Below are 54,855 nucleotides of genomic sequence, written 5' to 3'. Positions count from 1 at the left end.
GCGAGGCTGAAGGCCGAGGCGTTGGGCAGCACAATCGTTTCGTCCGCCGGAACGAGTCGCGACAGGGTCGCCCCGACGCCGTACCAAGACGGGTCGCCGCTGGCCAACACGCAGACCGGCTGCCCGCGCCGGGCCAGCAGACCGGGCAAAGCGTCGGTGAGCGGCGAGGGCCACGCCATCCGTTCCTGATTCGCAACAACCGGCAAAAGATCAAGGTGCCGCGCCCCGCCGAGGACGCAGCGGGCTTGTTCGACCGTGGCGCGGGCGGCGGGCGACAGGCCGTCCCAACCATCCTCGCCAACGCCGACGATGGACAGCCAACGCGGCGGGAGTGTGCTATCCATGCGGGCTGCTCCTGCGGCGATCCAACGATGGGGGAACCCTGTGCTGAAAGCCCTGATCCTTGGCGGAACCACCCAGGCCACGGCGCTCGCCCGGCGGCTGGCCGGTCATGCGACGGTTGACGCCACGGTGTCGCTCGCCGGTCGCACGAAAAACCCGATCCTGCCGCCGCTGCCGACCCGCATCGGCGGTTTCGGCGGGGTGGAGGGGTTGGCCGCTTATCTGACCGAACAGGGGATTCAGGCGGTGATCGACGCCACCCACCCCTTCGCCGATCAAATTTCGGCCAACGCGGCGGCGGCCTGCGCGCGCGCCAACGTCCCGCTGCGGCTGCTGACCCGCCCGGCGTGGCAGGCCGGGCCGGGCGACCGCTGGATCGCCGTGCCGGACATGGCGGCGGCGGCGCTCGCCCTCCGCGATCTCGGCGACCCGGTGTTCCTGACCATCGGTCGGCAAGAGGTCGCGGCCTTTCTCGCCACGCCCGACAAGCGTTACCTGATCCGCGCCGTCGATCCGCCCGACCCGATGCCCGCCCTGCCGAACGCCACCCTGATTCTGGAGCGCGGCCCCTTCACGGTCGAGGCCGAAACTGCGCTGATGCAGGCCCACGGCGTCGCCGTGATCGTCAGCAAGAACAGCGGCGGCGGCGCCACCGACGCCAAACTGGAAGCCGCCCGGCGGCTGGGCCTGCCCGTGGTCATGGTGGAGCGCCCGCCCGGCGACGGGGTGGCGGAGCTGCCCGATGTGGACGCGGCGGTGGCGTGGTTGGAGGGGATGAGCGACGCCCACTGACATCCCCCTCACCCCCGGTAATGGCGGGGGGTGTAGACCCAGGGTTGGCCATTCGCGCGCGGCACCAGACGGGTGTGCGAGGCGCCGATGATGACCAGCGTCTTCATGTCGGCCTGATCGGCGTTGACCGCGCCCAGGGTGGTGATGGTCATCGCCTCGTCCTCCCGCCCGACGGCGCGGCCCAGGATGACCGGGGTGTCCGCCGCGCGGATCGTCCGCAAGGCCTCGAACGCCGCGCCCAACTGCCAGGGGCGGGCGCGGGAGATCGGGTTGTAAAGGGCGATGACGAAATCCGCCTCCGCCGCCAGACGCAGGCGCTTCAGCACCACGTCCCACGGCTTGAGATTGTCCGACAGCGAGATGGCGCAGAAATCATGACCCAGGGGGGCGCCCGCCCGCGCCGCCGCCGCCTGCATCGCCGACACGCCGGGATCGACGCGCAGATCCAGGCTGTGCCACGCCGGGGGGGCGTCGGGATCGTCCAGCGCCTCGAACACCGCCGCCGCCATGGCGAAGACCCCCGGATCGCCGCCCGACACCACCGCCACCCTGCGGCCCTGCGCCGCCAGATCCAGCGCGAAGCGGGCGCGGTCCAGCTCCACCCGGTTGTCGGAGGCGTGGCGCACCTGCGGCCCCGGCGGAACCCGCTCCACATAAGGAAAATAGCCGACCAGATCGGTGGCCTCGGCCAGATCGCGCCGGGCCTCCGGCGTCAACCAATCCTCCGGCCCCGGCCCAAGCCCGACGATTTTCAGCCAGCCGGTCATTCATACACCCCTTCGGCCCGCTTGCCGTCGCCGGGGATGACGATTTGCGAGAAGTAGGGCGCGCTGTCCGGCGCGTCGCGCAGCGGCATGACCCGCTGCTCCTCCATGCTCGCCCGTTCGACGTACCATGCCCGGTCGGTGAAACCGGCGGCGGCGATGGCGCGGCGGACCTTGGGCAGGTTGCTGCCCAGCTTCATCACCACGCAGGCTTGCGCCCCGGTGATGGCGCGCAGCAACGCCGCCTCGTCCAGCGTGCCGGGGATGACCGACAGCACGTCGTCGCGCAGCATCAGCGGGCGCGGCAGCAGGGACGCGCTCGCCACCATGCTGGTGACTCCGGGGACCACCTCGGTCGGGAAGCGGGTCGAAAGCCGCAGGAACAGATGCATGAAGGAGCCGTAGAAGAACGGATCCCCCTCGTTCAGCGCGGCGACGGAGCGGCCGGCGGCCAGATGGGCGGCGATGCGCTCGGCGGATTCGTCGAAGAAGGCTTCGATCTGGCGACCATAATCGGGGTGATCGGGCGGCAGCTCGACCGTCACCGGATAGACCATCGGCAATTCGATGTGGTCGGGGGTGATGACGCCGTCGGCGATGCGGCGGGCGTGGCCCTTGGTCCCGCGCTTGCAGAAATAGGCGACGACCGGGCAGGCGCCGATGCGGCGCACCGCCTTCAAGGTCATCAACTCCGGGTCGCCGGGACCGACGCCGACGCCGTAGAGCCGACCGGGGGAAACGGAATCGCCGCTCATTCCACGTCGCTCGCCAGGGCGTTGACGGCGGCGGCGGCCATGGCGCTGCCGCCGCGCCGCCCCCGGATCGCCAGATAAGGCAGGCCGAAGGGGTTCGCGGCCAGCGCGTCCTTGCTTTCCATCGCCCCGACGAAGCCGACCGGAAAGCCCAGAACCGCCGCCGGTTTCGGCGCGCCCGCCGCGATCAGCTCCAGCAGATGGAACAGCGCGGTCGGCGCGTTGCCGATGGCGACCACCGACCCGCCCAACCGCTCCGCCCACAGATCGAGCGCGGCGGCGGAGCGGGTGTTGCCGATGCGGCGCGCCAGATCCGGCACGGCGGCGTCGCGCAGGGTGCAGACCACCGGGTTGTCGGCGGGCAGCCGGGCGCGGGTGACGCCGTGGGCGACCATTTCGCTGTCGCACAGGATCGCCGCGCCGTCGCGCAGCGCCCGCCGGGCGGCGGCCCCGACGTCGGTGGAGAACATCAGATCCTGGGCCGCGTCCACCATGCCGCAGGCGTGGATGACCCGCACCGCCACCGGCTTCAGATCGTCGGGCAGGCCCGACAGATCGGCCTCCGCCCGGATGGTGGCGAAGGACTGGCGGTAAATGGCCGCTCCGTCGCGAATGTAGTCGTAGAGCGGCTCAGACACCGGACAACTCCTCAACAGACAGGCCGGCGACGCAGGACAGGGCGTCGTCGGGTGACAGATTCGCGCGCCAGGGCGCGGCCCCCGGCTTGGCGCGCAGGGCGACATCGTACAGGCCGTCATGCGCGGTCAGCGTCACGTCGGCGACGCCCGGATGGGCGCAACCCTTGGCGCAGCCCGACACATGCACCATCCGCACGCGATCCAGCAAGGGGCCAGCGCGCTCCGCGACGGCCAGCGCGGTCGCGTGGGTGTCGGTGGTGCCGACGTCGCAGCCGGTGATTCCGCTGCACGCGGTCAACCGCAACCGCCGGTCGGCGGCGGTGAGGATCGCGCCCAGGCGTCCAGCCAGCGTCGCCGCGCCCGGCGCGGGATCGACGAGCAGCAGGGCGCGCCACGGGGTGAGGCGGATCTCGCGGGCGACGTCCGACAACGCCGACAGGGCGGCGCAGGTCAGCCGACCGAAGGGAAAGGCGACGGTGAGGAAGGAGTTTTTCCCCTTCTCCCCCCCGGGGAGACGGTCGGGATGAGGGGGTTCGGCGAAGCCGAAATGATCCATGAGATGCTCCCCCCTCACCCTGACCCTCTCCCCCCCGGGGAGACGGTCGGGATGAGGGGGTTCGGCGAAGCCGAAATGATCCATGAGATGCTCCCCCCTCACCCTGACCCTCTCCCCGGGGGGGAGAGGGGACAAGAGGGGGGAGAGGGACGCGACAATGGCGTCGGCGCCCAGCGCGGCGACCAGACCGGCCATGCGGCGGGGCGGTTCGGGCAACGTCGCGCGCAATTCCAGAAAGGCGCGGCCCAGGGCCGAGGCGACGTCCGCCGCGTCCTCGGCCCGGCACAAGCCGACAGGCGCGGCGGTCGCCAGCGTGCCGCCGAGCGACACCCGCAGCCGCGCGCCGTCCACCGCGTCGAACCGCACGTCAGTGTCGCTGGCCGCCAGATGGGCCGAACCGCCGCCGCAGACCAGCCAGCCGAATTTCGGCGGCAGACGGTGAAGCGCCGAATCCCCGGCCAAACGGGCGTCCAGCGCCAGAGCGACCGCGCGCACGTCCATCAGCGCCCCAGCGTCCAGCCCGGCGGACGGGTCGCACAGCACGTTGCGCACGGCCTCGCTGACGGCGTCCGCCGCGACATAGCCCATGGCGCGCAGGGCGTCCGTCACCGGCGCCAGCGAATCCGCCGACAGGCCGCGCAGTTGCAGATTGCCGCGATGGCTCAGATCGATCAGCCCGTTGCCGTGCCGCGCGCCCAATTCGGCGATGCGCCGGGCGTTGGCGGCGGGCAGCGTCCCCGCTGGAACCCGCACGCGCAACAGAAAGCCGTCGCCAACCTCCATCGGGGCGAGCACGCCGGGGCAGGCGCCGCGCCGACGCGGCTGGTTGCGAGGAATGGTCAGGTTGGCGGCGGTCATGCGGCGTTCTCCCAGCGCAGGCGCACATCCTCCGCCGTGGAGTTGCGGCGGGGGTGCCACAGGCCACGGTCGAGCGCCTCGCTCATCCGCGCGAGAATGTGCCGGGAGGCCGCCGGGTTGGCATGGGTCAAAAAGTCCCACACGGCGGAATCCTCGACATAGGCCTCAAACAACAGGTCGAAATGGGCCGGACGCACCGCGTCGGTGGTGGCGGCGAAGGCGAACAGCGTGTCGACGCTGGCCGCCAGCTCCGCCGCGCCGCGATAGCCGTGCCGCATCATTCCGGCGATCCAACGCGGGTTGGCGGCCCGACCGCGCAGGGTGCGGGCGATCTCCTCGGCCAGGGTGCGGACGGCCAGCGCCTCGGGGTCGGCGCTGTCGAGGTGGTAAAGGACGGGTTCGGAGGCGTCCAGCGACGCGGCGGCGGCGAATCCGCCCTCATACTGCATGAAGCCGTCGGTGGAGAGCACGTCATGCTCCCGCTGGTCCTGGTGATGCACCAGCGCGTCAGCCCCGCCGACGCGGCGGCGGAACTGGGCGGGCAGGGCCACCCCCTCCAACCCCGCGCCATAGGCGTGGCAACCGCCGTCGAGGTAGGCCATGCCGAAATCGGCCCGCGTCGCCCAATCGCCGCGCGCCACCAGGCTGGACAATGCCGTGCCGTACACGCCGGGGGCGGCGCCGAACACCCGCGCGGTGGCTCGTCGTAGCGCCTCTTCGGCGTCCATCCCCTCGGCGATCAAGCTGGCGGTTTCGGCGCGGGCGGCGGCGCGCAGCGGGTTGACGTCGTCGCCCTCCTCCGCCAGTCCGGCGACGGCGCGGACGGCTTGGTCGAACAGGGCGATCTGCTGCGGGAAGACGTCGCGGAACAGGCCGGAAATCCGCAACGTGACGTCCACGCGCGGGCGGCCCAGCACGCCCGACGGCATGATCTCATAGCCGGTGACGCGGCCCGACCCGTTTTCCCAGATCGGACGCACGCCCAACAGCGCCAGGGCCTGCGCCAGCTCGTCGCCGCCGGTGCGCATCGCCGGGGTTCCCCAGCAATCGACCACCAGCCGTTGGGGCCAATCGCCGTGATCCTGCAAATAGCGGGTGATGAGCGCGTCCGCCGCCTGCCAGCCCAGCGTCCAGGCGGTGGGCGTCGGCACCCCGCGCGGGTCGAGCGCGTAGAGATTCCGCCCGGTCGGCAGCGTGTCGGCCCGCCCGCGCGCCGGGGAGCCGCCGGGGCCGGGGCGCACGAAGCGTCCGTCCAGCCCGTCGAGCAGCGCCGTCATTTCCGCCTCGCCGCAGGATTCAAGCGCGGCGGCGACCGTCGCCGGATCCTGGGTGTCGCGGGCGACGGCGGCGGTCAGCCGGTCGCGCCGCTCCCCGGTCGGGCTGAGGCCGAAGACATGCAGCCCGTCGCGAATCTGCAACTCCTTGATGTCGCAGAGATGGGCGTCCAGGCGGCTGAGAATGGCGTCGGGGTCGTCGTCGGGCCGCAGATTGCATTCCGCCGCCAGACCGGAGTGCCAGGCCAGATCCAGAATGGTTTCGCGCAGCATGCCCAAACGGCGGGGGTCGAGGCCGGTGGCTTGGGAATATTCGTCGATGGCGGTTTCCAGATTGGCCAGATCACCGTGCAGCCCGGCCTCCACCGGCGGCGGCGTCAGGTGGCCGATCAACACCGCGCCCAGACGGCGGCGGGCTTGCACCCCCTCGCCCGGGTTGTTGACGATGAAGGGGTAGAGCACCGGCAGCGCCCCGCCGACGATCTCCGGCCAACACTCCGCCGACAGGGCGACGGCCTTGCCGGGCAGCCATTCCAGCGTGCCGTGCGCGCCGATCTGCGCCAGGGCGTGGACGCCGAACGCGTGGCGCAGCCACAGGTGAAAAGCGAGATAGCCATGGCTGGGCGGGGTGTCGGGGTCGTGGTGCTGCGCCGTGCTCAACGGGCCATGGCCCCGGCTGGGCTGCACGGCGACCACGACGTTGCCGCAGACCAGCGCGCGGGCGTGGAACGCGCCATCGGACAGCGCCGGATCGGCGGACGGCTCCCCCCAGGTCGCGACGATGCGGGCGCGGATATCGGGCGGGATCAAGCGTTCGTAAGCGTCGAGCGTCAGGATCGGGCGGGTCGGGCCGGTCAGATGCTCCATCAGCGCCGCGCCGTCCGTCGGCAGGCCGGACAGGCTGTAGCCTTCGGCGGACAGGCGGTGAAGCATGGCGACCGTGCTGGCCGGGCTGTCCAGCCCCACCGCGTGGCCGATGCCGCCGCCGGGGCCAGGGTAATCCGACAGGACCAGCGCCAAGCGCCGTTCGGCGCGCGGCGTCCGCGCCAACCGCACCCAGGCGGCGGCCAGATCGGCGGTGAAGGCCACCCGGTCGGCGACGGGGCGCAGCAGCGGGGCGGCGAATTGCAGGTCTGGGTCCGGCTCCCCCGCCGTTTTGAAGGCGATGGCGCGGGCGATGATCCGCCCATCCATTTCCGGCAGCACAACATTCATCGCCAGATCCGACGGCCCCAGCCCACGGGCCGACCCGCGCCAGCCCTCTTCCGGCGTGGTCGAGAGGATGGCTTGCAGCACCGGCGTGCCGTTCGCCTCCAGCGGTGAACCGCCGTCGCGGGCGGCGGAAAAGCCGGTGGTGTTGATGACGATGGCGGCGTGGCGCCGGGTCAAGGTCGCCCGCATCCAGGCGGCGCAATCGGGTTCCTTCAGACTGGCGACGAACAGCGGCAGCGGGGCCAGCCCGCGCGCGGCCAGCGCGTCGCACAGCGCGTCAATCGGGGCCAAATCCCCCGCCAAAAGGTGGGAGCGGTAGAAGACGATGGCGGCGACCGGCGCGTTTGGCGTCGCCATGCCGCGCCAGCCCTCATACGCGCCGAAACGGGGGACCGGGGCCGGGTCGCTCCAGGGCATTGGATGACCGGCGAGCGTCGCGGCGCAGGCCAGCAGATGGCCGATGTTCTGCGGCCCGCCTTCGGTGAAGAAGCGCCAGAGCCGTTGCGATTCCGCCGCCGCCACCGTGCCGAAGCCGCTCAAATTGGGATCGGGCATCGCCTCGCCGGGCAGCACGGCCAGCGGGATGGCGCGGTCGCGGCAAATCTCGGCGACACGATCCAGACCATAGCGCCAATAGCCGGTCCCGCCGAGCAGGCGCAGAACCACCATCCCCGCCTTGGCGATCACTGAGTCGACGTAGAGATCGACCGACAACGGATGGCCCAGCCGGTTCAGATTGACCAGCCGCAGCGTCGGCAGCCGATCACGATTCGCCCGCCACGCCGAGGCCAGGGCGGTCAGATCGCTGTCGGAAAAAGACAGCATGACCAGCGTCGCCGGAGTCTGCCCCAGATCTTCGGCCTGGGGTCCGGCGTCGAGGTCATCCTGTCGGGCGGCGAGCAGATGCATGGGCGTTGTTCAGGTCCAAGGCAAACAGGCGACGTACCGCTCTCCTTCCCCTCTCCCGCCTGCGGGAGAGGGAGGGGCCACACGCGCAAGCGTGGGGAGGGTGAGGGGTTCGCCGGACGAAACGACGGGACTCTTGCGAACCCCTCACCCGGCCCTGCGGGCCACCCTCTCCCGCCTGCGGGAGAGGGATTCTTAAGGCGGGAGAGAAAAGCCTCCCCCGCGATCTTACCCCGCGATGGCCCGGCGCACGGCGTCGTGGTCCAGGCCGGTTTCGCCGATCACCACCAGACGGCTGCGGCGCTCCTCGCCCGCTTTCCACAGGCGGTCGTAATGGGTTTGCACCCGCGCGCCGACGCCCTGGACCAGCAGGCGCATCGGCTTGCCCGGCACGTCGATGAAGCCCTTCAGCCGCAACACGCCATGGACCGCCGCGACCTCGGTCAGCGACGCCGCCAGCGCGTCGGGGTCGGGCTGCGGCGGCAGCTCCACCACGAAGCTGGTGAAATCGTCGTGGTCGTGGCCCTCTTCCTCGTCATGGTGGCTGGGGCGGTTGGCGAGGTCGTCCTCGACCGCCGCGCCGACGCCCAACAGGACCAGCGGATCCACCGCGCCGTGCGACGCGCGGACCAGCTTGGCGTCGCGGTTCAGGGCGGCTCGGATCAAATTCTCGACGCGGGCGAGATCGTCGGCGTCGATCAGGTCGGTCTTGTTGACCACGATCAGATCGGCGCAGAGCAATTGATCCTCGAACACCTCCTCGACCGGGGTTTCGTGATCGACCGTGCCCGAAGCTTCGCGTTGGGCGGCCAGCACCGCCGGATCGGGGGCGAAACGCCCTTCCGCCGCCGCCGCCGCGTCCACCACGGCGATCACGCCATCGACCGTCACCCGGCTTTTGATCGCGGGCCAGTGGAAGGCCTGGACCAGCGGCTTGGGCAGGGCCAGACCGCTGGTTTCGATGATGATGTGCTCCGGCGGATTCGGGCGGGCCAGCAGCTTTTCAATCGCCGGGACGAAATCATCGGCGACGGTGCAGCACAGGCAGCCGTTCGCCAGTTCGATCACGTCGTCGTCGGTGCAGGTCGGGTTGCCGCAGGCGCGCAGGATGTCGCCGTCGATGCCGACGTCGCCAAACTCGTTGATGATGAGCGCCAGACGCCGCCCGTCGGCCCGCTCCAGCAGGCCACGGATCAGCGTGGTTTTTCCGGCCCCAAGAAAGCCGGTGATGACGGTGGCGGGCGTCTTGCCGACCACCGTCTTGCTTTGTGAAGACATGCGCGTTCGCCCTTAAAAGCCGTCGTCGCCGTGATCGTCGGACCCGACGACCCGACTCATCATCATGCCGCAAACGCTGCCGAGCACCGCCCAGAACAGCGCCGCCGTTCCCAGCGACAAGGCGACGAAACGCGCCGCCAGTTCCGGCGGAACCACGCCAGCGGCGGACTCCGCGTGGGGCGCGCCGACCAGATGCGGCAGGGCCGCCAGAAGGACGCCACCGGCCAGAATGATCGGGATGCGCGAGAAGGCCACGGCCAGCAAACCGCCCGCCGCGCAGATCGCCGCCGCGAACCACCAGAGTTGCCGCGCTTCCAGATCCGCCCCAGCCATGCCCGGCAATTCCGGCGGCAGACCATAAGCGGGGGCCAGCGAAAAGGCGACGAAGCCGCCCAGGCCCCACAGCAGGCCACGGCGCGCGTCCACCCGCTCGCCCATCAGCAGCATGACGCCGCCGATCAGCAGGGCGTACCCGACGCCCGCCAGCAGATTGGCGACCACGGTGGTCCACAGCCGTTGAAAGGCTTCCTCGGCGGTGGTCGGCACGCCCTCGCCGATCTCGCGAACCGGGGCGGCGGCCTGGTGATGCGCGTGGTCCGAGGGGGCTGGCGCCAACGCCGCCATTGCGGCCTGAGCCACCGGACCAACCATCACGGGGGCGGCGGCCACGGGCGGCGGCGTCACCACCTCGTATTTTTCAGCCTCAAGGATCAGCGGGACGGTCGTCACCTGCTGAACGACGGAAGCGGCCGTGCCGGAAAGCACGCCCGCGACCAAGGCGGCTGTGAACAGCCGCCGAAAGAGGTCCATGACCCTGGGCTTAGTGGCAGGGGAACGCGAAGGAGTGACGGGCGTCGTGCGCCGCGTCGTGGATCTGCTGCGGCTGGGCGAAGCCGACGCCGTACAGCAGGAAGCTGCCCAACAGCATGGCGGCGAAGGCCGCGACGGCGGTGCGGGCGGAGGTCGCGGCGGAGGCGCGAAGCGAACGGCTGGTCATCATGGCATATCCTTCTATCCCGCCACACCCGGCGGGGTTGGAATGAACATCATCGTCCGGCGGCAGGTTTCCTGGCTCGCGGGTCGTCGCTCCATGTCTTCGGCCTTCCCAGCCCGTTTGAGGCCAGTGGCGTAGCGAAGAGGAACTCGCCGCACACAGTTGCGGGGGCAGCCACGGCGTAAGGTTTCGGGGGCAACCCGGAACCCGCACCGTATTCCCTATTATCCCGGCCATTCCGCAAGCGGCGTGGCCCGGCACCGTCGGTCTCGCACCATCGCAGCCGTCCGCCCGATTTGCAAGCCGCTTCGACCATACGGAAACGTCCGGCATCCTGACGGTGTTGATGACGAACGCTTTGCATGGTGTCATGTTGGTTGGACAGAGTGTCCGGAATTCTGACGCTTTCCCAACCTCGCCGCTTTCCCGACAGAAACGGCCAGCCCTTGGGACACAAAGGAATTCGGGCGCTTTGCGACCATGGCCGCCGGTTGGCACGCTTCATGCTTACCAACATCGGCAAACGTCCCACCGGGAAGCGGCCGGGAACCACGAGGACGACAGGGGAGGGGATTGCACAGCCGATGACCGACGACATCATCCTGGAAGCGCGCGGCCTGACGAAAGAGTTCAAGGGCTTCGTCGCGGTGAAAGAGGTGAACCTCCAGGTTCGCCGGGGCACCATCCACGCGTTGATCGGGCCGAACGGAGCGGGCAAGAGCACGGTGTTCAACCTGCTCACCAAGTTCCTGACGCCGACCCGTGGGCAAATTCTCTACAAGGGCAAGGACATCACCCGCGCCAAACCGGCGGACATCGCGCTGATGGGGCTGGTGCGCTCCTTTCAGATCTCGGCGGTCTTCCCGCATCTGAGCGTGCTGGAAAATGTCCGCGTCGCCCTGCAACGCCCGCTCGGCACCAGCTTTCACTTCTGGAAATCGGAATCGACCCTGCACGAGCTGCACCAGCGGGCGCTGGAGCTGATCGAGGACGTCAATCTGACGCCGTGGGCCTATCATCTGGCCGCCGAGCTGCCCTATGGCCGCAAGCGCGCGCTGGAAATCGCCACCACCCTGGCGCTCGATCCCGAAGTGATGCTGCTGGACGAGCCGCTGGCCGGCATGGGGCATGAGGACATCGAGGGCACCGCCGCGCTCATCAAACGGGTGGCCGCCAGCCGCACGGTGTTGATGGTGGAGCACAATCTGTCGGTCGTCGCCCATCTGTCGGACACCATCACCGTCCTGCGGCGCGGCGAAATCCTCGCCGAAGGTCCATACGACGTCGTATCGCGCAACGCCCAGGTCATGGAAGCCTATATGGGCACGGGTGGGGGAGCAGGGCATGCCTGACGGTTCGATCATCAAGACCGCCATGCTGGAGATCAACGATCTGCACGGCTTCTACGGCGAAAGCCATGTCCTGCACGGCGTCAGCCTGGAGGTTCGCCAGGGCGAGGTCGTAACCCTGCTGGGCCGCAACGGGGCGGGCAAGACGTCCACCATGCGCTCGATCATGGGCATCATCGGGCGGCGCACCGGCTCCATCCGCTTCCAGGGGACCGAGCTGATCGGCATGGCCCAGCACAAGATCCCGCGTCTGGGCATCGGTTACGTCCCGGAAGAGCGCGGCATCTTCTCCAGCCTCAGCGTCGATGAAAACCTGACCCTGCCGCCGGTCATCAAGGAGGGCGGCATGACGGTGGAGCAGATTTACGACCTGTTCCCCAATTTGAAAGGGCGCGGCACGACGCAAGGCACCCGTTTGTCGGGCGGCGAACAGCAGATGTTGGCCATCGCCCGCATCCTGCGCACCGGCGCCAACCTGATTTTGCTGGACGAACCGACGGAGGGGCTGGCCCCGGTCATCATCGAACAGATCGGCGTCGCCGTCCGCGCGTTGAAGGCGCGCGGTTTCACCATCGTCCTGGTGGAGCAGAATTTCCGCTTCGCCGCCACCATCGCCGACCGTCACTATGTGATGGAAGAGGGGCATGTCGTGGACATGATCCCGAACGACCAGCTCGACGCCAACATGGACAAGCTCCACACCTATCTCGGCGTCTGACACCCCGTTTTTGACCCAAAGCGACTGCGGCGACGCCGTTCCTCCCGATTGCGGAGGAACGGCGAACCCCGGCGGCTTGCCACACATCCTGTCGTCAAAACCACGCGCGGATCCAACCGCGCGAACGAACGAACACGACCAAACCCAACCAAAATCCAACCAAAATCCCCGAGGGAGAGAGACAGTCATGCGCAGCCTTCTTCTTGCCGGAACCGCCCTGCTCACGCTCGCCAGCGGCGCGGCGCAAGCCCAGGTGTCGAACGACGTCGTCCGCATCGGCGTGCTGAACGACCGTTCGGGCATCTACGCCGACCTCGCCGGCGAAGGCTCGGCCATCGCCGCGCGGATGGCGGCGGAGGAGTTCGGCGGCAAGGTCGCCGGGGCGCCCATCGAAATCGTCGTCGCCGACCACCAGAACAAGGCCGACATCGCCGCCAGCAAGGCGCGCGAATGGGTGGACACCGGCAACGTCGACGTCATCGCCGACGTGCCGAACTCCGCCGCCGCCCTGGCGGTGCAGGGCATAACCAAGGAGAAGAAGCGCATCTTCCTGATGTCCGGCCCCGGCGCCACGGCGCTGACCGGCGCGCAATGCAGCCCCTACGGCTTCCACTGGACCTACGACAATTACGCGATGGCCGCCGGGACGGGCCGCGCGCTGTTCGAGCAGGGCAAGAAGAGCTGGTACTTTGTGACCGCCGATTACGCCTTTGGCCAGTCGCTGGAGGAAGAGACCACCAAGATGGTCAACAAGCTGGGCGGCAAGGTGGTCGGCACGGTTCGCCATCCGCTGGGGTCGTCGGATTTCTCGTCCTTCCTGTTGCAGGCCCAGGCGTCGAAGGCCGACGTCATCGGCTTCGCCAACGCGGGCGGCGACGCCACCAACGCGGTCAAGCAGGCCGCCGAATTCGGCATCACCCAGAGCGGCCAGAGCCTGGCCGGGCTGCTGCTGTTCATCACCGACGTCCACGCGTTGGGCTTGTCGGCGGCGCAAGGCCTGATGTTCACCGAAGGCTTCTATTGGAACCTCGACGACCAGACCCGCGACTGGTCGAAGAAGTTCGAGGCCAAGGCGGGCAAGAAGCCGACCATGGTGCAGGCGGGCGTCTATTCGGCGGTCAAGCATTACCTGAAGGCGGTGGAAGCCGCGAAGACCGACGATTCCGACAAGGTCGCCGCCAAGATGCGCGAACTGCCGGTTGAGGACATGTTCGCCAAAAAGGGCAAGGTCGCCGCGAATGGCCGCATGTTCCACGACATGTATCTGGTCCGCGTCAAGAAGCCCGGCGAGTCCAAGGGTCCGTGGGATTATTACGACGTCGTGAAGACCATCCCGGCGGAAACCGCCTTCCTGGATCCGGCGCTGAGCGGCTGCCCGCTGGTGAAGTGACGCCAGAATTGCGGTTGCCCCCTCCCTAACCCTTCCCCGCCGCTGGCGGGAGAGGGAACGACCAACCCCCTCTCTCGCTGTCAAGCGGGGGAGGGATGGGGAGGGGGCAGCGCGCGCCAATCAATCAAGAAACCACCACGCGCGACATTCGGGGAGGGATGGCCATGTTCGATCTGTTGGGGGTGCCGCCCCAAGCGCTGTTTGGCCAGCTTTTGCTGGGCCTCATCAACGGCTCGTTTTACGCGCTGCTCAGCCTGGGGCTGGCGGTGATTTTCGGGATGCTCAACGTCATCAACTTCGCTCATGGCGCGCTTTACATGGTCGGCGCCTTTGTGGCGTGGCTGCTGCTGAATTATCTGGGCTTGGGCTATTGGTGGGCGCTGTTTCTGGCGCCGACGGCGGTCGGGTTGATCGGCGTCGTTTTGGAAAAGACGATGCTGTCGCGGCTCTACAAGCTCGACCATCTCTATGGGCTGCTGCTGACCTTTGGTCTGGCGCTGATTTTTGAAGGGGCGTTCCGGCATTTTTACGGCGTGTCGGGCCAGCCCTACCCGATTCCCGACCTGCTGAAGGGCGGGCAGAATCTGGGCTTCATGTTCCTGCCGAATTATCGCGGCTGGGTCGTCGTGTCCTCGTTGATCGTCTGCTTCGGCACCTGGTTCGCCATCGAGCGGACGCGGTTGGGGGCCTATTTGCGCGCCGCCACCGAAAACCCGGTTCTGGTCCAGGCCTTTGGCATCAACGTGCCGGTGATGGTGTCGGCGACCTACGCCTTTGGCGTGGCGTTGGCCGGGCTGGCCGGGGTGCTGGCCGCGCCGATCTATCAGGTGTCGCCGCTGATGGGATCCAACCTCATCATCATCGTCTTCGCTGTGGTCGTCATCGGCGGCATGGGGTCGATCCTGGGCGCGATCCTCACCGGCCTGGGGCTGGGGCTGATGGAAGGCTTGACCAAGGTCTTTTACCCCGAGGCGTCCAACATCGTCGTGTTCGTCGTGATGGCGATCGTTCTTCTCATCAAGCCTGCGGGCCTTTTCGGACGGGAGCGTTGATCCATGACCGCCGCAAGCCAAACCACCAACCAAGCCGCCCCCAAAACCGCCACGGTGGCCCTGCGGGGGCCGGACGCCGGAACCGCCCGCACCGCCCTGCTGTTCGCCGTCGGGCTGGCGGTGGCCGGGGCCGCGCCCTTCGCGCTCTACCCCGTCTTTGTCATGAAGGTGCTGTGTTTCGCGCTGTTCGCCTGCGCCTTCAACCTGTTGATCGGCTTCGCCGGTCTGCTCAGCTTCGGCCACGCCGCGTTTTTCGGCGGCGCGGCCTACGTCACCGCCCATTCGGTCAAGGTCTGGGGCCTGCCGCCGGAGGCGGGCTTGCTGCTGGGCGTTCTCGCCGGGGCCTTTCTCGGCTTGATCTTCGGGGTCATCGCCATCCGCCGCCAGGGCATCTATTTCGCGATGATCACGCTGGCGCTGTCGCAGATGGTCTTCTTCATGGCCCTGCAAATGAAGTTCACCGGCGGCGAGGACGGCATCCAGGGCGTGCCGCGCGGCGTTCTGTTCGGAATCTTCGACCTGACGCAACCCTTGACCATGTATTACGCGGTGCTGGCGATCTTCGTCGTCGGCTTCGCGCTGATTTGGCGCACGGTGCATTCGCCCTTCGGCCAGGTGTTGAAGGCGATCCGCGAGAATGAGCCGCGCGCCATTTCGCTGGGCTACCGCACCGACCGTTACAAGCTGGTCGCCTTCGTCCTGTCGGCGTCGCTGGCCGGGTTGGCGGGCGGAACCAAGGCGCTGGTCTTCCAACTGGCCTCGCTGACCGACGTGCAATGGCAGATGTCGGGCGAGGTGGTGTTGATGACCCTGCTGGGCGGCATGGGCACCCTGTTCGGCCCGGTGGTCGGGGCCGGGTTGGTGGTGACGCTGGAAAGCTATCTGGCGGCGACCAGCCTGCCGGTTCCGGTGGTCATCGGCGCCATCTTCGTCGTCTGCGTGCTGCTGTTCCGGCGCGGCATCGTCGGCGAAATCCTCGCCCGGTTGCCGGGGGCGCGCTGACCCGGACAGTTGGCGGCGTGTTTTCCTGAAACGAGACCTTCCCCAAGGGGGCCTGACGGCCCCCTTCTTTTTCCCCGCGCGCGTTGTTTCAAGAGTTCATTCGTTTTTTCCTTTGCCAATGCGACGCCGACGTCTGTCCAGCGCTGTGACGCTGCGTCCAGAATTGCGGACAGAGACAACAAAGGACGCCCGATCCCACAATCATCATGTCCAATCATTTCCGTGTGTTGCTGTTTTTTCACAACGCCTTGTCCGGCTGGCACGCGATTTGCGCAAGTTAGCGAAAACACCACGCAATTCCGGGCCGACGGGTCTCCGGCGAAACGCCTGAGGCTTCAACCAGCGCGGCCCAACCAGCGCGACAAGGGAGGTTATCATCACCATGGACGGCTCCAGCGTCATCGCCTCATCCCTTCACGACCGACATCTCGACCGGATCGCCGACGCGGCGGGTGGCATGTCGGTGGACATCGCCGAGATCTCCGGGCGGATCGAGGACATCAGCGCGCGCATGGATCGCGGGGCGGCGACGCTGGGCAATTTGCACGCCGCCTCCATCGCCATGGCGCAAGCGGGGGAGCGCATCGCCGGATCGGCCCGCGCCACCTGCGGGGAGGTGGACGCGGCGCGGGGCCGGGTTGACGGGTCGCGCGCGACGCTGGACGGGGCCATCGGCTCGATCAACGCGCTGGTCTCCACCGTCGGGGCCATCGACGCCGAACTGAACGAACTGCGCGAGGTGATGAAGGGCGTCGGCAAGGTGGCGCGCGAGATCAACGCCATCGCCCGGCAAACCAACCTGCTGGCGCTGAACGCCACCATCGAGGCGGCGCGGGCGGGCGACGCCGGGCGCGGCTTCGCCGTCGTCGCCACCGAGGTCAAGGCGCTGTCGCGCAAAACCGCCGAGGCGACGGTGGAGATCGAAGGCACCCTGCGCACGCTGGACGAACGGGCGCGCCGCCTGCTGGACCATGGCGCGGCGGGGACCGAGCGCGCCGCCGCCGTCCGCAGCGGCGCCGACGCCATCGCCGGGGTGTTCGCGGCGGTGTCCGAGGTGATGGACATGGTGGCGACGGAATCCACCCGCATCGACGGCGAGGCCGCCACCATCCATGACCAGTGCCGCGACATGGAAGGCCGCATGGCGCAGATCGCGGGCGACATCGCGTCGTCCAGCGCCGACGTCGGGCGCGCGCGCGATCAGGTCGCCTCCCTGCTCAGCTTGGGCGAATCCTTGATCGAGGCGACGGTGGACATGGGCGTCGAGACCGTTGACAGCCCGTTCCTGCGCCGGGCGCGGCAGGTCGCCATCCAACTCGCCACCCGGCTGGAAGCCGGTCTGGCCATCGGCGAAATCAGCGAGGCCGACCTGTTCGACGAGGAGTATGTCCCGGTCGCCAACAGCAACCCGCGCCAGTTCAAGACCCGCTTCACCGACTTCACCGACCGGGCGCTGCCCGACATTCTGGAACCGGCCTTCGCCGCCGACCCGCGCACGGCGTCCTGCGTGGCGGTGGACCGCAACGGCTATCTGCCGACCCACAACCAGCGTTACGCCAACCCGCAAGGCCCCGACCCGGTGTGGAACGCCGCCCATTGCCGCAACCGCCGCATCTTCGACGACCGCGCCGGGCTGGCGGCGGCGCGCAACCGGAAGCCCTTCATCCTGCAAACTTACCGCCGCGACATGGGCGGCGGGCAGTTCGTGACCATCAAGGAAGTGTCGACGCCGATCCTGGTGCGCGGTCGCCATTGGGGGGCCGTGCGCCTGAACTACCGCCATGAATCGGCGCGCAAAGCCGCCGATCATCAACCAACCAACAGGCATTAGGGAGTGAAGCCATGATGTTGTCGCGCAAGACGGCCATCGTCACCGGATCGACCAGCGGCATCGGGCTGGGGATCGCGCGCGCGCTCGCCGGGGTCGGCGCCGATCTGGTGCTGAACGGCTTTGGCGACCGTGACGAGATCGAAACGCTGCGCCGCTCCATCGCCACGGAGTTCGGCGTCCGCGTCGTCCATCACGGGGCCGACCTGTCGAAACCCGACGAGATCCGCAACCTCGTCGCATTCGCGCAGGACGAATTCGGGCGCGTCGACATTTTGGTCAACAACGCGGGCATCCAGCACGTCGCCCCGGTGGAGGAATTCCCGACCGACCGTTGGGACGCGGTGATCGCCATCAACCTGTCGGCGGTGTTCCACGGCACGCACCATGTCCTGCCCGGCATGCGCGAACGCGGTTGGGGTCGCGTCATCAACATCGCGTCGGTCCACGGCATGGTCGGATCGGTCAACAAGGCCGCCTACGTCGCCGCCAAGCACGGCGTCATCGGCTTGACCAAGGTGGTGGCGTTGGAGACGGCGGGAAGCGGCGTGACCTGCAACGCCATTTGCCCCGGCTGGGTGTTGACCCCGCTGGTGCAAAAGCAGATCGACGCGCTCGCCGCGTCCCAGGGCATCGGCGTGGAGGAGGCCGGGCGTCGGTTGGTTGGTGAAAAACAGCCGTCCAAGGCGTTCGTCACCCCCGACCAGCTTGGCGGGTTGGCGGTGTTCCTGTGCTCCGACGCGGCGGACGGGATGACCGGATCGGCGGTGACGATGGACGGAGGATGGACGTCCCAATAACCACGGATTCGGTCGGTTGTTGACGCTGGCCGACCGCGCGCGCCCCACACGCTTGGCGTCGGTCAGCGTCAACACCCCCTCAGCTCCAACGGCTGTATTTCGCGGCTGACATCACAAACCGTCACAAAAGAATCAAAAAGCGCGACAAATGCCGAAGATCATCCGCGTCCCTTTCCCGCAGGATGCGCCCGCGCGCCGTGCATAGACGCGCGCCTTCCCTTTGCTCTTATGGATGGGTTACTATGTTGACGCCTGATATTGTTGAGAAAATACGCTGCAATGCAGCGAACATCGGCGCCGCGACAGCAACAATCGGTCCGATCTGGGAGGGTGGCGTGGACGACATCGTCGATTTTGAAGCGTTGCGGCAACGCGCCGTTCATTCCCTGTTCGAGCATCTGGAAAGCATGTGCGTCGGCGCCGTCACCGTGGACCGCAACGCCCGCATCGCCTGGATGGATGAGAAGTACAAGACCCTGCTGCGTTTTTCCGGCGACCCGCGCGGCAAGCCGGTCGAAGACATCATTCCGAACAGCCTGCTGCGCCGCGTCATCGAAACCGGGCAACCGATGCCGCTGGACATCATGGAGTTCGGCGACCGTTCCTTCGTCGTCACCCGCTTGCCGCTGTTCGGGGCCGATGGCGCGTTGATCGGGGCCATCGGTTTCGTGCTGTTCGACCGCGCCGAGTATCTGCGCCCCTTGGTCAAAAAATACGAAAAGCTGCAAGAGGAGTTGGCCCGCGCCCATCAGGAATTGGCGCATGAACGGCGCGCCAAATACAGCTTCTCCCAATTTCTGGGATCCAGCGAATCCATTCGTGAAATCAAACGGTTGGGCCGTCGCGCCGCGCAGATGGACTCCACCGTCCTGCTGCTGGGCGAAACCGGCACCGGCAAGGAATTGCTGGCCCAGGCCATCCACAACGCCAGCCCGCGCGCCAACCGGCCCTTTGTCGGGGTGAACGTCGCGGCGATCCCCGAAACGCTGCTGGAGGCCGAATTCTTCGGCGTCGCCCCCGGCGCCTACACCGGGGCCGACCGCCGCCACCGCGACGGCAAATTCCAGTTGGCCAATGGCGGCACCCTGTTTCTGGACGAAATCGGCGACATGTCCCTACCGCTCCAGGCCAAGCTGCTGCGCGTGCTGCAAGAGCGTGAGATCGAGCCGCTCGGCTCCAACAAGGTCATTCGGGTGGACGTCCGCATCATCGCCGCGACCAGCCGCGACTTGATCGGGCTGGTGCGCGACAAGCAGTTCCGCGCCGATCTCTATTATCGGTTGAATGTGGTGCCGATCACCCTGCCGCCGCTGCGCGACCGGCCCGAGGACATCGAAAGCATCGCCGACCGCATCCTGGAACAATTGTCCATCCAGCAAGGGACGCCGCCTCGCGAGCTGCTGGAATCCGCCGTCCAGGTGTTGCGCGAGTATGATTGGCCGGGCAACGTGCGCGAGCTGTACAACACGCTGGAGCGGGTGGTCGCGCTGACCGACGCGCCGATCCTGACCGCCCCGCACATCCGCAGCGTTCTGCCCGGCATGCAGCATCCGGCGGGGGCCACCGCGCTCGCCCCGGCGCAGCTTGGCGCGCGCCCCTTGTCGGAGGTGCTGCACGCCGCCGAACGCATCGCCATCGCCGCCGCGCTGGAAGAGGCGGGCGGGGTGAAGGCGCGGGCGGCCAAATTGCTGGGCATCTCCCGCGCCTCGCTGTACGAACGCATGGTGTCGCTGGGGCTGGGGGCCACCCAATAAACCCGCCCCAAATTCCACTTTGCGGAATTTTGTTCCGAAAATTTGACGTTTCCCGCGATCCCTGCGAGGATGGCCGCAGCCATTCCCCCAGACGATCAAGGACAAACCCATGCGCAGACGGGACGAGGCTCTGGTCGCCGACGACCCGGCGGTGGACGAGGAAAAGGATCCCCGCTTCGTCACCGCGCTCGCGCGCGGTCTGGAACTGCTGCGGGCCTTTCGTCGCAACGAATCGGCGCTGGGCAATCAAGAGCTGGCCGAACGCACCGGCCTGCCCAAGCCGACCATCTCGCGGCTGAGCTACACCCTGTCCAAGCTGGGCTATCTGACCTACGACCCGACGACCGGCAAATACCGGCTGGGCACGTCGGTGCTGGCGCTGGGCTACGCCTGCCTGTCGGGCATGGGCGTTCGGCAGGTGGCCCGTCCGCTGATGCAGGAGCTGGCCGACCAGACCGGGCTGGCGGTGGCGTTGGGCGGGCGCGACCGGGTCAGCATGATCTATCTGGAATGCTGCAAGGGGGCCGGGCCGATCACCCTGTCGCTGGACGTCGGCTCTCACATCAAACTGTCCACCACCGGCATGGGCCGCGCCTATCTCGCCGCCTTGCCGGAGGTGGAGCGCGCGCCGCTGATGGCCAAGTTGGAGGAGCATGAGGGCGACCGCTGGCCCGCCATCCATGACGGCATTCTGCAAGCCATCGAGGATTACCGGACGCGCGGCTATTGCCGCTCCATCGGCTCGTGGAAAAGCGAGGTTCACGCGGTCGGCGTGCCCTTCGTCCCGCGCGACGGCTCACAGGTGTTGGCCTTCAACTGCGGCGGCCCGGCCTTTCTGGTCGATCCCAAACGGTTGGAGGAGGACTACGCCCCCCGCCTGATCGCCATGGTCCGCCGCATCGACGCCACCCTGTTCCACGGGTGACGTCGGGGGCGGCGCTCCGGGGCGTTGGTTATTTCTCCCAATCCGGGGTTTCCAATTTCAAGCCATGGTTGCCGCGATAGGCGGCGACCGGCGGCGAGCGCCAGCCCTCCAGCAGGGCCGGGTCGATCTTGTAGACCTCCACCCCCAGCGGACGGCAGACCTCCAGCGGGTCGCGGGCGTCCGGCCCCCACAGCGGCACGCTGAGATCGCCGCCGGGGCAGGTGGACAGGGCGCAGAGCAGGTCGATTTCGGCGAAGAACTCCAGGAAATCGCCCTTTTTGGCCGGGCAGGCCTTCATGAAATATTTGTCCTCGGCGTTCAGGCCGGTGACTTGGAAGACGTTCAGCACGTCGTGCACGTCGAATTCGGTCAAGCCATAGGGGGCGACGGCGCGGGTCAGGTTGGAATGGCAATGATGGTGGAAATCCTCCCCCGTCAGCATCCGGTTGACGTAGGGATCGCAGCGGGTGCCGAGCAAATCATGGACCCGCCCGCCATGCTGGTCGACGCCGTAGTCAGCCAGCGTGTCGTGCGTGATCGTCACCAGCGGGCGCAGGAAGGGAAGGGTGGACCAAATCCGGTCATAGGTGCTGACATGGGCCTGCTGAAGCTGCCGGGTGCGCGACGCCCACATGCGTTCGCGCGGGTCATGGCGGTTCCAGATGTTCAGATCGGCGACCTGCGGCCCGTCGATGGTGACGATGCGGAAGACATGGCCCGCCGGAACCGTCCAGGCCCGCCCCGACCGGATCGGCACGGTCAGCGTTTCGACCAGCTCGCGCCCCTCCGTTTGTGCGGCGACGCGCTGGTAAAAAGCCCGGTCCACATCCAGGGCGGACCCTGTGCTGGCCTGATAGGCGGCGGGGTAATTGAGCATGGCGGGTCGGTCCTTCCAGGGGACGGGGTGGCGGGATGCGGTCAGCGGGAGGGGAAGCGGGCGAGCAACCCCTGTTCGGATTCGTCGAGATACAGGCGCAGCGCGTCCGCCGCGCCGCCCGCGTCGCCAACGGCCAGCCGCTCGACGATGGCGGCGTCGCGGGCGATCCAGGGCGCTTGAAAGGCGGCTTCGTCGGGGTTGACGGCGAAGCTGAGGCGCAGTTGCGCCAGGACGCTGGCGAAAAACCCGTCGAGCAGCGGGCTGCCGATCAGTCGGACGATTTCGCCATGCAGGCGCAAGCTGTGGGTGCCGACGGTTCGCCACGCGCGCGCCGCCGCCGCGTCCTGCGCCGCCGTCACGCAGTCGCGCATCGCCGCCAGACGCGGCGGCGGCAGAATGGCGGGCGCGGCGGCGACCGCCTGAAGCTCCAGCGTCCGGCGGATCGTGAAGATCTCCCGCACGTCGTCGGCGGTGACGGCGCGCACGGTGACGCCGCAATGCCGGTGATGCTCGGCCAACCCCTCCCGGCACAATTGGCGGAACGCCTCGCGCAGCGTGTTGCGCGACACGCCCAACCGTTCGACCAAATCCGCCTCGACCAACTGTTCGCCAGGTTTCAACTCCCCGGCCATGATGGCGGCGCGCAGGCGGTCGGCGGCGCGGTCGGTCACGGCGGGGGGATGGGGAAGGGCTGGCATCGGCTCCGCGCGAAGGATTGTTCAACAATTATGATTGTTGAACAATCCTGGGTGCGCTGTCAAGGCCCGGCGCGGCAACGCCGCCCGCGCAAAAAATCACCCTCCCCTGCGTCAGCGGGGGAGGGTCGGGGTGGGGGCAAAACGCTGAGAGACAGAGGCGGGCTTACGCCGCCGCCGCCAACTGCAAGGTCTGCTTGGCGACCTTTTCAAAGGCGCGCTCTTCGATCTGGCGGATGCGCTCGCGGCTGACGCCGTAGCGGACGGCCAGATCCTCCAGCGTCAAGGGCCGCTCGATCAAGCGGCGGTTGACCAGAATGTCCCGCTCCCGCTCGTTCAGCACGCCCAGCGCGGCGTTGAGAAGCCCGGCGCGGCGACCGGACTCGCCGCGCTCGATCAGCGTTTCCTCAACCGAGGGGCGCTCGTCGGCCAGCAGATCCTGCCATTCGGAATCGCCTTCCGACGCGATGGGCGCGTTGAGCGAGGCGACCGGCGAGGACAGGCGGCGATTCATCGCCACCACCTCATGCTCGCCGACCTCAAGATCATTGGCGATGCGGGTGACGTTTTCCGGCTGAAGATCGCCGTTGCCGACCTCGCCCAGCTTGCGCTTCAGGCGGCCCAGGCTGAAAAACAGCTTCTTCTGCGCGGCGGTGGTGCCGATCTTGACCAAGCTCCAGGACCGCAGGATGTAATCCTGGATCGACGCCTTGATCCACCACATGGCGTAGGTGGACAGGCGGAAGCCGCGATCCGGCTCGAATTTCTTGACGGCGGTCATCAGGCCGAGATTGCCCTCGGCGATCAGATCGGACAGCGGCAGGCCATAGCCGCGATAACCACCGGCGATCTTCACGACCAAACGCAGATGGCTGGTGACGAGCCGTTGCGCGGCCTTCAGGTCGCCATGCTCGGTCCAGGCCTTGGCGAGCATGAACTCGTCTTCCGGCGCGAGCACGGGGTAGCGGTGGGTGTCGTTGATGTAGCGCGACAGCGATTCACCGGAATCGGTCGAGCGGAGTGCGAGCGCGGCGCCCATGTCACATCCTCATGCGAAGCGATATGACGGAAACGGTTCCCCCGGTAGGCGGGTTCCGGCCTCTCCGACGGAGCAGGCAGTCATATCTTAAGATTTTCGAAAGAAATGTCAAGCGACGTGAACAAAAGGGGGTGATGGCGGCGCGGCCACACCCGGCCTTTTCGGGCCTCCCGTTCCGGTGATTGACCTCCCTCAGTGCGGGCGCCGCGCGGGCTGGGCAGGATGGGCGGGTCGTCGGCCCAACAGGAAAGATCCGTTGCATGAAAATCGCCGTAGGCGCCCAAGACAACCGCAGCATCGCCACCCATGGCGGACGCACCCGCCGCTTTCTGGTGTTCGAGGCGGAGGCGGGCTGTGATCCGATTGAGGAATCCCGGATCGAACTGGCCGAGGACGAGGTGCTGCATCTGTGCGGCGACGGTCGCCCGCACCCGATTGACGCGGTGTCGGTGGTCATCACCGGGGCGTCCGGCCCCGGCTTCGTCGCGCACATGCGCCGCCGGGGGATCGAGCCGGTGACGACGCTGGAAACCGATCCGGTTCAGGCGATCCGCGATTGGTTCGCCGGAACGGTCAAGACCGCCCCGCCCCCCGCCCACCCGCACGAACATCATGATGGCCACCATGACGGCCACCACCATGATGGCCACCACCAGGACGACAACCACCACCAGGATGATGGGGCGAACGCCTAACCCCTTCCTGTCAACCGCGCCGCGTGGCATGACTGAGGCATGACGCCATTCTTCCGAACCGGAGCGGTGATCGCGCTGCTTCTGGCCTTGGCTGGGGGTTGTGCCGCCGTCATCGGGCCGCAAGCGCCCCCCTCGATGGCGAGGCAAGTCCCGCTTGACGCATCGCACCCGTTGGCGGACCGGGTTGGCGCGCTGACCTTTCGGGGCGCGCTGGATCTCACCGGCATCGGCAAAGCGGGCGGGCTGTCCGGCCTGTGGGTGGCGCCGGATGGCGGGCGGTTCGTCGCCATCGGCGACACCGGATTGGTGGTCAACGGTCGTCTCGACCATGACGCCGACGGGCGCTTGATCGGCGCCGACCAAATCCGTGTTCGCCGGTTGCCCGTGGAAGAAGGAATCACCAAGGTCAAACGGCGCACCGACGCTGAAGAGCTGTTGGGCCTGCCGGATGGCGGCTGGGTCGTCGCGTTGGAACGCGACCATCGTCTGTTGCGCTACGCCGCCAACCCCAACGGCCCCAAAGGCGTCCCAACCCCCGTGCCGGTTCCCCCGTCGGTGGAAGAGGACAGCCCCGACAATGGCGGTTTGGAATCCCTGGCCCGTCTGGCCGATGGCCGCCTCCTCACCATCGAGGAAGGCCGGGAAGACAGCCAGCGCGGCGACCCCAGCCAACCCCGCCGCGCCTGGGTGACGGCCAGCCCCGGCCTGCCAACCCAACGAGCGGACTGGTTGCCGATGAGCTACCGCAGCGCGCCGCGCTACCGCCCGACCGCCGCCGTCGGCCTGCCGGACGGCGGCGCTGTGGTGCTGGAACGGCGGGCGTCGCTGCTGGGCGGCTGGTCCACCCGCATCGTTCGCATCCCCGCCACGGCCCTGCGCGCGGGCGCCGACATCCATGGGGAAGAATTGGCGCGGTTGGAATCTCCCCTGCTGAACGACAATTTCGAGGGGATCGCCACCCGTCCAGGACCGAACGGGGAAACCTTGATCTACATCCTGTCCGACGACAATTTTCTTCCGTTCCAGCGCAGCTATCTGGTGATGTTCAGCCTGCCATAACGGCGGAAAACGCTCAAACCAGCAGTTCTGGAACGCGGGGCGATGGCGATGCCTCCGCCTGGGAGCGGCGCAGGCGGGTGGCGGGGAACAGGATCGTCGCCGTGGTGCCCCGTCCAACCGTGCTGGTCAGCAGGAAACGTCCCTCCTGCATCTCAACCAGCGATTTGACCAGCGGCAGGCCAAGCCCGGTTCCGGCGTAGCGCCGGGTGTGCGAGTTGTCCACCTGATGGAACGGCTCCATCACCAGCATCAGCTCGCCTTGGGGAATGCCGATGCCGGTGTCGGTGACGCGGATGCGCAGATTGCGTTCGCTCGCATCGACCATCACCGTGACGCGGCCATTCGCCGGGGTGAATTTGACCGCGTTCGACAGCAGATTCAGCAGAATTTGCCGCAAAGCGCGCTCGTCCGCGTACAAGCTCGGCAAATCGGTCGCCGCCGTCGCCGCAAGATCAATGGATTTTTCCGCGACCTGAGACGCCACCGACCGCAGGCTCTGCTCCACCACATTGCGGATGTCCACGATCTCTTCGTGCAGGGCGTATTTGCCGGATTCAACCTTGGTGGTGTCGAGAATGTCGTTGATGAGACTCAACAGATGCTGGCCTGAGCGGCGGATGTCGCCGACATATTCGGTCTGTTTGCCGGTCATGCGGCCAAAGATGCCGGTTTCCAGCGCCTCGGCAAAGCCGATGATGGCGTTCAGCGGCGTCCGCAATTCGTGGCTCATGTTGGCGAGAAACTGGGTTTTCGCCCGGTTGGCGGCGTCGGACGCCTGTTTGGCGGCGATCAACTCCGCCTCGGCCCGGTAGCGTCCGGCGATGTCCTGAATCAACCGCTGCTGGCTGTCGCGCAGGGCGGATTCGCTGCTTTGCAGATCGACCAGCATGGCTTCCCGCCGCCCGGCCTCGCGCACCAGAACCAGGGTGAGAAAGCCCAGCATCACGCTGCCGCACACCGCCACAGCGATGGAGATTTTTACCTTGCCGCGCCAGGGCGACAACACTTGATCGGTGGACAACGACACGGTCACGACCAGCGGAACCTCCACCGACCGGCGGACGCTGAGGATTCGGCTTGGCCCATCGCTGGAATTGGCGAGAAATTCGGCTCCCTGCGGCCCCACTGTCAACGAGGCGGCGGGCGACGGCGCTGGGTCAGCCGATGGATGAGCCGACAGAACAGGGACGGGGTCATGAACGGGAAAGCGCGCCATCATCGGCCCATTGGCGTGATACAGCGTGACCACCGCGTCGTTGCGCAGCTTCAGCGCCTCGTAAAAGGCGCGAAACGCCGCTGGCTCAATCACCGCCGCAACCACCCCGGCGAACCGCCCGTCGGGGGTTTCCAGCCGTCGGCTCATGCTGACGAACCAGTTGCCCGACACCCGGCCCCGAACCGGAACGCCCAGAAAGTTCCCCGCCGCCGTGCCGTCGCGCTGCGTCGTCAGATAGTCGCGATCAGACAGATCAAGATCGGCGGGCACCCGAGCGCCGCTGTCATGGATTGGGCGACCATCCGCCGAAATCACCAGAAGGGCGCGAATCAACGGCGACAGGGCCGCTTGGCGACGCAACAGCGCGCGCACGTCAGGATCGCCGCGATCCCAACGGTCGGCGCGCACGTCCAAAACCTCGGCCACCCCAGCTAAGACTTTGCCGACTCCTGTCACGCTGTCGGTGGCTTGACGTTCCAGGATCAGGCTCAGGCTCTGGGTTTCCTCCCGCGCCCGCGCCATCAGATCATCATGTTCGCGCAGCAAATCAGCGCCGATCATGGCGTTCAAGCCAAGGATCAGCAGCAGCCCAAACGCGCTCATTCCCCCTTTCAGACGTGAAATCACGCGTTTCCCCGCCTTCGCGCCCCCACCGACGCCGACGAGCCTATACCGTGCAGCCTCTCAAGGAAAGACGCGTTAAAAGCGTCATTTCCCGAAGACGCGCGCTCTTACAACCGAACCGAGAGGGAGGAAAAACGCGTCGCGCTGGACATGTCGGCGCCGGTCAGCACGGCGGCGGCGGCGACCCCAACGATGATCGCGGCGGCAAAACCCAAAAACATGGCCTTCATCAAACGACTCCTCGGCAAGCGTCGCCGGAACGGCGAAAAACAGGGGTGGGGGTGGGCGAAGCTGACCATGGACGAAGCGGGCGTTCACCCGACATCCGGATCCACCACGGTCAAGGCGACAACGGCGGCGTCGATCAACACCTTGCCCGCATGCTCGAAATTCACCGTCACCCGGTTGCGAATCGCCGATTGCACCTGCCCCAACCCCCAATCGGCTTGCGTCGGATGCCGCACCCAGGCGCCGGGAACCAACCCGTCATCCATCACAGTCGTCCCTCCCATCCGCCACTCGCGCCCACTGACGTTACAAGAGGGACGATATAGGGTATAATGGACGGGCAGCAACCCGCTTCTCTGCCGCGTGGAGACCCCCCTCGTGACTGGCTCCGTGACCACCTCCATGACCTCACCCGTCACCATCGAGGTTCGCATCCTTGAATTGCTCGCCTCCAAGCTGTGCCACGATCTGGTCAGCCCGGTTGGCGCCATCCGCAACGGGTTGGAGTTGATCGAGGAAATGCGCGAGGACGCGGAGGCGGATCCAGTGACCGGCGCGGCGTTGGGGCAGGGCTTTCTTGGCGAAGCGGTGGCCTTGATCGATCACTCCTCAAACCAGGCGGACCGCCGTCTGCGGGTTTTCCGTTTGGCCTATGGCGCCGCCGGACGCGAACAGCGGGGGTTTGCCGACGCGCGCGACGCGGCGGCGGGCTGGATCGATGGCGGCCGCAGCGCGCTGGATTGGCCCGAGCGCACCCCCGATCCGGCGCTCGGCGACCGGCGCGGCGTGGCGAAGCTGCTGCTGAACATGGTCGTGCTGGCCGAAGAGGCGTTGCCCTATGGCGGGCGAATCGCCGTGGCCGGGGAGGGCGACGCGACGGCGGGCCGCGTCACCGTCACCGCCACAGGGCGGCCCGGCGGGTTGAGCGCCGAACTGGCCGCCGCGCTGGTCGGCGCGCCCACCGCCACCCTGACGCCGCGCAGCGTTCACGCTTATGTCACTGGGCGCTTCGCGGAGGATGCCGGGCTGCGCCTTGCCGCGACTCCGTCGGGCGCCGATCGGCTGATCTTCAGCGCCGACTGGTGACGTTGTCGCAATTTTTCACAATTGTTTGAAAATTTGCGAGTCGACGACAACCCGCTCGACGCCACCCGTGGTTTGATGCGCCGTGGTGCGCAATGTCACCGCCAGATTGTGGCGAGCCGCCAGCGCCAAGGCTTCGTTCAGGGTCGCCACCGCGTCGCGCACGGTTTTGGCGAGATCCGCGTCCCTCATTGAACCTCCTGTGACAATCCGCCCCGCCGATTTTCGGCGGGGCGTTGTGAGATTTCCCTATCACTGCGGGTAAGGTTCTCTTAATCAGTGTTTGCCACGCTCCGGCCATACACCTGGACTGGAACGCAATCGGCGGCTCGACAGAGCGCCTGTTCGAGCCGCAGGTCGGCGCGGACCATAACATTGGGCCTGGGGAATGCGACATGGATGATCTGCTCTCCGAATTTCTAACGGAAACCAACGAAAACCTATCGGTGCTCGACGTCGAGTTGGTCCGATTGGAGCAGAACCCCAACAACCCGGAACTGCTGTCCAACATTTTCCGTCTCGTTCACACCATCAAGGGCACTTGCGGCTTTCTCGGCCTGCCGCGCCTGGAAAAGGTGGCGCACGCGTCGGAAAACGTGCTGGGCAAGTTCCGTGATGGCGAACTGACCATCAACCCCGAAGCGGTCTCTTTGATCCTTCAGGCGTTGGACACCATCAAGAGCCTGCTGGCGGTTCTGGAAGCGACCGAGGCGGAACCGCCCGGCGACGACATCCCGCTGATCGAGCGGTTGAATCTGTGCGCCGAAGGCAAGTTGGGCGCCCCGGCCCCGGTGGTTGACGCCGCTCCGCCGCCGCCGCCAAGCGCGCCCGCCGTGGCCGCCGCCGAAGAGCGCCCCAACACGCTGGACGAGCTGGAAGCCCTGTGGAACTCCATCCCAGGCCCGGCGACGCCGGTTCCGCCCCCGGCCCCCGCCGCTCCGGCCAGCACCGCGCTCGCCCCGCGCGCGCCGGAACCGACGCCGGAACCCGCGCCCTCTCAAGATTTGGTCGTTCCGGAGCCGGAACCCGTCGCCGCCGCCAAGGTGCCGGTGGCCGCGACGCCGGTCGCTTCGGCGGGTGGGGCTGGTCACGCCAACGACGGCAATTCGGAAAACGCGACGAAAGAATCGGCGGTCGCCGCGCAGACCATCCGCGTCAACGTGGATCTGCTCGAAAACCTGATGACCATGGTTTCGGAACTGGTGCTGACCCGCAACCAGCTCCTCCAGATCCTGCGCTCGCAAAAGGAAAGCGAGTTCGCCGCGCCGCTGCAACGCCTGAACCATGTGACGTCGGAGTTGCAAGAGGGCGTCATGAAGACGCGCATGCAGCCCATCGGCAACGCCTGGGCCAAGCTGCCGCGTCTGGTCCGCGATCTGGCGCATGAACTGAACAAAAAGATCGACCTCCAGATGCTCGGCGCCGACACCGAGTTGGACCGTCAGGTTCTGGAGCTGATTAAGGATCCGCTGACCCACATGGTGCGCAACAGCGCCGACCATGGTCTGGAAATCCCCGCCGAGCGCGTCAAGTCGGGCAAGATCGAGACGGGTCGGATCACCCTGAACGCCTATCACGAAGGCGGCCACATCATCATCGAGATTCAAGATGATGGTCGGGGTCTGGCCATCGACAAGATCAAGCAGAAGGCCATTCAAAACAACATGGCCTCGGAAATCGAGCTGGCCTCGATGACCGATCAGCAGATCATCCAGTTCATCATGAAGCCGGGCTTCTCGACGGCGGCCAAAGTCACCAACGTGTCGGGCCGTGGCGTCGGCATGGACGTGGTGAAGACCAACATCGAAAAGATCGGCGGCACGATCGAAATCAAGTCGCTCCAGGGCCGTGGCTCGACCTTCGTCATCAAGATCCCGCTGACCTTGGCCATCGTCTCGGCCTTGATCGTCGAATGCGCGGCGGAACGCTTCGCCATTCCGCAGATCAGCGTCGTCGAGCTGGTGCGCGCCGCCACCGACAGCGAACACACCATTGAGCGGCTGAAGGGAACGCCGGTCCTGCGCCTGCGCAACCGCCTGCTGCCGCTGGTGTCGTTGCAGGAGTTGCTGAAGCTGGACGACAACGAGGCGTCGACCAAGACCGAGGACGAGACCTTCATCGTCGTCACCCAGGTCGGCACCTACACCTTCGGCATCATGGTCGACCGCGTGTTCGACACCGAGGAAATCGTCGTCAAGCCGGTCGCCCCGATCCTGCGCCACATCGAGATGTTCTCGGGCAACACGATCCTGGGTGACGGCTCGGTCATCATGATCCTGGATCCCAACGGCATCGCCTCGGCGACGGGCGAAATGGCGGTCGCGGACGTGGTCGGCAAGGAAACCACGGCGGTCCAGACCCAGCGTCAGGAAGACAAGATGGCGCTTCTGCTGTTCCGCGCGGGCGATGGCGCCCCCAAGGCGGTTCCGCTGTCGCTCGTCGCCCGTCTGGAAGACGTCGATGTCGCCACCGTCGAAATGTCGAACGGCCTGCCGATGGTCCAGTATCGCGGCAAGCTGATGCCCCTGGTCCCCATCGACCCGAACTTCATGCTGGGCAAGGAAGGCCGTCAGCCGGTTCTGGTCTTCGCCGACGGCGACCGCTCGATGGGTCTGATCGTCGACGAGATCGTCGACATCGTGGAAGAGAAGCTGAACGTCCAGTTGGCCGCCGAACGTCCTGGCCTGATGGGGTCGGCGATCATCGCGGGCAAGGCGACCGAGGTCATCGACGCCGGCTTCTTCCTGACTCAAGCCTACAAGGATTGGTTCGGGTCGGGCACCAACGACGGTTACGAGGAGGAGAAGCTCCATCGCGTGTTGCTGGTCGATGACAGCCCCTTCTTCCGCAACCTGCTGACGCCGTTGCTGTCGGTGGCCGGTTACGACGTCACGGCGGTGGAAAACGCCAACGACGCTCTGGCCTTGTGCGAAGCGGGCGAAGATTTCGACGTCATCGTGTCGGACATCGAGATGCCGGGCATGAATGGTTTCGATTTCGCCGAGGCGGTGCGCCATGGCAGCCGTTGGCAGCGTGTGCCGATGGTGGCATTGTCCAGCCACGCCAGCCCGCGCGATCTTGATCGTGGCCGGATCGCCGGTTTCAACGATTACGTCGCCAAGTTCGACCGCGACGCGCTGCTTTACGCTCTCCAGCAGACGCTGACCGACCATAAAGGTGCCGCATGAGCAACGCCAAGCTGCCCTCCACCGTCCGCAAGTCGAAGGGCGACGACCTCGTCGCCACCGGCAACCAGGACTATGTGACCATGACGATCGCCGATCAGATGTTCGGCATCCCGGTCCTTCAGGTGCAAGACGTCCTCGGCAACCAGCGGATCACCCGGATCCCGCTGGCTCCGCCCGAGGTCGCCGGATCGCTCAACCTGCGTGGCCGCATCGTCACCGCCATCGACGTTCGGTTGCGGCTTGGTTTGCCCGGTCGGTCGAAGGACAAGCCCGGCATGTCCATCGTCGTCGATTTGCGCGGCGAGCTGTACAGTCTGATGGTCGATTCGGTCGGCGAGGTGTTGAGCCTCACCAACGAGGATTTCGAGCGCAACCCCGCCACGCTGGATCCGCGTTGGCGCGAAGTGTCCACAGGAATTTACCGCCTGAACGGTCAGTTGATGGTTGTGTTGGACGTGCCGCGTCTGCTCAACTTCACGACGGTCGAGACGGCCTAATCCGTCGTCCTCCTCCTTCGCACGTCCCGTCATGCTTCCTGAGGCGCTATCGAGATGAAATCCTGCTTGGTCGTCGACGACAGTCGCGTTGTCCGCAAGGTCGCGCGCAAGATCCTAGAGGAACTGAACTTCGCGTGCACCGAGGCGGAGGACGGCAAGCAGGCGATGGAAACCTGTGCGGTGCAGATGCCCGACGCCATCCTGCTCGACTGGAACATGCCGGTGATGAACGGCATCGAGTTTCTGCGGCGGCTGCGCAAGATGAGCGGCGGGGACTTCCCCAAGGTTGTCTTCTGCACCACCGAGAACGATCTGGCTCACATCCAGGAAGCGCTGTCGGCCGGGGCCAACGAGTACATCATGAAGCCCTTCGACAGCGACATCATCCAGACCAAGTTCGCACAGGTGGGCTTGCTGTGATCCGTCGGTCCGCGTGACACGCGGTTCTTCGTTCGGATGTTGAGTTGAAAGGCGATCGGTCGTTATGTCGGACAGTTTTGGCAGAAGCTCCCTCACCAGCGCAAAGCCCGCGAACCCGGATCCGATCCGGGTCATGGTGGTGGATGATTCCGCCGTCATTCGTGGGCTGCTGACCCGCGCGCTGGAGGGTGACACCGACATTCGGGTGGTGACGTCGGTCGGCGATGGCCAGATGGCGGTGAATTCGCTGCAACGCAACTCCATCGACGTCATCGTTCTCGACATCGAAATGCCGGTGATGGATGGCTTGACCGCCATTCCAAAGCTGTTGGCGGTCGCGCCGCAGGTCAAGATCATCATGGCCTCGACGCTGACCCTGCGCGGCGCCGACGTGTCGATCCGCTGCCTGTCGGCCGGGGCCGCCGACTACATCCCCAAGCCGACCTCCACCCGCGAGATCGGCGGGGCCGAGGATTTCAAGCGCGAGCTGGTGGCCAAGGTCAAGGCGCTGGGCGCGGCGGCGCGACGCGCCGGATCGCGCAGCCGGGGCGAAATCCGCCCGCTGTCGCCCGCCTATGTGCCCTTGTCGCTCAAACGCGAACAGGCGCCGATCACCACCCGGCCAGCCCCGATGGGCATGCAAGTCAAGCCGGACGTGATCGCCATCGGCAGTTCGACCGGCGGGCCGCAGGCCCTGTTTGAAGTGCTGTCGCACATGAAGGGCGCGGTGACGCAGCCCATCCTGATCACCCAGCACATGCCGGCGACCTTCACCACCATTTTGGCGGAGCACATCACCCGCCAGTGCGGCATCGACGCGAAGGAAGCCAAGGACGGCGAACCCGTCGTGCAAGGCCGCTGCTACATCGCGCCGGGCGACTTTCACATGCTGGTGGCCCAGCGCGGTGGGGCGAATGTGATTTCGCTGACCAAGGATCCGCCCGAGAATTTCTGCCGCCCGGCGGTTGATCCGATGATGCGGTCGATCCTAAAGGCCTATGGCGGACGCAAGATTTTGGCCTGCATCCTGACCGGCATGGGCCAGGACGGCTTGAAGGGCTGCACCGAGGTCGTCAATGGCGGCGGCACCCTGATTGGCCAGGACGAGGCGTCCAGCGTGGTTTGGGGCATGCCCGGCGCGGTGGCGCAGGCGGGCATCTGCTCGGCCATTCTGCCGCTGAAGGAAATTGGTCCCTACATCCGCAAGTTCGCGTCGAGGGCAGCATGAGAGTCGAAGATTTCGACATGTTCTCCACGCTGCTCAAGCAGCGTTCCGGCTTGGTCCTGACCCGCGACAAGGCCTATTTGCTCGAATCCCGGCTGATGCCGGTGGCGCGCAAATGGAACATGAAGGGGCTGGAGGAACTCGCGATCACCGTCCGCACGCGGAAGGATGAAGCGCTGCTGCGCGACATCACCGAAGCGATGACGACGAACGAGTCCTCCTTCTTCCGCGATCAGAAGCCATTCGACCAGTTTCGCCAATTGGTTTTGCCCCGTCTGATGGCGACGCGGGCGGCCAAGCGGTCGATCCGCATCTGGTCGGCGGCCTGCTCTTCGGGCCAAGAGGCCTATTCGCTGGCGATGATCCTGAACGACGAGGCGGCGAAGCTGGCCGGTTGGCGGGTGGAGATCGTCGGCACCGACATTTCAGCGGAAATGGTCGAACGGTCCAAGGCGGGCGTCTACACCCAGTTCGAGGTACAGCGCGGCCTGCCGATCACCATGCTGGTGAAGCATTTCAAGCAGAATGGCGACAAGTGGCAGATCAGTCCGCAATTGCGGCAGATGGCCTCGTTTCGCGAATGGAATTTGCTGGGCGATCTGTCGGCGCTGGGGCAGTTCGACATCGTGTTCTGCCGCAACGTGCTGATTTATTTTGACGGTCCGACCAAGGGCAAGGTTCTGGAGGGCATCGCCCGCCAGATGCCGCAGGATGGGGTTCTCTATCTGGGCGGCGCCGAAACCGTGTTGGGCATCACCGACAAGTTCAAGCCGGTGGATGGTCAGCGCGGCCTGTACAGCCTGGGTGGTTTCTCCACAGGCCCCTGAATTGGCGGGGGCCGGGGCGGCGATCAGAACCGCCGCCATGCCCACCGACAAACGCCGATGATTGGGACCAATCACCGGCCAAAAACATCAGACATCCGAGCGCGTGATCGACTTGATCGGTCCGCGCGGGTTGCCGGACATTTCCGCAATCTTGCGGTCCTGCCCTTCGATGAAGGCGCGGATCGAACCTTCGCTGTCGTAGCTGTCGATTTCCGCCGTCGGAACCTTGCGGTTCGAGGTGCGGGCGCCATCCTGATAGAGGATGTCGAAAAGGATGAAGCCGTTGTCAACCGGCGGTTTCTTGCGGGCCATGATCGCACTCTCCACATAGGCGTTGGAGCGGCCCGCATCGAGACGGAACGTCCCGAAGCGTGCTGCCGCTCAACAAAACAAGGGCTGTTGGACCGCATTCCGCCATCGTTCAATGCGGAACGCGTGTCCGCTCAACCGTTGTCGGTTTTGGCGCCGACAGCCTCGTCAGCCACGCTGACAGCGCCATCGTCGGCGCCATCGCTGTCAGCCGCATCGCCATCACCGGGTTGGTCGGTGGCGCGGCGGGCGGCCACATCTTCCTCGCGGCGTTGCAGCTTTTCCTGCTTCTTCAGCTCTTTGGCGCGGTTGCGTTCGGCGCGCTGCTGGTTGTAGTTCGGTTTGAAGGCCATGGGCGGAGACTCCGGTTCGGGAAGCACGGAAAAAGGGCATCGGTTGCCCGATGCCCTTTTCTCTGGAATCGCTGAAAACGGATTAGACCGCCTTCAGATTTTCCGCCGACGTCTTGCCACGCTTCGGATCGCGCTGCTCTTCGTAGGAAACCTTTTGGCCTTCCAGCAAGCTGCGGAGGCCGGCGCGCTCAACGGCGGAGATGTGAACGAACACATCCGCGCCGCCGCTTTCCGGCTGAATGAAACCGAAGCCCTTGGTGCTGTTGAACCATTTGACGGTGCCGACGGGCATCTCTGTCTCCCATGACGCAAGTGGCGCCGCATCACCGATGCGGCGCATCAGACTGAATTTTGGATTGGCCGCAATCTGGCAAGCTCGCGAAGCGAGATCGAGGGCGAAACAGGCCCGGGCAGTCCGAAGCAGAATGACACCCTATAAGTGGGGGGAACTGCCCCCCACTTCAAGCGGAAATCGTGCTTCTCGCGGAAAACCGCGAAAATAAAAAAAACGGGCTGTTTCAGCCCACCGCCTGTTGCGGGATGCGCGGCGGCGGCGGAACGGCGCCCTCGACAATTTCCTCATGCGGATCGCGCAAGACGTAACCGCGTCCCCACACGGTTTCGATGTAATTGTCGCCCTGGGTGGCGGCGGCCAATTTCTTGCGGAGTTTGCATACGAACACGTCGATGATTTTCAATTCCGGCTCGTCCATTCCGCCATAGAGATGGTTCAAAAACATCTCTTTGGTCAGCGTCGTGCCCTTGCGCAGGCTCAACAGCTCCAGAATGCCATATTCTTTGCCGGTCAGATGCAGCGGCAGGGTGTCCACCTCCACCGTGCGGGTGTCGAGGTTGACGGTCAGCCGCCCGGTGCGGATCACGCTGTCGGAATGGCCCTTGGACCGGCGAACGATGGCCTGGATGCGGGCGATCAACTCGCGCTTGTCAAAGGGCTTGGTCAGGTAATCGTCGGCGCCGAACCCCAGCCCCTTGATCTTGTTGTCCATCTCGGTCAGGCCGGACAGAATCAGGATCGGGGTGGTGACGCGGGCGGCGCGCAGACGGCGCAGAACCTCGTAACCGTCGATGTCCGGCAGCATCAAATCAAGGATGATGATGTCGTAGTCGTAAAGCTTGCCGATCTCCAGCCCGTCTTCACCCAGATCGGTGGAATCGACGATGAAACCTTCCGTGTTCAGCATCAACTCGATGCTTTTGGCGACGGAGGTATCGTCCTCAACCAGCAGAACCCTCATGGCGACATCCCGACGTTTGATGGTGCGCTTTCGCAACCCGAACTTCGGCGCGGCCCCCGCTCCTTCATGAACGGTGTGTCTCCCCGCCGTTTACACAAGTTAACAGACGATTCAGCTTAACGCCAGAAGGATGCGCTTCACGCAACGTTAATGCTTCCCCGGCATGATGCGGGCATACTGGTTAACGGCGGGTTCGCCAACCGCTGGACGCCTTGAAAATCCTCACCCATTGCGCTTTTGGAGCACGCCCGTGCCCGCCGACATCGCTCAACTCATCCACGACATCGACGCCATCCCAGGTTTCAACCGCTTTGGCCGGGTGACGGCTGTTCTTGGCCTGATGGTTGAGGTCGGCGGCATTGAAAAGGAATTGTCGGTTGGCGGTCGCTGTGTGGTTGAATCCCGCGATGGCCGCCACATCCCCTGCGAGGTGGTCGGCTTCCGGCAAGGCCGCGCCCTGCTGATGCCCTTTGGGGCGCTGGATGGCGTTGGGTTGGGCTGTCGCGCCCTGGTGGCGAAGGATCAGGCCAGCATCTTCCCGACCGACGCGTGGCTGGGCCGCGTCGTCAACGCGTTGGGCGAGCCTGTGGACGGCAAGGGGCCGCTGCCGCGCGGGACGCGCGGCGTGCCGATCCGCAACACGCCGCCCAACGCCCACGCCCGCGCGCGGGTGGGGGAAAAGCTGGATTTGGGCATCCGCGCCATCAACGCCTTTCTCACCTGCTGCCTGGGCCAGCGCATGGGCATCTTCGCCGGGTCGGGCGTCGGCAAATCCTCGGTCATGTCGATGCTGGCGCGTTTTTCCGGGGCGGAGATCGCGGTCATCGGGCTGATCGGCGAACGCGGGCGCGAGTTGCAGGAGTTCATCACCGAGGATCTGGGTGAAGAGGGCCTGGCCCGCAGCATCGTCGTCTGCGCCACGTCGGACGAAGCGCCGCTGATGCGCCGCCAGGCCGCCTATATGACCCTGTCGGTCGCCGAATATTTTCGCGACGAGGGGCGCAACGTCCTGTGCATGATGGACAGCGTCACCCGCTTCGCCATGGCCCAGCGCGAAATCGGCCTGTCGGCGGGCGAACCGCCGACGACCAAGGGCTATCCGCCGACGGTCTTCGCCGAGTTGCCGCGCCTGCTGGAGCGCGCCGGGCCGGGGCTGGTCGGGTCGGGGTCGATCACCGGCCTGTTCACCGTGCTGGTCGAGGGCGACGACCACAATGAACCAATCGCCGACGCGGTGCGCGGCATTCTCGACGGTCACATCGTGCTGGAACGCCAGATCGGCGAACGGGGCCGCTACCCCGCCATCAACATTCTGCGCAGCGTGTCGCGCACCATGCCCGGCTGCAACAGCCGCAACGAAAACGAGTTGGTCAACCACGCCCGGCGGCTGTTGTCGGCCTATGACAACATGGCGGAGATGATCCGGCTGGGCGCCTACCGCAAAGGCTCCGACCCGCAGGTGGACGAGGCGATCCACTATCAACCGGCGCTGGAAGCCTTTTTGAAGCAGGGCAAGCGGGAATCGACCGATCTGGCCACCAGCTACGCCTTGCTGGCTGAAATCTTCGGGGTGCAGTGGCCGCAATGAGCCTGAAAACCATCATCCGCCTGCAAAAGCTGCAACTGGACGAAAAGCGCCGCACCCTGGCGGAGCTGCAAAATCTCGGCGACCGTTTGAAGGCGGAAATCGAGAAGCTGAAAGAGGAAATCGCCCACGAGCAGGCGACGGCGCGCGACGATTTTGCCGTGTCCTTCACCTACGCCAACTTCGCCCAAGCGGCGATGGAGCGGGGCCGCAAGCTGGGGGAATCGCTGCTTCAGGTCGAGGTGCAAATCAGCATGGCCACCGACCAGATGGCCGAAGCCTATCAGGAGCTGAAGCGCTTTGAACTGGCCGAGGAAGAACGGTTGAAGCGCGAGAGAGACAAGCAAAAACGCAAAGAAGCCATCATGCTCGACGAAACCGCCTTGGTCGGCTTCCGTCGTCGGCAAGCCGAGGAAGAGGCGGCGGAGGGCTGAGGCCCGCAACCTCGCAAAGTTTCGCTTGGTCCATCCGCCCCAAGGTGGTTTAAAACAAGGCGTTTTTCGCGCCCGCAACCCACCCCCGTGGACCATCATGAGCGACACCGCCCCCCTGTTCGACCGCGTCGCCTTCATCGGCATCGGCTTGATCGGCTCGTCCCTGGCGCGCGCGCTGACCGAATATGGCATCGCCCGGCAGGTCGTCTGCGCCGACCGCAGCAAGGACGTCTGCGTCAAGGCGATGGAGTTGGGCATCGTCGACATGGCGACGACCGAGGTGGAGGTCGCGTTGGACGGGGCCGATCTGGTGGTGCTGGCCACCCCGGTCGGCAGCTTCGCCGAGGTGGGGGAGCGCATCGGCCCGCATCTGGCCCCCGGAACCATCGTGACCGACGTCGGGTCGGTCAAGCAGGCGGTGTTGCGCGACATCGGCCCCAACCTGCCCGACGGCGTGCATCTGGTCCCCGGCCACCCGGTGGCGGGAACCGAGCATTCCGGGCCGGAGAACGGCTTCGCCTCGCTGTTTCAAGGGCGCTGGTGCATCCTGACCCCGCCGACCGGGGCCGATCCGCAGGCGGTGGAGAAGGTCGTGGAGATGTGGCGCCGCGTCGGCTCCAACGTCGAGATCATGGAGGCCAGCCACCATGACCGCGTGCTCGCCATCACCTCGCATCTGCCGCACCTGATCGCCTACACCATCGTCGGCACCGCGTCGGATCTGGAGGAGGACACCAAGTCCGAAGTCATCAAATTTTCGGCGGGCGGCTTCCGCGACTTCACCCGCATCGCCGCCAGCGATCCAGTGATGTGGCGCGACGTGTTCCTCAACAACCGGGAAGCCGTGTTGGAGATTCTCCAACGCTTCACCGAGGATCTGACCGCCCTGCAACGCGCCATCCGTTGGGGCGAGGGGCAGCAGTTGCAGGACACCTTCACCAAAACCCGCGCCATCCGTCGCGGCATCATCGACGCCAAGCAGGCGTAAAAGCTTTTTGCCGCTTGACCATGGTCAAGTGAGGCGGTCGGGACCGCCCCTATAAGCGCTCTGGAACACTCCAGAAACCTTAGAGGGCGCCTCATGTTTTGCTATCAGTGCGAGCAAACGACCCGTCTTCCCAGCGGCGACGGCTGCGCGTCGGCCAAGGGCCTGTGCGGCAAGGACGCGACCACGGCGGATCTCCAGGATCTGCTGGTCCACGCGGTGAAGGGCGTCGCCCAGCAGGCCCGCCGCGCCCGCGCGCTGGGCGTGCCGGACCACGAGGCGGGCGCCTTCATGCTGCACGCGCTGTTCACCACCCTGACCAACGTCAATTTCAACCCGACCCGCTTCGTCACCCTGCTGAACGAGGCGGCGGCGGTGCGCGACCGGGTGAAGGCGCGCTGCGAAGCCGCGCCCAACGCCGCCACAATCGCCGCCCCGACCGGCCCGGCGATTGAGTGGACGCCCGCCGCCGATTTGGAAGGGCTGCTGGTCCAGGCCGCCGCCGTGCCGGTCAACGCCGGTCTGGCCGAGGTGGGGGAGGACGTCGTCGGTCTGCGCGCCCTGATCCTCTATGGCATGAAGGGCGTCGCCGCCTACGCCAACCACGCCGCCGTGTTGGGCTACACCCGCGACACGGTGTTCGCGGGCGTGGAAGAGGCGATGGATTTTCTGGCCAGCGACCCGACCGACGTCCCGACGCTGCTGGACCGCGCGCTGTCGGTCGGCCGCCTCAACCTTGAGGTCATGGAGTTGCTGGACGCCGCCAACACCGGACGTTTCGGCACGCCGTGCCCGACCGCCGTCCGCGTCGCCCCCGTGGCGGGCAAGGCGATCCTGGTCAGTGGCCATGATCTGGGCGATCTGGAAGCTCTGCTGAAGCAAACGGCGGGCAAGGGAATCAACGTCTACACCCACGGCGAAATGCTGCCCGCCCACAGCTATCCGACGCTGAAGGCGTACCCGCATCTGGTCGGCAATTACGGCGGGGCGTGGCAGGACCAGCAAACGGATTTCGCCAACTTCCCCGGCCCGATCCTGATGACGTCCAATTGCATCATCGAACCCGGCCCGCGTTACCGCCAGCGCATCTTCACCGCCGGGCCGGTGGGTTGGCCCGGTCTGCGTCACCTGACCGACCATCAATTCGGACCGTTGGTCGCCGCCGCTCTCGCTTTGCCGGGCTTCAAGGCGGACGAGCCGGAACAGACCATCACCGTCGGCTTTGGCCGCGACGCGGTGCTGGGCGTGGCGGGCGCCGTCATCGACGCGGTGAAGGCGGGCGACATCCGCCATTTCTTCCTGATCGGCGGCTGTGACGGCGCGGCGTCGGGCCGCAACTATTACTCCGACTTCGCGACCGGCGCGCCGGACGACACGGTGGTTCTGACGCTGGGTTGCGCCAAATACCGCTTCAACCGTCACGAGTTCGGGGCCATCGGCGGCATTCCGCGCCTGCTCGACCTCGGCCAGTGCAACGACAGCTATTCGGCGATCCGCATCGCCGGGGCCTTGGCTGAAGCCTTCGATTGCAGCGTCAACGACCTGCCCTTGTCGCTGGTGGTGTCCTGGTTTGAGCAGAAGGCCGCCGCCGTTCTGTTGACCCTGCTGGCTTTGGGCATCCGCAACATCCGGCTGGGGCCGACCTTGCCCGCCTTCATCACGCCGAACGTGCTGGCGACGTTGGTGGACGGTTTCGGCATCCAGCCGATCACCAACGCGCAAGACGACATCGCCGCCGCGCTGAACCGCGCCGCCTGATCGTCTGAACCGCGCCGTCGGACGGAAAGGGTTCGCCCCGTCCGTCCGGCGGCGCTTTTTGTCTGTTCTGACCGGGGGGTTCCCAATCGATGAGCGTCCACAGCATCGCGCTGCTCACCCGCGACGGCGAGCGGCTGAGCTTTCCCTGCGCCGAGGATCAAAGCCTTGTCGAGGCCGCCGCCGCCGTCGATCTGTTCCTGCCGGTGGTTTGCCGGGAGGGCGGTTGCGGAGCCTGCCGGGCCACCGCGCAAGAGGGGGAGTATCATCTTGGTCCCCACAGCAGCGCGGCCTTGTCGGCGGAGGACGCCGAACGCCGGACGATCCTGCTGTGCCGGACCTACCCGCGCGGCCCCATGAGCGTCGGCGCCCCCTTTGACCGCTCCCGCATCCTCAGCCAAGCCGTGCGCCCGCGCGGCGGCGCCGTGACCGAATTGACGCTGGTGGGGGAGCGAACCGTCCGCCTGTGTCTGGAACTGGAAGACGAGGGAGAGGGCCGCGCGGCGGAGTTCGAAGCTGGGCAATATATGGAGTTGGAGATTCCCGGCGAGGGCGTGCGCCGCGCCTATTCGCTGGCCAACACGGCGAATTGGGACGGCGCGTTGGAGTTTCTGATCCGTCTGCAACCCCAGGGGCGTTTTTCCGGTTATCTGGAGCGGCGGGCCAAGATCGGGGATCGCGTGCTGACGCATGGGCCGCTGGGCGGTTTCACCTTGCAGGAGCATGGCTTGCGCCCGCGCTGGTTCGTCGCCGGGGGAACCGGGCTGGCCCCGATGCTGTCCATGCTGCGGCGGATGGCCGACTATCAGGATCCGCAACCCGCCCGCCTCTATTTCGGCGTCAACCGGGAGAGCGAGCTGTTCGCGCTCGACGAACTCGGACGGTTGGCGGAGGAGTTGCCGGGCTTCACCCTGATCCCCTGCGTCTGGCGGGCGGGGGAGGGGTGGCAAGGCTTCCGGGGAACCCCGGCGGACGCGGTGCGCGCCGATCTGGCGGCGTTGGGCGTGGCCCCCGATCTTTACACCTGCGGCCCGCCCGCGCTGATCGACGCGGTGGAGCGCGCCGCCCGCGAGCAGGGCGTGCCGGACAGCCATCTGTTCAGCGAACGCTTTTTGCCCAGCGTCGCCTGAAGCTTGTTCAAAAGACGGACTCAAAAGACGGACAACAAAAAACCCCCGCTCCAGTGGAGCGGGGGTTTTTCGCATCAGATCACATCACGAGACGAGACGTTACGCCAGCTCGACGCGCTGCGCTTCCGGACCCTTGGCACCCTGGCGGATGCTGACACGCACCTGCTCGCCATCGGCCAAAGACTGGATGCCCGAACGCTCCAACGCGCGGATGTGGACGAAGATGTCCTTGCCGCCGCTGGCCGGGGCGATGAAGCCAAAGCCCTTGGTCACGTTGAACCACTTGACGGTGCCGTCAACGGTCTCGCCGCTGTCGGAATCGCCGTAGGAGTCTTGACCGCCGCCGTAGCTGTTGCCACCGCCGCCGTAGCCGCCATCATTGCCCCAGCCGCTGTCACGGTCGCGCGCCGGGCGGGCCGGACGGCTGCTCGGGGCGGCGGTGGACAGGTCCACGGAGTGGATGGTGGCGACCTGCGGGCCCTTCGGGCCGCGCGAGAGGTCGCACACGATGGTCGCGCCTTCGTCGAGGCTGTCATGCCCGCTGAATTGCAAAACCGTCGAGTGAAGGAAAGCGTCGGGCGAGCCGTCTTCGGGCGTCACGAAGCCGAAGCCCTTGGTGCTGTTGAACCACTTCACAGTGGCTCGGATGTCGCGCTGGGTAATCTCGGGAGCGCGGAACGAGTTGTTGCGCTGCGGACGATCGAACATAAGTGTAGTCTCATCTGTCGTGATAGACCGCATCCCGAAACGCCGGAACACGGCGAACGGACCATGAGCCGTTCCGGCGCGGAATTCAATCGGGATTGCGTCAAAAGACAGGAAAGACTCGAGAAAGTTTCAAACCCGGCGCGTTCGGGCGGCGCGCCGGGTGAAACCCGTTGGCGGACGCCGACCGATCAGGCCCCGTGGCACTTCTTGTATTTCTTGCCGCTGCCGCAGGGGCAGGGGTCGTTGCGGCCAACCTTGGGGCCGCTGCGCGGGCGGGCGCCCAGCACGCCGTCCACATAATACCAACGCCCGTCCTGGTGGATGAAGCGGCTGGTTTCGTGGTGGGTCAGCGGCTTGTCGTTCATGGTGAAACGGGCGACGAACTCGACCAAACCATCGGTGTCGCCGGGCTGGCCGCCTTCGGTGGAGCGGATCTCAAGCCCGGTCCACAGGCTGTTGTCGGCCCAGGTCTCGGCCTCGGCGCGGGCGAAGTCGCCGCGCGTTTCCGGCTGCAACGTGTCGTGCAGATAATCGATGTTGCGGACGGCGTAGGCCGAATAACGCGAGCGCATCAGCGCTTCCGCCGTCGGGGCGGGCAAGCCGGCCAGATAGGGGCCGCAGCAGGCGTCAAAGGTCTTTCCCGACCGGCAGGGGCATTCTCTCGGGGTCGCGGGGGCGGTGGTCGCGGTGGTTTCGGCGGTCATGTCGGCATCTCTGAAGTCACGCGGGCGCCGGCCGATGCCGTCGCGGGCCGCATCCATAGCGCAGCCGCGTCCACCGGCTCAAGAGGGTGATGACGGCGGATCCCGATTGGCGATTAACGATTTCCCGCCAAATTCCGTGTAAGCTTGTCTCGCACAACGCTTTTTGGGCGGACCGATGAGCAGCAAGACCAGCGCCGACACCCGGCGCATTCAGATCCCCGCCGGAACCATCCTGATGCATCAGGGGACCTATGGCGATCGCGCGTGGCTGGTCGAATCCGGCGAAATGGAAGCCCTGCTGGAACGACCGGAAGGCATGAAGCGGTTGGGCCTCATCAAAGCCGGGTCGGTGGTCGGCGAAATGGCCTTGATCGACAACGGCACGCGCAGCGCCACCGTGCGCACCATCACCTCGGTGTCGGCGGTGGAGCTGACGCGCGACACGTTTCAAGTCATGCTGCGCAAATCGCCGCCGCTGGCGCGTTACCTGCTGGAAAGCTTGATCGCGGCGATCCGCCGCAACTATGGCCTGCCCCAACCGGAACGGTTGGACGGCGGGGCTGAGATCCGGTCTTCAGCCTCTTTCCAAACCCTGGCCGAACGCCGCATGTTTCGCGAGGGCCATATTTTCTTCCGTCAGAACGACGAGGGATTGGCGGCTTTTTTGATCCAGTCCGGGCAAGTCTCCATCCGTCGGGTCGATGGTTTTGAGGACAAGGAACTGGCGCTGCTCGGCCCTGGCCGGATCTTCGGCGAGTTGGCCTTGCTGACCGACCACCCGCGCGCCGCCAGCGCCATGGCGACCGAGGCGACCGTGTGCGAAGTCATCCGCAAGGAGAGTTTTCTCCAGGCCCTGGCGGCCATGCCGCCCATCTTGCGGACGCTGGCCCGCATCTATATCAAGCAGCTTTCCAACCCCCGCTGAAGCCGCCGGTCATGCCCCGCAAAGCCGCCTCCGCCCCGCGCGCCGCCAAAAGCGCGGCGGCGGTCGTCCGTCACCGCCCCGATTTGTCCTTTGAAACCGCCTTTGGGCCGGGCCGCCGGGTCTGCGGCATCGACGAGGTTGGGCGCGGGCCGCTGGCCGGGCCGGTGGTCGCCGCCGCCGTGGTGCTGCCGCCCGAAGGCTTGCCGCCCGACATCGCTGCGCTGATTGACGACAGCAAGGCGCTCAGCCGCCGTTTGCGCGACGAGATCGAACCGGCGATCCGCGCCCACGCGCTCGCCTTCGCCATCGCCGAGGCGTCGGCCCAGGAAATCGACGACATCAACATCCACAAGGCGACTCTGCTGGCGATGAAACGCGCCTATCGGGCTTTGCCGGGAGCCGCCCCCGACGCGGCGTTGATCGACGGAAAATTCACCCCCGACCTTGGCTGCGAGGCGGTGGCGGTGGTCAAGGGCGACAGCCGCAGCCAATCCATCGCCTGCGCGTCGATTCTCGCCAAAGTAGCGCGCGACAACGAGATGTTGCGGCTGTCGGCGGCCCATCCCCACTATGGCTGGGACCGCAACGCGGGCTATCCGACGCCCGAACATTTGGCGGCGTTGCGGCTGCACGGCGTCACCGCGCACCACCGAGTCTCTTTTGCACCAGTGCGCGCGCAAAAGGCGCTAACTGGCTGACTCGTCTGACTCTTGGCGCAAAAAGCTGTTGACGGCGACTCGGCGGCGACTCATTGTCGCGCTCGAGTCCCCGCTGCTGTTGGTTGCCCTGATGTCTCCTCACAATCGTATCCTGGTCGGTGATTGCATCGCGTTGATGAACGACCTGCCGCCTGAGTCGGTCGATCTCGTTTTCGCGGATCCGCCCTACAACCTTCAGTTGGGTGGCGAGCTGCTGCGACCGAACCATTCCCGCGTCGCCGGGGTGGATGACGATTGGGACAAGTTCGTCGATTTCGAGGCCTATGACCGCTTCACCCAGGATTGGATGACGGCGGCCCGCCGCATTTTGAAGCCCGACGGCTCGCTGTGGGTGATCGGCAGCTATCACAACATTTTCCGCGTCGGCGCGACGCTCCAGAATCTGGGCTTCTGGATCCTCAACGACATCGTGTGGCGCAAGACCAACCCGATGCCGAATTTCCGGGGCACCCGCTTCGCCAACGCGCACGAAACGATGATTTGGGCGTCGAAGGACAAGGACGCGCGCTATCGCTTCAACTACGACGCCATGAAGAACCTGAACGAGGATCTTCAGATGCGCAGCGATTGGGTGCTGCCGATCTGCACCGGCGGCGAGCGGCTGCGCGACGAGGACGGCAAGAAGACCCACCCGACGCAAAAGCCGGAATCGCTGCTGTACCGGGTGATCCTGTCCTCCTCCCGTCCGGGCGACGTCGTTCTGGATCCCTTCTTCGGCACCGGCACCACCGGCGCGGTGGCCAAGCGGCTGGGCCGCAAATGGATCGGGCTGGAGCGCGACGACACCTATGTGAAGGCCGCGCAAGCCCGCATCGACGCGGTGGAGGAAGCGCCGGAAAACGCCATCCTCGACACGCCGCCCAAACGCAGCGCGCCGCGCATTCCCTTTGGCTGGGTGGTGGAGCGCGGCTTGCTGCGCCCCGGCTCGACCCTGTTCGACCTGCGTCGCCGGGTGGCGGCGCGGGTGCGCGCCGATGGCACGCTGATTGGCTCCAACCCGCTGGGCGATCATCGCGGTTCGATCCATCAGGTCGGCGCGGCGATGGCGGGGCTGCCCGCTTGCAACGGCTGGACCTATTGGCATTACGAGGATGGCGATTCCCTGCGCCCCATCGACGTCCTGCGCGAGCAAATCCGCTCGGAAATGCACTGACAAAGACGCTGGTTTGCACAAGCGTGGCTGCTTTGCCCCGCCGTCATGGGGACGGCGGCTTGGCAGCCGGTTGCCGCTATGTTAGGCGTTCGCCCATGAACAAGCTTTTCGCCACCGTCACCGCTCCGACGCCGCGCGCGGCTCCGGCGGCGTTGTCCACCCGCTGTTTCGTTCGTGATCTCGTCATGGACGCCCTGATCGGCGTCTACGCGCACGAGCGCGCCAAGCCCCAGCGCATCCGGCTGAACTTGGATCTCGACGTCGTCGCCCCCGGCGTGACCGGCGAAGACATGGCGTCGGTGGTCAAGGGCGTCGTCACCCAGGGGCACGTCACCCTGGTGGAGACGCTGGCCGAGCGCATCGCCGAACGCTGTCTGGCCGACGCCCGCGTCAAGGCGGCGAAGGTGCGGGTCGAAAAGCTCGACGTGTTCCCCGACGCCGCCAGCGTCGGCGTGGAGATCGAGCGCGCGCGGGCGTGACGAACGTTTTTTCCCTCTCCCGGAACGGGAGAGGGAAAAAGACACCTTACAAATCAAAAAACACGGTTTCCCGGTCGCCCTGAAGACGGATGTCGAAGCGGTAGACCGCGCCGCCCGGCGTGTCCGCGCGGCTGGCGATCAAGCTTGACCGGCGGTCTTCCGGGACCAGGGCCAGGGTCGGATCCTCGGCGTTCGCTCGCTCCTCGTCGGCGAAATAGACGCGGGTGAAGGCGTGGGCCAGCATGCCGCGCGCGAAGACCGTCACCGCGATGTGCGGGGCCTCGCCGTCGCCGGTCGCGCCCGGCTTCACGGTGTCGAAGCGGTACAGCCCCTCTTCCGTGGTCCCGCAACGGCCAAAGCCCGCCGCGCCGGGTTGAACGCGGCCTTGCGCGTCGGCCTGCCAGATCTCGACGACGCAATCGCGGATCGGCGCGCCTTCGCCGTCCGTCACCACGCCTTCCACGCGAATGCGTTCGCCCACCGTGTCGGTGGTGGTCAGCACGTTGCTGAGCAGCGGGCGACGGCCATACAGTTCCGGGGTCCAGGCGTAGGCGAAATAAGGGCCGACGGTCTGGGACGGGGTTTGTTTCAGCATGGCTCAGGCCTCCATCGGCGTGGCGTCGCGCCCGCGCAGAACGATGTCGAATTCATAGCCGAGCGCCCACACCGGCTCGGTCACGTCGATTGAGAAGCGCGAAATCAGCAGATCGCGCGCCCCTTCGGGAATGCCGTTGTAGATGGGATCCAACGGCAGCAGCGGATCGCCGGGGAAATACATCTGCGTGACCAATCGGGTCAGATAGGCCGGGCCGAACAGCGAGAAATGGATGTGCGCCGGACGCCACGCGTTGTGGTGGTTGCCCCAGGGATAGGCGCCGGGCTTGATCGAGGTGAAGCGGTAGCGCCCCTGATCGTCGGTGACGCAGCGGCCAGCCCCGAAGAAATTCGGGTCGAGCGGCGCGTCATGCTGGTCCCAGCGATGGACGTAGCGGCCCGTGGCGTTGGCCTGCCAGATCTCCAACAGCGTGTTGGGAACCGGGCGACCGCTTTCGTCGAGCACGCGGCCCGTCACGATGATGCGCTCGCCCAGCGGCTCGCCATTCACCCGGCCATTCTTGGTCAGGTCGTTGTCGAACTCGCGCAGGCTGTCATGGCCGAACACCGGGCCGCTGCGGGTCAACAGGCTTTGTTTGACCGGGATCAACGGCTTGCTGGGCGAACGCAGAACCGTCGATTTGTAGGCGGGGGACAGGTAGGGCGGGTGCTGCGTCCAGTCGCGCGGGGCGAAATCCGCCTCGGCCTGCGGCGTGTGGGTCATCTCGGGCGCCTCCTTGGGGGGTGTTTTTTGATGAGATTATTATGGACCAATGGTCCATTTTTGTGAAACGCGAAGACTGGACCGCGCTGGTTCACTTTCTGAACAATGGGCATCACCGACCGTGCGCGCGTTCCATCACTGCGTGATCCGCCAAGGCGCGATCAATGAAATGCGCCGCCGATCCGGTGTAGCGCAGCGGATCGAACAGGCGGTCCAGCCCATCCAGCCCCAGCGCCGCGACGATCTCCGCATCCTCGGCCAACAGGTCGCGCAAGGGGCGCTGGTCGGCGATGGCGCGGCGGCTGGCCTCCGCCACGCGGGCGTGGGCGGCCAGACGGCCCATCGTCTCGCCCAGCGCCATCGTCACCGCTTCGGCCAGGATCAGGCCGCGCGTCAGCTCCAGATTCGCCCGCATCCGCTCCGCGTCCACCGTCAACCCGTCGATCATGGCGGCGGCGTGATGGGCCGCCCCGGCGACCAGCCGGGCGAGGTCGGGCAGGGCCTGCCATTCGGCGTGCCAACCGCCCAAGCCCCGTTCATGCTCCTGCACCTGCGCGGCGAGCAGCCCGCCGACCAGCGCGGGCGCGCGCAAGGCGGTGGAGAGCAGGACGGCGCAGGACACCGGGTTGCGCTTGTGCGGCATGGTGGAGGAGCCGCCGCGACCAGGGCCGGACGGCTCGAACGCCTCGCCAACCTCCATCTGCATCATCAGCGACACGTCGCGCCCGATGGTCCCCAGCGTTCCGGCGAGGATGCCCAGCGCCGCCGCCAGTTCGGTCACACGGTCGCGGCTGGCGTGCCAGGGCAAAGCGGGCAGGGGAAGGGAAAGCGCCACCGCCAACGCCTCGGCCACCGCCGGGCCGGAATCGCCCAGCGCCGCCAGCGTTCCCGCCGCGCCGCCGAATTGCAGCGCCAACCGCGCGCGCGCCGCCGCCAGCCGTTGCCGGTCGCGGCCCAACGAGTCGAGCCAGACCGCCGCCTTCAGCCCGAAGGTCGTCGGCAAGGCGTGCTGCAACCAGGTGCGCGCCACCATCGGCGTCGCCCGGTGGCGGTCGGCCAGAACCGCCAGCCCGGCGGCCAGAGTCGCCAAGGTGGCGTCCAGCCCATCGATGAAGCCGCGCAATTGCAGAACCAGCCCGCTGTCCATGGCGTCTTGGCTGGTCGCCCCCCAATGGACGAAACGGGCGGCCTCCGCGTCGGCGTCGGCCACCTTGCGGGTCAGATGCTTGACCAGGGGAATCGCCGTGTTGCCCGCCAGCGCCGCTTCCGCCCCCAAGGCCGCCACGTCGTAGAGCGTGGCGTCGCAGGCCGCCGCGATGGCGGCGACCGCGCCGGACGGGATGACGCCGACCGCCGCCTCGGCCCGCGCCAGCGCCGCCTCAAAATCCAGCATGCCTTGCAGGCGCGCGCGCGGGGAAAAGGCGTCCGCCGCGTCGGGCGTGGTGAACAGCGGGTCAAGCAGCGGGTCGGCGTAGGGAATCCCGCTCATGACGCCGACGCCCCGGCCTCTTCGGCGTCCATCTCCTCATAGACCGCGCGGGCGAGCGCGATGGCGTGGTTGGCGGCGGGAACCCCGGCGTAGACGGCGGCTTGCAGCAGGACTTCCTTCACCTCGTCGCGGGTCACGCCGGTGTTGCGGGTGGCGCGGATGTGCAGCTTGAACTCGCCGTCATGGCCCAGCGCGGCCAGCATGGCGATGGTCAGCAGGCTGCGGGTCCGACGGTCCAATCCGGGCCGGGTCCAGATCGACCCCCAGGCGGTTTTGGTGATGAATTCCTGGAAATCACGGTCGAAATCGCTGGCGCGAGCGAGCGAGCGGTCGACATGGGCGTCGCCCAGCACGGTGCGGCGCACCACCATGCCCCGGTCATACAGGCCGCGCTCCGGCATCTCGGCGGGAGCGGAGAGGTTGGTCAAAAACTCCAGGATCAGCGCGGCCAGCTCCGCCGGGCGCTCGACGCAGGGAATGTGCGCGGCGTCGGGCAAAATGGCGAAGCGCGCGCCGGGGATGCCGTCGGCCAGTTCGCGCGCCAGGGCGGGGGAGGTCGCCAGATCCTCCGACCCCACCACCACCAGGGTCGGCGCGGCGATGCGGGCGTTGTCGGCGCGCAAATCGGCGTCGCGGATCGCCATGGAGCAACCGACATAGCCATCGACCGGCGTCCGGCTGAGCATGGCGACGTAGCCGCGAATGAGATCGGGGCGCTCGGCCCGGAAACGCTCGGTGAACCAGCGGGCCATGACGCCCTCGGCGATGCTGGCCAGACCATTGGCGCGGATCGCCGCGATCCGGTCGGCCCAGATCGACGGCGGGCCGATCAACCCGGCGGTGTCGCACAGGATCAAGCCGTCCACCCGCTCCGGCGCTTTCACCGCCAGCCGCTGCGCCATCATGCCGCCGATGGACAGGCCGCAGACATGCGCCCGCCCGACGCCCAGCGCGTCAAGCAGCGCCACCGCGTCGTCGGCCAGCCGATCCATGCTGTACCCGCTGTCCGCGCCCACCGGCGACACGCCGGTCAATCCATGGCCGCGCATGTCGTAGCGCAGAACCCGGAAGCGCTGGGTCAGCGCGGGCAGGGTGGCGTCCCAAATGTGCAGGCTGGTGCCGATGGAGTTGGCGAGCAGCAGAACCGGCGCGTTGGCCGGTCCGGTCAGATCGTAATGGACCGTCAATCCGTCGGCGTCGATGAAGGGCATAGGATCCTCCCGGTGGTCTTGGTTTTTGTGGGGAGGGAGTGTCCGTTGCCCCCTCCCTAACCCTCCCCCGCTCACGCGGGAGAGGGAACGCGAGCGCTTCAGCCGCCTGCCCCCTCTCCCGCTGACAAGCGGGGGAGGGCTGGGGAGGGGGCCGAGCGCCGCCTTACACCCGCTCGATCAACAGCGCGATGCCCTGACCGACGCCGATGCACATGGTGCAGAGTGCGCTGCGTCCGCCGGTTCGCTCAAGCTGATAGAGCGCCGTCGTCACCAGACGCGCGCCGCTCATGCCCAGCGGGTGGCCCAGCGCGATGGCCCCGCCGTTCGGATTCACATGCTCGGCGTCGTCGGGCAAGCCCAGCTCGCGCAGCACCGCCAGACCTTGCGCGGCGAACGCCTCGTTCAGTTCGATGAGATCCACCGAAGAGATGGGACGGCCCAACCGTTCCAGCAGCTTTTTCGTCGCCGGGGCCGGGCCGATGCCCATCACGCGCGGCGGCACGCCAGCGGTGGCCCCCGACACGACGCGGGCGCGCGGCGTCAGGCCAAAGCGTTTGACGGCGGCCTCCGACGCGATCAACACGGCGCAGGCCCCGTCATTGACGCCCGACGCGTTGCCCGCCGTCACCGTGCCGCCCGCCCGAACCACCGGCTTCAGCGCGGCCAGCGCCTCCAGCGTCGTGGCGCGCGGGTGCTCGTCGGTGGTGACGGTGGTTTCGCCCTTGCGGCCCTTGATGACCACCGGGGTGATTTCCTGGGCCAGCGTGCCGTCGGCGATGGCGCGGGCGGCGCGCTGTTGGCTGCGCAGCGCGAAGGCGTCTTGGTCAGCGCGGCTGATCTTCCAGTCGTCCGCCACATTCTCCGCCGTTTCCGGCATGGAATCGACGCCGTGGAGCGCCTTCATCGCCGGGTTGACGAAGCGCCAGCCGATGGTGGTGTCGTGAATCTCGGCGGCGCGGGAAAAGGCGCTCTCGGCCTTGCCCATGACGAAGGGGGCGCGGCTCATGCTTTCCACGCCGCCCGCGATCATCAGCTCCGCATCTCCCGCCTTGATGGCGCGGGCGGCGGTGGCGATGGCGTCGAGGCCGGAGCCGCAGAGGCGGTTCATCGTGGTTCCCGACACGACGTCCGGCAGACCGGCCAGCAGGCTGGACATGCGGGCGACGTTGCGGTTGTCCTCCCCCGCCTGGTTGGCGCAGCCAAAGATGACGTCGTCCACCGCCGCCCAATCAACCCCGGCGTTGCGCGCCATCAGCGCCCGCAGCGGAACCGCGCCCAGATCGTCGGGGCGCACCGACGACAAGGCCCCGGCGTAACGCCCGATGGGCGTGCGGATGGCGTCGCAAATGTAAGCCTCGCTCATCGCGATCAACCCTCCGAACTGGTGCTTTGCCCGTGCGCCTTGGCGGTGCGGGCCTGAAGATCGCGCAGCGCGGCCAGCGCGTCGGCGTCGGGAATTTCGGTGACTTTCAGATCGGGCGAGATTTTGACGTCCCAGCCGGTCGCCTCGCGCACCTGCTCCACCGTCACGCCGGGGTGGATGCTGGTCAAGGTCAACTCGCGCGTCACCGGGTCGGGGGTCAGGATGCCCAGATCGGTGATGACCGCCGTCGGGCCACCGCCGGTGATCCCGGCCTTTTCCCGCGCGTCGCCGCCATCCAGGAAGCCCGCCGAGGTGATGAAGGGCAGCTTTTCGACGAAGGCCTTCTTGTTCTGCTTCAGAACGATGAAGACCTCCTTGGCCTGCGCCGCGATTTCCGGGGCGCCGCCGGCGCCGGGCAGCCGAACCTTGGGGTTGTCGTAGGGGCCGATGACCGTGGTGTTGATGTTGGCGAAACGGTCGATCTGCGCCGCGCCGAGAAAGCCGACGTCGATCCGCCCGCCCTGGAGCCAGTAGCGGAAAATCTCCGGCGTGCTGACCACGGTGTCGGCGGTGAGCGACAGGTCGCCGTCGCCGATGGACAGCGGCAGGACGGTCGGCTTCGCGCCAATCGGGCCGGATTCGTAAATCAGCACGACGTCGGGCGCGTGGGTCAGCCGGGCGAGGTTGGCGGCGGTGCTGGGCAGGCCGATGCCGACGAAGCACACCGTGCCGTCCTGCAACAGGCGGCTGGCCGCCACCGTCATGATTTCGGTGGCCGAAAATTCGAGATTTGAGGATTCCAGATTGGCCATCACACCGTCTCCCGCTTTGCGCCGTCGTTTACGCCGTCATTCAGCACCCGCTTGAAATCCGCGAAATCCACGGTGTCGAGGACATGGCGCTTCATCCAGGCCTGGAAAACGTCGCGGGTGCGGGCGATGGGATCCCAATCCTTGTAGAATTTGTTGTCGCGCTCCGAATAGCCTTGCGCGTAGGACGGATAGGCCCCGCCCGGAACATGACAGACGGCGGACACCGCCCAGCTCGGCAGCACGCAGGAATTGGTCGGCGCCTCCAGATCGTCGACGATCTCCTCCACCGTGATGATGGAGCGTTTGGCGGCCAGAACCGCTTCCTTCTGCACGCCCAAAATGCCCCACAGCAGCACGTTGCCGCGCCGGTCGGCCTTTTGGGCGTGGATCACGGTGACGTCGGGGCGCACCGACGGGATCGCCGCCAGCTTTTCCCCGGTGAAGGGGCATTCGACGAAGCGGATGTTCGGGTTGACCTTCGGCAGGTCGGAGCCGGTGTAGCCGCGCAGCAGGGCGAAGGGCAGGTTGGACGCGCCCGCGACATAGGCGTTGGCCATGCCCGCGTGGCTGTGCTCCTCAATGTCCAGCTTGTGCGGCCAGCCCTGTTCGACCGCGTCGCGGAAGCGGTGGAGCGAGCCGACGCCGGGGTTGCCGCCCCAGGAGAAGATCAGCTTGCGGGCGCAGCCCATGCCGATGATCTGGTCATAGATCAGATCGGGGGTCATGCGGACCAGCGTCAGATCCTTTTTGCCCTGACGAATGATCTCGTGACCGGCGGCGTGGGGGATGAGGTGGGTGAACCCCTCCAAAGCGACGGTGTCACCGTCTTGCACAAGGCTGGACACCGCCTCGCGCAGGGGTGTGATGAGCGCCATAAGACCTCCCATTTGTGCGAAAATCGCACATCTATTTCCCTTTGCGCCCAGAATGTGCGGCGAGACCGCCTTATGTCAAGGGCGAAAAACGATGCATAAGTTCGGTAATCGCCCATATTGCGCCGCAGCACAACGAATGCCTGTCCGCAAAAACTCGGAATCTTGATGTTTCTGTTGTTTTACAGATGATTATCCTAAGTCTTCCTTTTGGGCGTTAATCGCCCGTAAAATCATATATCGCACTTGACGATCCGCTTTCCCCTCAGTAGGCTGCACGGAAGATCACGCAGCCGGGATTCACCCGACGCGACCCTGACAGTGGACATTGGGAGGGATGATGACGACGACTCTGCGCAAGGCGCTTTTGGGCGCGGTTTTTGCCGCTTCACTGGGCGTTGGCGCCGCCGACGCGGCGACCATCAAGGTTGGGGTGAT

57 protein-coding genes and 1 riboswitch (2 of these 58 cut by a window edge) are annotated in these 54,855 nt (G+C 66.6%); of the genes, 28 read left to right on the top strand and 29 right to left on the bottom strand.

Annotation, left to right across the window (positions count from 1 at the left end):
* Positions 1 to 344 carry the start of a precorrin-6y C5,15-methyltransferase (decarboxylating) subunit CbiE gene (cbiE, locus tag D3877_RS22320; RefSeq protein ID WP_119832959.1) on the bottom strand. 880 nt of this gene lie to the left of the window's left edge, so only the first 344 of its 1,224 coding nucleotides appear in the window; its start codon is at positions 342 to 344; its stop codon lies off the left edge, out of view.
* Positions 345 to 384: 40 nt separating this feature from the next.
* Here cbiE and D3877_RS22315 point away from each other — a divergent pair, with 40 nt between their 5' ends.
* Positions 385 to 1,134, top strand: a complete 750-nt coding sequence (locus tag D3877_RS22315; protein WP_199720893.1) for a cobalt-precorrin-6A reductase — start codon at positions 385 to 387, stop codon at positions 1,132 to 1,134.
* An 8-nt stretch (positions 1,135 to 1,142) separates the two neighbouring features.
* Here D3877_RS22315 and cobJ read toward each other — a convergent pair whose 3' ends face one another.
* The 8 genes from cobJ to D3877_RS22275 form a co-directional block, all read right to left on the bottom strand.
* Complete coding sequence (gene cobJ, locus D3877_RS22310; RefSeq protein WP_119832957.1) at positions 1,143 to 1,901, bottom strand: precorrin-3B C(17)-methyltransferase; 759 nt, start codon at positions 1,899 to 1,901, stop codon at positions 1,143 to 1,145.
* Positions 1,898 to 2,653, bottom strand: coding sequence for a precorrin-2 C(20)-methyltransferase (locus D3877_RS22305; RefSeq protein WP_119832956.1), 756 nt, complete (start codon positions 2,651 to 2,653; stop codon positions 1,898 to 1,900). The genes cobJ and D3877_RS22305 overlap by 4 nt, the downstream gene beginning before the upstream one ends.
* Complete coding sequence (locus D3877_RS22300; protein WP_119832955.1) at positions 2,650 to 3,288, bottom strand: precorrin-8X methylmutase; 639 nt, start codon at positions 3,286 to 3,288, stop codon at positions 2,650 to 2,652. Before D3877_RS22300 ends, D3877_RS22305 begins: the two co-directional genes overlap by 4 nt.
* Positions 3,281 to 4,702 (bottom strand): precorrin-3B synthase, encoded by a 1,422-nt coding sequence (cobG, locus tag D3877_RS22295; protein WP_238475028.1) that lies wholly within the window; start codon positions 4,700 to 4,702, stop codon positions 3,281 to 3,283. The genes D3877_RS22300 and cobG overlap by 8 nt, the downstream gene beginning before the upstream one ends.
* Positions 4,699 to 8,097, bottom strand: a complete 3,399-nt coding sequence (cobN, locus tag D3877_RS22290; RefSeq protein WP_119832954.1) for a cobaltochelatase subunit CobN — start codon at positions 8,095 to 8,097, stop codon at positions 4,699 to 4,701. The genes cobG and cobN overlap by 4 nt, the downstream gene beginning before the upstream one ends.
* 225 nt (positions 8,098 to 8,322) lie before the next feature.
* Positions 8,323 to 9,372, bottom strand: a complete 1,050-nt coding sequence (gene cobW, locus D3877_RS22285) for a cobalamin biosynthesis protein CobW (protein WP_199720892.1) — start codon at positions 9,370 to 9,372, stop codon at positions 8,323 to 8,325.
* A 12-nt stretch (positions 9,373 to 9,384) separates the two neighbouring features.
* The gene (locus D3877_RS22280; RefSeq protein ID WP_119832953.1) at positions 9,385 to 10,182 is read right to left on the bottom strand and encodes a CbtA family protein; all 798 of its coding nucleotides are present in this window, start codon (positions 10,180 to 10,182) and stop codon (positions 9,385 to 9,387) included.
* A 10-nt stretch (positions 10,183 to 10,192) separates the two neighbouring features.
* A complete protein-coding gene (locus tag D3877_RS22275; protein WP_238475027.1) occupies positions 10,193 to 10,372 on the bottom strand; it encodes a CbtB domain-containing protein in 180 nt (59 codons plus the stop codon).
* Between the two features lie 41 nt (positions 10,373 to 10,413).
* A riboswitch (cobalamin riboswitch) is annotated at positions 10,414 to 10,646 on the bottom strand.
* Between the two features lie 304 nt (positions 10,647 to 10,950).
* Here D3877_RS22275 and D3877_RS22270 point away from each other — a divergent pair.
* The 9 genes from D3877_RS22270 (at position 10,951) to D3877_RS22230 (ending at position 21,184) form a co-directional block, all read left to right on the top strand.
* On the top strand, positions 10,951 to 11,718 hold the full coding sequence (locus tag D3877_RS22270) for an ABC transporter ATP-binding protein (protein WP_119832952.1): 768 nt from the start codon (positions 10,951 to 10,953) through the stop codon (positions 11,716 to 11,718).
* Positions 11,711 to 12,433: an ABC transporter ATP-binding protein gene (locus D3877_RS22265; protein ID WP_119832951.1), complete on the top strand. Its 723-nt coding sequence runs from the start codon at positions 11,711 to 11,713 to the stop codon at positions 12,431 to 12,433. Before D3877_RS22270 ends, D3877_RS22265 begins: the two co-directional genes overlap by 8 nt.
* A gap of 187 nt (positions 12,434 to 12,620) precedes the next feature.
* Positions 12,621 to 13,823 carry an ABC transporter substrate-binding protein gene (locus D3877_RS22260; protein ID WP_119832950.1) on the top strand — a complete coding sequence of 401 codons (1,203 nt, stop codon included), beginning with the start codon at positions 12,621 to 12,623 and terminating at the stop codon, positions 13,821 to 13,823.
* Between the two features lie 164 nt (positions 13,824 to 13,987).
* The gene (locus tag D3877_RS22255; RefSeq protein WP_119833165.1) at positions 13,988 to 14,875 is read left to right on the top strand and encodes a branched-chain amino acid ABC transporter permease; all 888 of its coding nucleotides are present in this window, start codon (positions 13,988 to 13,990) and stop codon (positions 14,873 to 14,875) included.
* 3 nt (positions 14,876 to 14,878) lie between these two features.
* Positions 14,879 to 15,877 carry a branched-chain amino acid ABC transporter permease gene (locus tag D3877_RS22250; RefSeq protein ID WP_119832949.1) on the top strand — a complete coding sequence of 333 codons (999 nt, stop codon included), beginning with the start codon at positions 14,879 to 14,881 and terminating at the stop codon, positions 15,875 to 15,877.
* Between the two features lie 382 nt (positions 15,878 to 16,259).
* Complete coding sequence (locus D3877_RS22245) at positions 16,260 to 17,708, top strand: methyl-accepting chemotaxis protein (RefSeq protein WP_119832948.1); 1,449 nt, start codon at positions 16,260 to 16,262, stop codon at positions 17,706 to 17,708.
* Positions 17,709 to 17,722: 14 nt separating this feature from the next.
* Positions 17,723 to 18,505: a 3-hydroxybutyrate dehydrogenase gene (locus tag D3877_RS22240; protein ID WP_119833164.1), complete on the top strand. Its 783-nt coding sequence runs from the start codon at positions 17,723 to 17,725 to the stop codon at positions 18,503 to 18,505.
* Positions 18,506 to 18,840: 335 nt separating this feature from the next.
* On the top strand, positions 18,841 to 20,259 hold the full coding sequence (locus D3877_RS22235; protein WP_238475026.1) for a sigma-54 interaction domain-containing protein: 1,419 nt from the start codon (positions 18,841 to 18,843) through the stop codon (positions 20,257 to 20,259).
* 109 nt (positions 20,260 to 20,368) lie between these two features.
* Positions 20,369 to 21,184 carry an IclR family transcriptional regulator gene (locus D3877_RS22230; protein WP_119832946.1) on the top strand — a complete coding sequence of 272 codons (816 nt, stop codon included), beginning with the start codon at positions 20,369 to 20,371 and terminating at the stop codon, positions 21,182 to 21,184.
* Between the two features lie 28 nt (positions 21,185 to 21,212).
* On the opposite strand, the gene D3877_RS22225 is transcribed toward D3877_RS22230, so the two are convergent.
* The 3 genes from D3877_RS22225 to rpoH form a co-directional block, all read right to left on the bottom strand.
* Positions 21,213 to 22,061 (bottom strand): urea carboxylase-associated family protein, encoded by an 849-nt coding sequence (locus D3877_RS22225; RefSeq protein WP_119832945.1) that lies wholly within the window; start codon positions 22,059 to 22,061, stop codon positions 21,213 to 21,215.
* Between the two features lie 41 nt (positions 22,062 to 22,102).
* Positions 22,103 to 22,759 (bottom strand): GntR family transcriptional regulator, encoded by a 657-nt coding sequence (locus D3877_RS22220; RefSeq protein ID WP_119832944.1) that lies wholly within the window; start codon positions 22,757 to 22,759, stop codon positions 22,103 to 22,105.
* 163 nt (positions 22,760 to 22,922) lie between these two features.
* Positions 22,923 to 23,795: an RNA polymerase sigma factor RpoH gene (gene rpoH / locus D3877_RS22215; protein ID WP_119832943.1), complete on the bottom strand. Its 873-nt coding sequence runs from the start codon at positions 23,793 to 23,795 to the stop codon at positions 22,923 to 22,925.
* 260 nt (positions 23,796 to 24,055) lie between these two features.
* On the opposite strand from rpoH, the gene D3877_RS22210 reads away from it, so the two are divergent.
* Positions 24,056 to 24,490, top strand: coding sequence for a NifB/NifX family molybdenum-iron cluster-binding protein (locus D3877_RS22210; protein WP_119832942.1), 435 nt, complete (start codon positions 24,056 to 24,058; stop codon positions 24,488 to 24,490).
* 39 nt (positions 24,491 to 24,529) lie between these two features.
* Positions 24,530 to 25,549 carry an esterase-like activity of phytase family protein gene (locus D3877_RS22205; protein ID WP_119832941.1) on the top strand — a complete coding sequence of 340 codons (1,020 nt, stop codon included), beginning with the start codon at positions 24,530 to 24,532 and terminating at the stop codon, positions 25,547 to 25,549.
* A gap of 13 nt (positions 25,550 to 25,562) precedes the next feature.
* On the opposite strand, the gene D3877_RS22200 is transcribed toward D3877_RS22205, so the two are convergent.
* The 3 genes from D3877_RS22200 to D3877_RS22195 all read right to left on the bottom strand — a co-directional run bounded on the left by D3877_RS22200 (position 25,563) and on the right by D3877_RS22195 (position 27,883).
* Positions 25,563 to 27,368, bottom strand: a complete 1,806-nt coding sequence (locus tag D3877_RS22200) for a sensor histidine kinase (RefSeq protein WP_119832940.1) — start codon at positions 27,366 to 27,368, stop codon at positions 25,563 to 25,565.
* Positions 27,369 to 27,496: 128 nt separating this feature from the next.
* Entirely contained in the window at positions 27,497 to 27,619 is a 123-nt protein-coding gene (locus D3877_RS30900; RefSeq protein ID WP_274379643.1) for a hypothetical protein, read from the bottom strand.
* A gap of 84 nt (positions 27,620 to 27,703) precedes the next feature.
* A complete protein-coding gene (locus D3877_RS22195; RefSeq protein ID WP_119832939.1) occupies positions 27,704 to 27,883 on the bottom strand; it encodes a DUF3553 domain-containing protein in 180 nt (59 codons plus the stop codon).
* Positions 27,884 to 27,995: 112 nt separating this feature from the next.
* On the opposite strand from D3877_RS22195, the gene D3877_RS22190 reads away from it, so the two are divergent.
* Complete coding sequence (locus tag D3877_RS22190; protein ID WP_238475025.1) at positions 27,996 to 28,703, top strand: histidine phosphotransferase family protein; 708 nt, start codon at positions 27,996 to 27,998, stop codon at positions 28,701 to 28,703.
* 15 nt (positions 28,704 to 28,718) lie between these two features.
* Here D3877_RS22190 and D3877_RS30305 read toward each other — a convergent pair whose 3' ends face one another.
* A complete protein-coding gene (locus D3877_RS30305; RefSeq protein ID WP_199720890.1) occupies positions 28,719 to 28,892 on the bottom strand; it encodes a hypothetical protein in 174 nt (57 codons plus the stop codon).
* A 203-nt stretch (positions 28,893 to 29,095) separates the two neighbouring features.
* Between D3877_RS30305 and D3877_RS22185 the strand changes: the two genes are divergently transcribed.
* The 5 genes from D3877_RS22185 (at position 29,096) to D3877_RS22165 (ending at position 34,857) form a co-directional block, all read left to right on the top strand.
* Positions 29,096 to 31,888 (top strand): hybrid sensor histidine kinase/response regulator, encoded by a 2,793-nt coding sequence (locus D3877_RS22185; RefSeq protein WP_119832938.1) that lies wholly within the window; start codon positions 29,096 to 29,098, stop codon positions 31,886 to 31,888.
* On the top strand, positions 31,885 to 32,385 hold the full coding sequence (locus D3877_RS22180; RefSeq protein WP_119832937.1) for a chemotaxis protein CheW: 501 nt from the start codon (positions 31,885 to 31,887) through the stop codon (positions 32,383 to 32,385). The genes D3877_RS22185 and D3877_RS22180 overlap by 4 nt, the downstream gene beginning before the upstream one ends.
* A 54-nt stretch (positions 32,386 to 32,439) precedes the next feature.
* On the top strand, positions 32,440 to 32,805 hold the full coding sequence (locus D3877_RS22175) for a response regulator (protein ID WP_119832936.1): 366 nt from the start codon (positions 32,440 to 32,442) through the stop codon (positions 32,803 to 32,805).
* A gap of 64 nt (positions 32,806 to 32,869) precedes the next feature.
* Positions 32,870 to 34,033 carry a protein-glutamate methylesterase/protein-glutamine glutaminase gene (locus D3877_RS22170; RefSeq protein ID WP_119832935.1) on the top strand — a complete coding sequence of 388 codons (1,164 nt, stop codon included), beginning with the start codon at positions 32,870 to 32,872 and terminating at the stop codon, positions 34,031 to 34,033.
* Positions 34,030 to 34,857 carry a CheR family methyltransferase gene (locus tag D3877_RS22165; protein ID WP_119832934.1) on the top strand — a complete coding sequence of 276 codons (828 nt, stop codon included), beginning with the start codon at positions 34,030 to 34,032 and terminating at the stop codon, positions 34,855 to 34,857. Before D3877_RS22170 ends, D3877_RS22165 begins: the two co-directional genes overlap by 4 nt.
* Positions 34,858 to 34,944: 87 nt before the next feature.
* Here D3877_RS22165 and D3877_RS22160 read toward each other — a convergent pair whose 3' ends face one another.
* The 4 genes from D3877_RS22160 to ctrA form a co-directional block, all read right to left on the bottom strand.
* Positions 34,945 to 35,169: a hypothetical protein gene (locus D3877_RS22160; RefSeq protein ID WP_119832933.1), complete on the bottom strand. Its 225-nt coding sequence runs from the start codon at positions 35,167 to 35,169 to the stop codon at positions 34,945 to 34,947.
* 131 nt (positions 35,170 to 35,300) lie between these two features.
* The gene (locus tag D3877_RS22155) at positions 35,301 to 35,519 is read right to left on the bottom strand and encodes a hypothetical protein (protein WP_119832932.1); all 219 of its coding nucleotides are present in this window, start codon (positions 35,517 to 35,519) and stop codon (positions 35,301 to 35,303) included.
* 82 nt (positions 35,520 to 35,601) lie between these two features.
* Positions 35,602 to 35,811, bottom strand: coding sequence for a cold-shock protein (locus tag D3877_RS22150; RefSeq protein ID WP_085552656.1), 210 nt, complete (start codon positions 35,809 to 35,811; stop codon positions 35,602 to 35,604).
* 226 nt (positions 35,812 to 36,037) lie between these two features.
* On the bottom strand, positions 36,038 to 36,775 hold the full coding sequence (gene ctrA, locus D3877_RS22145) for a response regulator transcription factor CtrA (protein WP_119833162.1): 738 nt from the start codon (positions 36,773 to 36,775) through the stop codon (positions 36,038 to 36,040).
* A 250-nt stretch (positions 36,776 to 37,025) separates the two neighbouring features.
* Here ctrA and fliI point away from each other — a divergent pair, with 250 nt between their 5' ends.
* The 5 genes from fliI to D3877_RS22120 all read left to right on the top strand — a co-directional run bounded on the left by fliI (position 37,026) and on the right by D3877_RS22120 (position 42,664).
* Positions 37,026 to 38,363, top strand: coding sequence for a flagellar protein export ATPase FliI (fliI, locus tag D3877_RS22140; protein WP_199720889.1), 1,338 nt, complete (start codon positions 37,026 to 37,028; stop codon positions 38,361 to 38,363).
* Positions 38,360 to 38,794, top strand: coding sequence for a flagellar export protein FliJ (locus D3877_RS22135; RefSeq protein WP_119832931.1), 435 nt, complete (start codon positions 38,360 to 38,362; stop codon positions 38,792 to 38,794). Before fliI ends, D3877_RS22135 begins: the two co-directional genes overlap by 4 nt.
* Positions 38,795 to 38,891: 97 nt before the next feature.
* Positions 38,892 to 39,782: a prephenate/arogenate dehydrogenase family protein gene (locus D3877_RS22130; protein WP_119832930.1), complete on the top strand. Its 891-nt coding sequence runs from the start codon at positions 38,892 to 38,894 to the stop codon at positions 39,780 to 39,782.
* Positions 39,783 to 39,875: 93 nt separating this feature from the next.
* Positions 39,876 to 41,537 carry a hydroxylamine reductase gene (gene hcp, locus D3877_RS22125; RefSeq protein WP_119832929.1) on the top strand — a complete coding sequence of 554 codons (1,662 nt, stop codon included), beginning with the start codon at positions 39,876 to 39,878 and terminating at the stop codon, positions 41,535 to 41,537.
* Between the two features lie 89 nt (positions 41,538 to 41,626).
* Positions 41,627 to 42,664, top strand: coding sequence for a 2Fe-2S iron-sulfur cluster binding domain-containing protein (locus tag D3877_RS22120; RefSeq protein ID WP_119832928.1), 1,038 nt, complete (start codon positions 41,627 to 41,629; stop codon positions 42,662 to 42,664).
* 99 nt (positions 42,665 to 42,763) lie between these two features.
* Here the strand turns inward: D3877_RS22120 and D3877_RS30895 are convergent, their stop codons facing one another.
* Together D3877_RS30895 and D3877_RS22110 are read right to left on the bottom strand one after the other, a co-directional pair.
* Complete coding sequence (locus tag D3877_RS30895; RefSeq protein ID WP_119832927.1) at positions 42,764 to 43,372, bottom strand: cold-shock protein; 609 nt, start codon at positions 43,370 to 43,372, stop codon at positions 42,764 to 42,766.
* 188 nt (positions 43,373 to 43,560) lie between these two features.
* On the bottom strand, positions 43,561 to 44,076 hold the full coding sequence (locus D3877_RS22110) for a YchJ family protein (protein ID WP_119833160.1): 516 nt from the start codon (positions 44,074 to 44,076) through the stop codon (positions 43,561 to 43,563).
* 175 nt (positions 44,077 to 44,251) lie between these two features.
* On the opposite strand from D3877_RS22110, the gene D3877_RS22105 reads away from it, so the two are divergent.
* From D3877_RS22105 to D3877_RS22090, 4 genes are all read left to right on the top strand, one after another.
* Positions 44,252 to 45,001, top strand: a complete 750-nt coding sequence (locus D3877_RS22105) for a cyclic nucleotide-binding domain-containing protein (protein ID WP_119832926.1) — start codon at positions 44,252 to 44,254, stop codon at positions 44,999 to 45,001.
* A gap of 11 nt (positions 45,002 to 45,012) precedes the next feature.
* Entirely contained in the window at positions 45,013 to 45,699 is a 687-nt protein-coding gene (locus tag D3877_RS22100) for a ribonuclease HII (RefSeq protein WP_119832925.1), read from the top strand.
* 91 nt (positions 45,700 to 45,790) lie between these two features.
* Complete coding sequence (locus D3877_RS22095) at positions 45,791 to 46,873, top strand: site-specific DNA-methyltransferase (RefSeq protein ID WP_119833159.1); 1,083 nt, start codon at positions 45,791 to 45,793, stop codon at positions 46,871 to 46,873.
* 95 nt (positions 46,874 to 46,968) lie between these two features.
* Positions 46,969 to 47,352 (top strand): dihydroneopterin aldolase, encoded by a 384-nt coding sequence (locus D3877_RS22090; RefSeq protein ID WP_119832924.1) that lies wholly within the window; start codon positions 46,969 to 46,971, stop codon positions 47,350 to 47,352.
* Positions 47,353 to 47,398: 46 nt separating this feature from the next.
* On the opposite strand, the gene pcaG is transcribed toward D3877_RS22090, so the two are convergent.
* The 7 genes from pcaG to D3877_RS22055 form a co-directional block, all read right to left on the bottom strand.
* A complete protein-coding gene (gene pcaG, locus D3877_RS22085; RefSeq protein WP_119832923.1) occupies positions 47,399 to 47,947 on the bottom strand; it encodes a protocatechuate 3,4-dioxygenase subunit alpha in 549 nt (182 codons plus the stop codon).
* A gap of 3 nt (positions 47,948 to 47,950) precedes the next feature.
* On the bottom strand, positions 47,951 to 48,670 hold the full coding sequence (gene pcaH, locus D3877_RS22080; protein WP_119832922.1) for a protocatechuate 3,4-dioxygenase subunit beta: 720 nt from the start codon (positions 48,668 to 48,670) through the stop codon (positions 47,951 to 47,953).
* Positions 48,671 to 48,782: 112 nt separating this feature from the next.
* The gene (locus D3877_RS22075; RefSeq protein WP_119832921.1) at positions 48,783 to 50,159 is read right to left on the bottom strand and encodes a 3-carboxy-cis,cis-muconate cycloisomerase; all 1,377 of its coding nucleotides are present in this window, start codon (positions 50,157 to 50,159) and stop codon (positions 48,783 to 48,785) included.
* Entirely contained in the window at positions 50,156 to 51,370 is a 1,215-nt protein-coding gene (gene pcaDC / locus D3877_RS31140) for a bifunctional 3-oxoadipate enol-lactonase/4-carboxymuconolactone decarboxylase PcaDC (RefSeq protein ID WP_119832920.1), read from the bottom strand. Before pcaDC ends, D3877_RS22075 begins: the two co-directional genes overlap by 4 nt.
* Positions 51,371 to 51,533: 163 nt before the next feature.
* Positions 51,534 to 52,733, bottom strand: coding sequence for a 3-oxoadipyl-CoA thiolase (gene pcaF / locus D3877_RS22065; protein WP_119832919.1), 1,200 nt, complete (start codon positions 52,731 to 52,733; stop codon positions 51,534 to 51,536).
* A gap of 5 nt (positions 52,734 to 52,738) precedes the next feature.
* Complete coding sequence (locus D3877_RS22060) at positions 52,739 to 53,545, bottom strand: CoA-transferase subunit beta (RefSeq protein ID WP_119832918.1); 807 nt, start codon at positions 53,543 to 53,545, stop codon at positions 52,739 to 52,741.
* Positions 53,545 to 54,420 (bottom strand): CoA transferase subunit A, encoded by an 876-nt coding sequence (locus tag D3877_RS22055; protein ID WP_119832917.1) that lies wholly within the window; start codon positions 54,418 to 54,420, stop codon positions 53,545 to 53,547. The genes D3877_RS22060 and D3877_RS22055 overlap by 1 nt, the downstream gene beginning before the upstream one ends.
* Positions 54,421 to 54,754: 334 nt before the next feature.
* On the opposite strand from D3877_RS22055, the gene D3877_RS22050 reads away from it, so the two are divergent.
* Positions 54,755 to 54,855, top strand: the beginning of a protein-coding gene (locus D3877_RS22050; protein ID WP_238475024.1) for an ABC transporter substrate-binding protein. It continues 1,087 nt past the right edge of the window; 101 of the gene's 1,188 nt are visible here — the first part of the coding sequence; its start codon is at positions 54,755 to 54,757; the stop codon falls past the right edge of the window.

The sequence above is a fragment of the Azospirillum cavernae genome (assembly GCF_003590795.1).
GTDB lineage: Bacteria > Pseudomonadota > Alphaproteobacteria > Azospirillales > Azospirillaceae > Azospirillum > Azospirillum cavernae.
The sequence above is the reverse complement of the archived record's forward strand: the minus strand, read 5'-3'. Positions and strand labels throughout refer to the sequence as shown.

Bases quoted from the DNA above. Each gene is read 5' to 3' on its own strand.
- D3877_RS22105 (WP_119832926.1), top strand. From the start codon at position 44,252: ATGAGCAGCAAGACCAGCGCCGACACCCGGCGCATTCAGATCCCCGCC.
- pcaG (WP_119832923.1), bottom strand. From the start codon at position 47,947: ATGCTGAAACAAACCCCGTCCCAGACCGTCGGCCCTTATTTCGCCTAC.
- D3877_RS22100 (WP_119832925.1), top strand. From the start codon at position 45,013: ATGCCCCGCAAAGCCGCCTCCGCCCCGCGCGCCGCCAAAAGCGCGGCG.
- D3877_RS22150 (WP_085552656.1), bottom strand. From the start codon at position 35,811: ATGCCCGTCGGCACCGTCAAATGGTTCAACAGCACCAAGGGCTTCGGT.
- D3877_RS22250 (WP_119832949.1), top strand. From the start codon at position 14,879: ATGACCGCCGCAAGCCAAACCACCAACCAAGCCGCCCCCAAAACCGCC.
- D3877_RS22225 (WP_119832945.1), bottom strand. From the start codon at position 22,061: ATGCTCAATTACCCCGCCGCCTATCAGGCCAGCACAGGGTCCGCCCTG.
- D3877_RS22175 (WP_119832936.1), top strand. From the start codon at position 32,440: ATGAAATCCTGCTTGGTCGTCGACGACAGTCGCGTTGTCCGCAAGGTC.
- D3877_RS22280 (WP_119832953.1), bottom strand. From the start codon at position 10,182: ATGGACCTCTTTCGGCGGCTGTTCACAGCCGCCTTGGTCGCGGGCGTG.
- D3877_RS22120 (WP_119832928.1), top strand. From the start codon at position 41,627: ATGAGCGTCCACAGCATCGCGCTGCTCACCCGCGACGGCGAGCGGCTG.
- D3877_RS22230 (WP_119832946.1), top strand. From the start codon at position 20,369: ATGCGCAGACGGGACGAGGCTCTGGTCGCCGACGACCCGGCGGTGGAC.
- pcaDC (WP_119832920.1), bottom strand. From the start codon at position 51,370: ATGCCCTTCATCGACGCCGACGGATTGACGGTCCATTACGATCTGACC.
- cobJ (WP_119832957.1), bottom strand. From the start codon at position 1,901: ATGACCGGCTGGCTGAAAATCGTCGGGCTTGGGCCGGGGCCGGAGGAT.
- pcaH (WP_119832922.1), bottom strand. From the start codon at position 48,670: ATGACCCACACGCCGCAGGCCGAGGCGGATTTCGCCCCGCGCGACTGG.
- D3877_RS22275 (WP_238475027.1), bottom strand. From the start codon at position 10,372: ATGATGACCAGCCGTTCGCTTCGCGCCTCCGCCGCGACCTCCGCCCGC.
- cobW (WP_199720892.1), bottom strand. From the start codon at position 9,372: ATGTCTTCACAAAGCAAGACGGTGGTCGGCAAGACGCCCGCCACCGTC.
- D3877_RS22195 (WP_119832939.1), bottom strand. From the start codon at position 27,883: ATGGATGACGGGTTGGTTCCCGGCGCCTGGGTGCGGCATCCGACGCAA.
- D3877_RS30900 (WP_274379643.1), bottom strand. From the start codon at position 27,619: ATGAAGGCCATGTTTTTGGGTTTTGCCGCCGCGATCATCGTTGGGGTC.
- D3877_RS22165 (WP_119832934.1), top strand. From the start codon at position 34,030: ATGAGAGTCGAAGATTTCGACATGTTCTCCACGCTGCTCAAGCAGCGT.
- D3877_RS22155 (WP_119832932.1), bottom strand. From the start codon at position 35,519: ATGGCCTTCAAACCGAACTACAACCAGCAGCGCGCCGAACGCAACCGC.
- D3877_RS22220 (WP_119832944.1), bottom strand. From the start codon at position 22,759: ATGCCAGCCCTTCCCCATCCCCCCGCCGTGACCGACCGCGCCGCCGAC.
- D3877_RS22160 (WP_119832933.1), bottom strand. From the start codon at position 35,169: ATGGCCCGCAAGAAACCGCCGGTTGACAACGGCTTCATCCTTTTCGAC.
- rpoH (WP_119832943.1), bottom strand. From the start codon at position 23,795: ATGGGCGCCGCGCTCGCACTCCGCTCGACCGATTCCGGTGAATCGCTG.
- D3877_RS22240 (WP_119833164.1), top strand. From the start codon at position 17,723: ATGTTGTCGCGCAAGACGGCCATCGTCACCGGATCGACCAGCGGCATC.
- D3877_RS22200 (WP_119832940.1), bottom strand. From the start codon at position 27,368: ATGAGCGCGTTTGGGCTGCTGCTGATCCTTGGCTTGAACGCCATGATC.
- D3877_RS22270 (WP_119832952.1), top strand. From the start codon at position 10,951: ATGACCGACGACATCATCCTGGAAGCGCGCGGCCTGACGAAAGAGTTC.
- D3877_RS22130 (WP_119832930.1), top strand. From the start codon at position 38,892: ATGAGCGACACCGCCCCCCTGTTCGACCGCGTCGCCTTCATCGGCATC.
- D3877_RS22060 (WP_119832918.1), bottom strand. From the start codon at position 53,545: ATGGCCAATCTGGAATCCTCAAATCTCGAATTTTCGGCCACCGAAATC.
- D3877_RS30895 (WP_119832927.1), bottom strand. From the start codon at position 43,372: ATGTTCGATCGTCCGCAGCGCAACAACTCGTTCCGCGCTCCCGAGATT.
- D3877_RS22305 (WP_119832956.1), bottom strand. From the start codon at position 2,653: ATGAGCGGCGATTCCGTTTCCCCCGGTCGGCTCTACGGCGTCGGCGTC.
- D3877_RS22265 (WP_119832951.1), top strand. From the start codon at position 11,711: ATGCCTGACGGTTCGATCATCAAGACCGCCATGCTGGAGATCAACGAT.
- D3877_RS30305 (WP_199720890.1), bottom strand. From the start codon at position 28,892: ATGAGGGACGCGGATCTCGCCAAAACCGTGCGCGACGCGGTGGCGACC.
- cobN (WP_119832954.1), bottom strand. From the start codon at position 8,097: ATGCATCTGCTCGCCGCCCGACAGGATGACCTCGACGCCGGACCCCAG.
- D3877_RS22090 (WP_119832924.1), top strand. From the start codon at position 46,969: ATGAACAAGCTTTTCGCCACCGTCACCGCTCCGACGCCGCGCGCGGCT.
- D3877_RS22185 (WP_119832938.1), top strand. From the start codon at position 29,096: ATGGATGATCTGCTCTCCGAATTTCTAACGGAAACCAACGAAAACCTA.
- D3877_RS22255 (WP_119833165.1), top strand. From the start codon at position 13,988: ATGTTCGATCTGTTGGGGGTGCCGCCCCAAGCGCTGTTTGGCCAGCTT.
- D3877_RS22205 (WP_119832941.1), top strand. From the start codon at position 24,530: ATGACGCCATTCTTCCGAACCGGAGCGGTGATCGCGCTGCTTCTGGCC.
- ctrA (WP_119833162.1), bottom strand. From the start codon at position 36,775: ATGAGGGTTCTGCTGGTTGAGGACGATACCTCCGTCGCCAAAAGCATC.
- D3877_RS22055 (WP_119832917.1), bottom strand. From the start codon at position 54,420: ATGGCGCTCATCACACCCCTGCGCGAGGCGGTGTCCAGCCTTGTGCAA.
- hcp (WP_119832929.1), top strand. From the start codon at position 39,876: ATGTTTTGCTATCAGTGCGAGCAAACGACCCGTCTTCCCAGCGGCGAC.
- D3877_RS22095 (WP_119833159.1), top strand. From the start codon at position 45,791: ATGTCTCCTCACAATCGTATCCTGGTCGGTGATTGCATCGCGTTGATG.
- pcaF (WP_119832919.1), bottom strand. From the start codon at position 52,733: ATGAGCGAGGCTTACATTTGCGACGCCATCCGCACGCCCATCGGGCGT.
- D3877_RS22180 (WP_119832937.1), top strand. From the start codon at position 31,885: ATGAGCAACGCCAAGCTGCCCTCCACCGTCCGCAAGTCGAAGGGCGAC.
- D3877_RS22135 (WP_119832931.1), top strand. From the start codon at position 38,360: ATGAGCCTGAAAACCATCATCCGCCTGCAAAAGCTGCAACTGGACGAA.
- D3877_RS22245 (WP_119832948.1), top strand. From the start codon at position 16,260: ATGGACGGCTCCAGCGTCATCGCCTCATCCCTTCACGACCGACATCTC.
- D3877_RS22075 (WP_119832921.1), bottom strand. From the start codon at position 50,159: ATGAGCGGGATTCCCTACGCCGACCCGCTGCTTGACCCGCTGTTCACC.
- D3877_RS22170 (WP_119832935.1), top strand. From the start codon at position 32,870: ATGTCGGACAGTTTTGGCAGAAGCTCCCTCACCAGCGCAAAGCCCGCG.
- D3877_RS22110 (WP_119833160.1), bottom strand. From the start codon at position 44,076: ATGACCGCCGAAACCACCGCGACCACCGCCCCCGCGACCCCGAGAGAA.
- D3877_RS22210 (WP_119832942.1), top strand. From the start codon at position 24,056: ATGAAAATCGCCGTAGGCGCCCAAGACAACCGCAGCATCGCCACCCAT.
- D3877_RS22260 (WP_119832950.1), top strand. From the start codon at position 12,621: ATGCGCAGCCTTCTTCTTGCCGGAACCGCCCTGCTCACGCTCGCCAGC.
- cobG (WP_238475028.1), bottom strand. From the start codon at position 4,702: ATGACCGCCGCCAACCTGACCATTCCTCGCAACCAGCCGCGTCGGCGC.